The organism is Candidatus Nomurabacteria bacterium (genome assembly GCA_020632075.1).
Taxonomy (GTDB): domain Bacteria; phylum Patescibacteriota; class Minisyncoccia; order Phycocordibacterales; family UBA918; genus OLB19.
Genome location: JACKGH010000001.1, coordinates 1 through 57,671, shown reverse-complemented (window position 1 = coordinate 57,671; position 57,671 = coordinate 1). Strand labels below are relative to the sequence as shown.

The following is a 57,671-nucleotide window of genomic DNA, read 5'->3' as shown; positions in this document are numbered from 1 at the left end:
CGGATTGTCGCGCGTTTACGTAGGTATACATCATCTCACTGATGTCGTTGGTAGTACTGTCATTGTCCTAGTGGCAATTTCTGGTGCGTATTATCTCTGTGACCAGAAACTTAAAAGTATTTCTTTGCCATGGCTACAATAACCGAAGAGAAAAACATGCACCGCATATTTGTAGCTGGCATCGTGTTCAAAGCACTCAATGCTGCGCTAGAGATTGTTGGTGGAACCCTTCTGTTATTTACTGGTGCCACCACACACTTCATAGAGTATCTAGCGAAAGGTGAATTGATTGAAGACCCAACAGACTTCGTCGCCAATACTGTCCAGCAGTACATCCCGTATCTCTCTGAGCACACACAGCTTTTTGCAGCTGTATATCTTCTCAGTCATGGCATTATCAAGATATTTCTGTCTGTCGGACTCTTGCGTGGCAAGCTGTGGGCGTATCCAGTTGCTATTGTAGTTTTTGCACTTTTTATCGTGTATCAGATATATCGCTATACATACACCCATTCATTCTTCCTCATCTTGTTGACACTCTTTGATTTGCTCATCATTTGGTTAACGTGGCATGAGTATAAGCGGGTACAGAAACATCTAGCAGACAAAATCTAACCCAATGAAAAACCACCCATACGGGTGGTTTTTCATTCTGGCTACTGCTCTCAGCAGGTATGCAATTACGGAATAGATGAATCGTGATTTTAGACCTTGGACTCGAACCGTTTTTGGCGGTTCGTGTCCATGACTGGTTCTCTCATGAGCTTGATAAACATAGCTCATTTTGAGACCTCGGTCTGTCTCACATGCTCGCTGCCCGACAGGGATTCGAACCCCAGTTTTTGGTGCCAGAAACCAACGTCCTACCACTAGACGATCGGGCAAAATATTTCTATCGCCCGATCGATCTGTAGGTTTCTATTCGGGCAATGTGTCACCATGCGGTGATTTGTGGGCGCGGAATTGCGGAGCAATTCCGCGCCAGTTGCACTATACTGCCAGAATTTTGAGAAGATTCAAGTCACTTTACAACAGACCAGGCACATTCCCTTTTTTTGGCCTTGGTGTCGTATACAACTTTAGTGATCGATCCATTCTTGATCGACAATATATCTGCGTATACTTTGAGCGCTCGCAGCGGACCCATCCACTTCTTGTTACAGATGTGGATCGTGAAAAAAGTAATAAACACACCGTGACTTACCACCACCACGCGCGAATCCTCCGGCAGTGCTGCCAGGTATTCTTGTGCAGCGGTAAAGCGCTGACGAAACTGCTTGTATGACTCGCCACCATTGTTGGTGCCATGCTTGCTCCCAAAGTACCACCAGAAATAGAACCAGAGTGATGAAAGACTGAAGTGATGTCGGCCGTACATTTCTTTCGGGCGCGCGATCTCAATGAAGTGTGAAGAGATCTCGGGTGTAAGATCACACTCTTCACCAATGATTCGTGCTGTCTCGATCGCGCGCACGAGCGAACTCGCCACCAAGTGAGTCGGTTTAAACTTCTTCAGTTCTTTACCTGCTTCCTCAGCTTGTTCTTTACCAAGCTTGGTGAGCACTGAATGCTCTACCTGGTGCCGCCGCTGCAAATTACCATCGGTCTGTCCGTGTCGTACTAAGTAGATCTCCATACTAGCCTTCAGTTACCTCGATAATGGCGATCTCGAGCGGCGCCTGCGGGATCGGTGAGCGAGCCACGAGCTCGGTAGCCTCAAGCAGTTTCAGCAACAAGTGCGAATTGAGCGGTGAGGCGCCGCTCGCATACTCCTCCAGCTGCTTCTGTGTCTCAGTCCCAAAGGCACCAAGGATCTGCTCTTTCTTGCCAGGAAGATTGCGCAAAAGCATTACGGCCCGTACATGCTCTAGGAGGAGTCGTGCAAACAGCTTCATATCTACCCCACTCTCCACCGCAAGCTGCACAGCACCAAGCGCGTCTTCACGACTCTTCTCATGAAGGCCTTTAAGAAGCTGCTGCATGGTCGCCGTCTTTGGTGCACCAATGATCGCTGCGACTTCGTCCGCACTACCGATCTTATCACCAGACGCCATGATCACCTTCTGAGTTACACCAAGAGCATCACGGAAAGAGCCATTCGCTGCCACGGCGATTAGGTCTGCTGCGTCAGGCTGCAAGTCGAACCCTTCTTGCTTCGCGATATCAGTGACTGTCTCAGCAAGCACTGCGCGACTTGGTGAGTGCATGCGGAATACCTGACAGCGAGACAGAATGGTATCGAGCAGCTTTTCTTCTTCGGTGGTCGCGAGGATAAACACCACGTGTGCTGGTGGCTCTTCGAGGGTCTTGAGGAGCGCATTGAAGGCTTCCTTAGTGAGCATGTGCACCTCGTCGATGATGTATACCTTGTGCTCGCTCTCATATGGCATGGTGTGTACCGCTTCTTTAAGTTCACGCACGTCATCGATACCACGATTACTCGCTGCGTCGATCTCGTACAGATCGAGATCAGCTGTACCGATCGCCTTGGCGAAAATCCGCGCCAGCGTCGTCTTACCGGTACCACGGGTACCAGAGAATAAAATAGCGTGCGGGATCTCTCCTTTCTTGATCGCTCCTTCTAAAACAGTGACAATATGATCTTGATCACGCACGTCGGCAAAGGTCTGCGGACGATACTTGCGGTATAAGGCTCCGGTAACTGACATAGTGGCTAGAGTATACCAAACTATTGCAACTCTACCGAGTCCTCGACCACTTGTCGCAAGGCAATGAGATCACGCTTGATATCAGTGCTTCCAAGGATAATGTAGCCGAGTTCATGTCCGCCGAGTGAATCTTCTTTGAAGATCGCGGTCAGGGTACGACCAGCCGCTTCAGTGTAGCCATGCTTGCCGCCTTGGTAGCCCGGCAAATCTCTCACCGGAGAATTGTTGATCCAACCAGTGTACTCACCCACCTTCTGCGACAGTTTGGTAATATCAAAAATATGAGGCTCAGTGAGATACAGTGAACGCACTTCTGTAACGAGCGAATGTACACTCGCAATATTGCGTGACGAAAGCCCGGCCGCGTCGCCAAACTCTCGACCTGCAACCACTACCGGACCAACCACTCGTTCAAGTGCGGTCGCTGCATCATTTGAAGACTCTAAGAGAAGTGGAAAGAGGAGCTCGTGCACTGAGTACTCGTCCCCTGCATGCAATTTGCCCGCCCGACCTTCGGTGGCCACATCAGCGGCAGTGATCGTGAGTGGAGTGTCGGCGGCGCGAAGCGCCGCCGCAGCTGTGAAGAGCTTGGTGACAGAGGCTACCGGAAGTTCAGCTTCTTCATTGTACGCCAGCAGCAACTCCCCCGACTCAACATCAAACACGCCGTACGCCTTGGCAGTAACCGGCAGTGATGCTGGCGCATGTACGATCAAATGTGATGGCTCCGCGGCCAATACTGGCGCAGAGATAGTTGTCTTTGGTGTACCAGAAAGCTGCACCAAAACCAACAGTAATACCAAGGCTACGACCAATTGCTTCATACTACTATGATACAAAATCGGCGCGGGCCCAAAGGGCCCGCGCCGACTTCCCTGTGCATAATGCACTTACTTCTTCTTAGCTGTCTTCTTTGCAGCTTTCTTAGCAGTCTTCTTTGCTGGAGCCTTTTTAGCAGCCTTCTTTACTGCTTTCTTCGCAGCCTTTTTCTTTGGCTTTGCACTTTGTTCGATTGCCTTCCAGTGCTCGAGCATTTCTTTCTTGAACGCTGAGACATCTACCTTTGAAGCGCTCTTGAGACCAGCGTACGCACCAGCCACACTGGCAATCAATTCTTCATATTCCTCTTGCGACATCTCTTTTGCGTCTTCGAGCTTCTCCAGCACTTCAGCCTTTGCCTTGAGCATCCAGCTCTTCACAGCCTTCCGGTTCTTCTGCGCATCCTTACTGCCGTACAAAAAATATGCACCGGCTGCTGCTACTGCTGCTGCAGTGAGACCAACACCAACGCTGATCTTCTGCGCTGAACTCATTTCTTTCTTTGCACTCTTTTTTGCCATAAAAATATTAGTCTTTACTCTTCATCTGTGCTGGCGCTTCGTCGCCTGCGGCCACTGCCACGCCGTGAACCCATAATAAATTGTATAACACGCGACCAGATGCCACCGCTCGCCACCAGCTCGCGGACATGAGCCACATCGTTTGCTAACATTTCACTCCCAGCCTCAATGCGCTCGATGATCGCTCGCAAACTTTTCATGATCTTGTAGACCTGAAAGAGAATGAAGCACGTGAACACACAGAAGACCACGGTTGCAAAACTAGCAATGAAAAAGAAGATGTTTGCGTGTAATACTTCGTCCATCACTATCTAGTGTATCAGCGCTAGAAGAGATTGCATCCGTAGACTGTTCAAAAGTCTACAAACCTAGCAGCTCAGTCATCAGGTACGCCCAGTACATGACCATGATAACTAGCGCAGCTGCCACCACGAACGACAGCCATTTCGGCCACGCATGAATCATGCCACGAAGAGCTTGACGATCGGTCGCATCACGAAGCAAGTGTGAGGTGTGTGGGATCGGCGCGAATTGCATGCGCTGTAGTGTGTCAGCAAAACGCGACGCAATCTTACTTGCGCTAGCAAGCTCAGTAGTGAATTCATCATACGAACTAATAAACCCTTTTCGAAACACAATAAACTCATGGTCTACAAACTCAATATCGCTTAGCCAATTGGTTTGGAGTAAGTACTCAAGAAGATCTGGCGTGAAGATCTGCAACGCTTCGATCTCATATTCCTTTGGTGCGTAGAGCGTAAACTTCTCACCAAACTCTCCCGGCAGCGGAATCTGATACTCACGGTTTGAAATGAATGACACCTGGTTGTCATTACGATTTAAATACAAATGTGGAAACGATCCTTCAAACCGAAAAGCAAAACATGAAAAGGTATACGTCTGCTTATTTTTGCCACTACCAACTGTATACATACTCTCAAAAGCACGAACCGGGATCGAGTCTTCAGTACCTGAGATCATGTTACTGATTGAGTGTGAGTGGCCAGTATTTAAAAACAGCGCCTCTTCATCTGACACATCGTCGGTCTCGGCATACGACCACCCTTTCTTCTCTGCGACCAATTGCCAAAAGCGTTTGCGTGCTTTTGCTGCAGTGTGTACATACCACAAGAAAAGCGGCAGCCAGGGTAGGAAAAGCGACTCAATCGCATCGCCCCAATCTCGATCGAGCATGACCGAAAAAAGCAAAATGTCCAGTGTGATTGCAGCAGCAATGCCGCCATAAAACAAGATCGGCTTACTGCGCAACTCAGCCCACGCTACCTGCGAAATGTTTTTCGCCTGTAATGTAGATTCTGAAGAACTTTCTTGTGGGCTCATTATCCCTCCAATATAGCACGATGAGATTCAATGAAACGCTCAACCACAGCTTCTACTTCGTCAGGAGAATTCTGTTCCATAAGCTCTGCTCGGAGCTCAGCTGCGTTAGGAAATGAGTTCACATATGCCTTGTAGTGCTTCTTCATAACTGAGAAATTTTTGAACGGTAGCAGTTCGGCAAACAGCTTAGAGTGCTCAACCATGACGCGCAGCCGCTCTTCGATGGAGATATACTCGACACCTTCCTCAGAAGTGTCTGCCACGTGGATCGTGTCGCGGTTCACTCCTTTGGTTGGAAGCGCAGTAAGACGGACCGGCAAGCGCTTGGTCGGATGGAAAAACCACGGATTACCAAAAAGCGCCCGTCCAATCATCGCGCCATCGGCGCCACTCATGGCTACTTTATCTGCAGCATCTTGGAGTGAAAGCACGTCACCATTGCCAAGAATGAGAGTATCTGATTTAAGCTCATTACGGATCTCAACTGCCCGCTTCACCCGCTCCCACTTGGCTGGCACCTTGCTCATTTCTTTGCGCGTGCGGGCGTGAATGGTCACAGCCGCCGGCGATTCTTTCAGAATCGCCGGCAGCCACTCCTCAAGAATGTCTTCACCATATCCAACGCGTGTCTTTACACTGACTGGCATATCGCCAGCGCCGCGCTTAGCTGCTTTGATAATTTCTTTTGCGACTTCGGGTGTCTTGATCATAGCTGAGCCACAACCCTGCTTCTCGATCGAACGATCAGGACAACCCATATTGATATCGATCCCATTGAAACCAAGCTCGCGACACAGTTTCGCCGCGTACTCCATATGTTCTGGATCGCTCGTGAAAAGCTGCGCAACGATCGGTCGCTCTTCTTCGCTGTAGATCAAATCTGCCATCAGCTTTTCTTTACCTTCTGGGGTAGCGCGCACAAGCCCATCGGCAGCGACAAACTCCGTCCACATCACATCGGGACCGCCGACGCTGCCGTCCGCGCGCTCGTGCGCGCTATACTTCGCCATAAGCCTGCGAAAAGCCGCGTCGGTAACATCGGCCATTGGTGCGAGTGCCATGATCGGTTTTGGAAGTCGTTGCCAAAAATTCATTGTCGTGGCATTGTACATTTTGGATTCACAAACGCAAGGCCGGAGAATTTTCAATGTGTACAAGAAACCTACCTTGTCCAAAATGTGGACATGAAAATGTCCAGGTTCGGAAAAAAGTATTTGTGTATGATCAACATGGGAATCGTCACGAATCACCACTCTACATCTGCAAAAATTGCAAAACGCCGCAACCGCTGGATGATGATAAAGAGTGGGCAACAGAATATGTCATCGGCAAAGACGGTACAACCGCCATCGTCACCGACCATGGCAGCACATATGCCTGACGCTACCGCAGAAAACGCCGCAACCTTCTTGGTGCGGCTTTTTTATTGACAAAATGTTTATTTAATGTCATTCTTTTGCCGGACAAAAGCAACCCAAACGGAGAAATGTCATGGGGTTTGACCTCTTGAATAACCTGCTACCGAAGACCGTCTTCCTCATCTTCGCGATACTCTGCATTGTCATGATCAGTGCACTTCACGGCGACGACGAAAAGCATCGTCTCTTCTCAGCCCGCGCCTACCTGACCATGATCGTATGCGGTATCATTTCCGCTATCATCGGTTGGCAGGTCCTGAGCCTAAACCATATCGACACTGCGCTGCTGCATGCAGCACTCATCCTGTCTATGGTGGTCGCCTTCGGTCTGTTCGCCGCTGTGCTCAGACTCACGGCCAAGCGCATCATCAGTGACAGCACCGGCGCCCTACTCATCGTAACGCTCGGACAAGTAGCTTTCCCGCTCTGGCTCCTCGTGCTCATGATGATCAGTGTCCTGCCGGAGGAATTTGGTACGCTGCTTTCAAGTCTGTGACGAAAGGTGTTGGGCCGCCTCGCTTGCGAGGCGGCCCATTTAAAAACATTCCATTGCAAACGTAGAAGTTACATGTAATGCTGTTGATTGGTTCCACCACACCAAAGGAAAGAAAATGCACCAAGTTCCTTGCCTTCGTAAACGCTCCAGTGCGATCATCACCGCTACCGGCCTTGGCGTACTCATAGCTTCCATCATGCTGATGCTGATCTTTGCAGCGATCCAAAAAACGTTGGGATCCTTGGCAGACTGGCTGATCGGGGGTAGTGTCGCATTTGCCATGATCGGCATGATCACCATGGTAGTGCCGGCACTCTTCGAAAAATGTGCCAAACCACCGATCACTGTAGTCGACAACCCAGTCGACGGCGTCTTCGCGGAAGTACTGCAGCGCGAAGCAAACAACTGAAAACCAAGTCTTCCCGCCGTTACTACGGCGGGAATTTTTAATTAGGAGTAGTAGTCGCTGTCACTGATTCTGAGAATGTTTCATCTTCTTCATTCACGAATACCTTGTTCCCAAATCGTAGGTCCACATACTGAAAGGTGCCAGGCGCCAAGTCTAAAAACTCTGGTGATGCAAGAATAACTTGGAAATTTTCTACTGTCTCTTGTGGATCGATATCGGTAGTAGCACGCAGTTCGCCACCATCAACGATCTTTAAAAATACATCCCCAGCCTGATCGAGCTCAACATACGATACATACCAACCAATATCAGCAAGTAACGATACGAGGGAGGTGACCGTGGTCAACGCTTCTGCATCAGCCACGGTACTACCGATCTGAACCTCACGGCCACTGGTCACAAAACGTAATAAAGCACCACCTGATAACTCTGGTGCGCGTCCAAACGCATATCCTGAAGCATCAAGGAAGACGCAGCTACGATCTTCCACCGAGTTACACCACAATGCATGAGGAACATACTCGTCAAAAGTGACCAAAAGCGAAGTGCCATTCATTCGTTGAACCGATACATTGTGAATACGTTCAATTCCTGCAAGTTGGGTCAAGATCTCCTGTTCAGGATAAAACCAGGCAAAGCGTTGTGGCACCAACCCAAGATAGTTACCTTCAAGCGCTCCTTGAACGATCTGTTCAATAGAGCTGCGGTCGATCGTTTCTCCGCCACGGACATCTACTTTTGTGATGGTAAGGGCAGACAAGCGCGAACCATACCAAATTCCTGTCACTATCAACGCAACAGTGCCGATCGCCAACACGCCCATTCCGATATGCTTCAGAAGCACAACAGTATTTGGATCAAGACGTTTTTTGCGGCGTGGTTTCATGTGGGAATATCGTAGCATAAAAATTGGGCGGCCCCTTCGGGGCCGCCCAATTTTACACAAAAACTCTATCCAATACTCTCCTTCCCAAAGAAAGGCACCAGCTTTTCTGGGATCTTGATCGAGCCATCTGCCTGTTGAAAATTCTCCACCAGCGACACAAGAATACGTGGTGTCGGGATCGCAGTACAGTTGAGCGAGTGCGCGTAGCGGATCTTACTATCTTCATCACGGTAGCGAATGTTGAAACGACGCGTCTGGAAATCATGGAAGTACGATGCTGAGCTGATCTCGCGATACTTCTGTTCACCCGGCACCCACAACTCGATGTCGTACTTCTTTACCTGACCTTGCCCAAGATCACCTCCACAGTTCAGTACCGTATGATACGGAATACCCAAGCTCTCGATAAACTCTTCAGTGTTGCGATTGATCCATTCGTGCCACTTTACACTCTCCTCGTGTGACGCCTCGCAAAGCATCACCTGCTCGAGCTTATAGAATTCATGCACGCGAATGAGTCCGCGTGTGTCCTTGCCGTGACTACCCGCTTCGCGACGGTAGCATGGAGAGAAACCAAGAAACTTCACTGGGAAAAGACTCTTATCCAAGATCTCATCGGCATAATAGCCCATGACTGATACCTCAGCGGTGCCAATCAGGTAGTCATCATCTTGGGTGTTGTACACATCCTCTGCGTCGTTCGGCAAATGGCCAGTACCATAGAGATTTGCCTTGCGCACGATCGCTGGAGGCAAAACCGGCGTAAAGCCTTTTTCCATGAAAAATTGATTGGCGTAGTTCCAGATCGCCCACGACAGTTTCGCACCATCACCAAGGAGATAATAGCCGCGGAAGCCGTGCACTTTTGCACCACGCTCAAAATCAACCATGTTGTGTTGCAACATGAGCTCGACATGATCCTTCGCTGCAAAATCAAACTTCGTCTGCTCACCCCAAGTCTTGATCTCTTCATTGTCCTCATCACTATCGCCATCAGGGACCGACATATCGGGAATGTTTGGCACCTGAAGCATAAGCGCCTGCCACTCTTCCATCACTGGCCTCAGCGCTTCTTCATCTTTCTGGATCTCAGCCTTGAGCGCCTGCATTTCGGTAATGAGTTGCTGCTTCACTACTGGATCCTGTGCGGCCGGGATACCTTCAGACACGCGGTTTTGCTCCGCTTTCTTTTCCTCCATGCGCTGCATGATCTCACGCCGCGAATCATCCACTGCCGCCAAGCGGTCGAGGTCTACCGATGATTTCTTTTTTTGCGCAGCCAACTTGACCAGGTCAATGTTCTCGCGGATGAATTTGATGTCTAGCACAGTTTTGTTTAGTTATGCAGTGAATAATAATGACCGATTATACATGAATCTTCCTAGCTGAATAGAGTATGTGGCACTTACGATAGGGTCGACTCTCCTTCAGCCTGGAGGGCTTCTGCTTCTTCAACCACATGATCTGAGAACGCAGGATAGGTTGCCATGAGGTATTCGAGCACATTATCTTCTTCAGACACACTTTCAAGATACTCTTGCAACTCTTCGATTGCAGCATCATCCATACCAGCTACCAAGCGCGCGAGCGCCGACTCAAACACAACTTCACCAGCTTGTTGTAAAAACGCTGCCTGTTGAGCCTCAGTCATGTCAGTAAACCCAGCAGCTTCAGCGAATTTTGAGAATTGTGGATCTGAAGTGGTCATACTTAATTATTTATACGAGTAGCAGCGTTTTTCAAGATCAGCTCTACTACTTTGCCGATCTGGATCTTGTCGCCAGCCTGCGGCGCTAGTTTACCTGCGCTAAATCCAAGTTCTTGCAACTGCTGCGGTGACAACTTATTCAGCATACCCATGTTCTTATCTACAAACGCATTGATCGCAGTTGGATTGCCAGCACCACCGTGATGACTGAGATAATACATACGATATGCTGGCACAGTGATATCACCTTCTGCGTACGCACCGTAGGTCTGACGATAGAGCTCATTCATAAATTGCTTTTCGCTCATGCTGGCCGGGGTTGGCAAGACTTCATTTGCAAAACCAGCCGTCATCCGTGGCTGATAACCAAAGATGGTGTTGAGTCGCAACGCTTCGCTTTTAGCTTCAAATGGCGACATGCCGGTGTGGGTGCGCGCGAGCATGCCGTGGATCATATTCTGCTCATCACGTACTGCAGCTCGATCAACGATCTTGAACGCATTGCGAGCCATCTGCTCGCGCGCAGCCTCAGCCGACACTCTCTCGGCTTCCTCGATCGCGTGAGGAAGCACATTCGGATCAAACTCCCCTGGCTGAATACTGTCAGGATGGAACATTAATCGCAGCAGCTTTTCATTATCGATGACTGCCCCCCGAAGGTCTTCAGGATCACCACTTGGAATTCCAACGTATTGCCAATATTCTGGAGCATACTTTGCACCACCAGCCGGCCCAAATGGCAGGTCAGCCGCCTCAGGCCAGTGTACTGCTAGATAGTTACTGTCAATCTTCGTTAAGCCACTCGCATCAGGCATATACTTCGCTCGTGCCTGGTCAGACATTGAGTCCATGATCTTGAGAATATGATTACGCAACTCTGCCCCTTCTGGCGGAGTCCAGGTCTTACCCACCTCATTGAACGAGCGCATGAAGTCGTTTGGATTGAAGCCGGCACTACGCATCAACTCGGGCGAAGCTGCTGCTTCTGGAGCAGCTGCTGAACGCGCAGACTCAACCGCGGCAGGCGCATCACCAAAGCCACTTGAGCTATACTCGTATTTACTGCCAACTTTTTGGAAGAATCCTTCTCTGTCATCATAGGTTGTGATGCGTGTCTTTCCGTCTGGCGAATATGTCACTTGTTCGGTCGGTTGCGGCGCCGAAGATGCTATTTCTGTTGCCGGCATTCCGTGAGTCACGGTGGTAACCTGCTCACTACCAGCTCCGTAGAACTTATTGAATACACGATCCATCAAGAGCTGAATGTTCACTTTATCCCCCGCTCGTAGATCGTTCGGATCTGTGTGTCCGATCATCTGCTTCCACTCAGCCGGACTAAAGCGAGCATCGGCAGTCTTCTGAAACCAGAGGACAGAATCAGGATTCTGCTCGCGAAGCTCTGGCACTCGATCTAAGATCAGTTTTTCAATCCTAGTGTCAGTGAATTCTGGTGGTAAATTGATATGACCAGCCTTTGCGTGGGCCAATAAGTTCTTTTGCATTGCTTCTGCAATACCAGCAACACCAGAACGTTTCATTTCTATTGCCGTATCATTTATAAACGGACTTTCAAATACCACTTCCTGTGCAGCCTTGGTGCCATCAGGAATAGTGAAGCCAACGCCACCGCCCGCGTCCATCTTTGGCTGAGCATAGACCGTAGGGTCTTTTGCGACGACAGGAACTTCAGCTACAGGAGACATCGGTCTTCCCATATTCGCTTCAATATTCCCGATCTGCTCAGGTGAGAGATTCGTCGCTTTCTCCGAAGCAGAACCAACAATATCCTCAGTAAATAAACGAGACAGATCAAGCTTATCGCCCACACCTATCTTGCTAGCATCACCCCCTTCAATACCAATGAGTGAAGGATCTTTCACGATCTTATCCTTTAATGCATCGATGAGATACAGCCGCTGTCCCTTATCAAGGCTCTGGAACAGGTCGTATTTTTCCAGCTTGTTCTCGATAATATTCCAAACCGTATCACCAGACTTAACTTCGTATGTTGGATCTTTAGCGATCTCAGCCGCTAGCTTTGCAATACGCGGATCGGCCACTTCTTTCAGCACTTCAGCAGATGCTTCAGCTTGAACAGGATTCGACTCTGCGGCCGTCATCACATCACCCTCAACCGCCCTCACCATGTCTGGTGTTACCTCGCTTTCTAAGACAGGTGTAGCACTGGCTTCAGCAGCAGTGCCCTCTGCCATAACAGGCTCAGCAACAGCCTCCCCAGTTGTGTATTCTTTATGATATGAATATTCAGCGTGACCATCTTCAGCCAACTGCTTCTTGAGTGACTCAACTGCTTCATCACCATACATCTGTCTGATGCGTTCTTCTCCTGGGAATGATGGGCCTTGAGGACCACCACCAAGCGCTTCTGCTCCCTTGATCTGAATGTTTCCATCAGGACCAACTGCTACAGCTTCTGACCTCCCTCCCGTTGGAAGACCACTTGGCACAGCTTCAGCTCCAGACTTACTCATCATGCGTTCTAAGAGAATGTGACCAGCATGTTGTTCACCTGGGTGCTCGCTCTGAAACGTTTCAAGTGACCGACCCAGTTCGGCATAAGCCATCTTAACTGCCTCTTCGTGATTCACACCCCTCACTCCTTCGATCGCTCTAGCGAGTGGTGTTATCATATCTTCCTGGATCATCCTTTCACCAAGGTGTGCACCCGGCGATACACCTGCTCGTAAGTGCGTAAGTGACTGTGTATATTTATCCGCAATTCGATCGATCGCTAACTCAGCTTTTTGTTGCGCCACCTCAGCACCCACCGTAGCCGGTTCTGCAGCTGATCCACCAAAGAGCTCCCAAACCGGACCAGCCGCTTCGGTAGTACGAGTGTATCCACCAGCAGCCACTCCTGCAGCTTTCGCAGCCCAGTTCACGGCAGTCTTGGTGCGCTGCGTTCGATTTGCTGCCTTGAAGAAGGCTTGTTCTGACAACTCAAGATCTTCGAGTGACATTTGCGCGTCATCCATCATGGCAAGGATACGGTCGCTTTCGCCAGACTGATCTTGCTCGGCTTTGCGAGAAAATGTGAAATCACCACCTAATTTTGTAGCAATACCGAAACCGGCTCCCATAAGAACAGTTGCAGGGTTGAGTGCCGTTACTCCGAGACCAGCCGCAATTGCAAGATACGGGCGTTTCTTTACCAGTTCCTTGGCTTTCTCTTTCACTTTCTCGATCCGCTCGAAATGCATGGTCTGCCGATCAAGACGCTCCTGCGCTGGCTTGAATACATGCCGATCAGACGCCACCATCGCAACAGTCACTTCTTCTTTACCCGCCTTATCACGACGCGCATTAACTTTATCGACTACCGTGTCGTACAAACCGCTACTGCGTGCAAGGCCATAAAAGTCCTTGTTGGCTTGCATGAATTTGTCATAGGCTTCCTGCACGCTGGTGCTCATTTCTTTTCGACCAAGACCAAGGAAATTGCTCACATGGCCATTAAGGAGATATTGCTCTGACAGCGCGTCGTAATATTCATTCTCAGCTGCCTTAAAATCGCGCTTCAAACGCAAGTATTCTCTCCGCTGTTCTGATCGTTCTTGTCGCTCAATCTCCGCCTGCGCCACTTCAGCTTCTTGACGCGCCTGCTCCGCCTCTGCAGCCGCTACTTCTTGTTGCTCACGTTCAACTTTGGCTTTAGCGATTCCTTCAGGAGTGTTTTGATCAAATTTTTCTTGCCAACCTTTAGCTTCGGCAATATGCGCATTGAGTTCAGCTAAGTCAGCTTCTACCGACTGAGGTCCGACGAAATTTGGGTCCAGATCCTCTTGCAATTCTTCTTTTTGGGCTTCTAGTTCCGGCAAAACGGCTTTGCTTTGCAACATACGAATCTCTCGCTCGAGCGCTTCGACCTGCTCGTCAGCATTTTCAACCCGCATGTTTTCTTGCACTGCAGTATTGATCGCGTCGATCTGCATCTTCAGACCATTGATCTCTTCCTCGACCGCAGCACGAGCGTCTTCACGTTCCATGCGGTGAATTTCTCGCTCCAAGGCTTTTACCTGTGCGTCTGCATCATCTATACGTTCATTGTGTTGCACCGCAGTATTGATAGTGTCTACCTGATCTTTTAGATCGGCGATAGCTGGAGAGACTACTTCCTCAGTCTCAGAAGAATATTCTTCTGTTGTCTCTGATGGAGTAGCGAGAACAACTTCAGCGGCGTCAGATGGTTCATCAAGATAGCGATCGTAGGGATCGTCGTTAGCTGCAACCGCAAAAGCACGTTCATCTTCAGTTTTTCCGGTGTAATCAGGCACCGCTGCTGTAAAAACTTCTTTCATAAATCCCAGAATGAATTACTAGTTATAGTAGCATGCACAAGCGGGGCCAAAACTCTGGATACCCAACATTTTGAACGTGTATACATGATAGGATTCTGAAATGTCCTTTCCTATTGTAGAGTTGCCGGCTGCGGAATTTCCCGTAGGCCTACGGGAAATTCCGCAGCCTCCCGAGAAACTCAACTATCGCGGACAGCTCCCGGCCGCCGACCTCACCTTACTCTCGATCGTCGGACCACGTAAATACACCACGTACGGCAAGCAAGTGGTCGAAGAGCTGGTCGGCGGCCTTAAGGGCCAGCCCGTCGGCATTGTCTCTGGCCTCGCCCTCGGAATAGACTCGCTCGCCCACGAAGCAGCGCTCAAAAATGGATTGTATACGCTCGCGATACCCGGCGGTGGCATTTCAGACGAACGCATCTATCCCGCCTCACACAAAAAGCTAGCCTACCGGATCTTAGAAGCTGGCGGTGGTTTACTGTCAGAATTTGACCCAGACTTTCAAGCGACCAAGTGGTCATTCATTCAGCGCAATCGTCTCGTGGCAGGAATCAGCCAAGCCACTCTCTTGCCCGAAGCTGCACCGAAGTCTGGCACACTCACTACTGCTCGCATGACCGCCGACTACAGTCGAGACCTCCTCGTGGTGCCAGGTAGTATATTTGCAGAGACCAGCAAAGGCGTGCATCAATTCTTAAAACTCGGTGCGATCCCGATCACGAGCAAAGAAGATTTGCTCGATGCACTTAATCTCGCGCCGCAGGAGGCGGCGCCCGCGCAAGCTTCGCTTGCGCTCTCACCAATCGAACTCCTCATCATCAACACCCTCACCGAACCAACCCACCGCGACGAACTAATACGAAAATGCGGCCTCGGCGTAGCCGAGGCCGCCCAGACCCTCATGATGCTTGAACTCCAAGGTCACATCGCTAGTGAGCAAAATGTGTATCGACGGTGCTTGTAAAACTAAAGGTCAGTTTTTTGTTGCAGTGATCGGTATTCAAGATACGTCAACACAACGATCACTATATCGATTACAGACAACACCAATAGCGAGACATGCTGCGTCTGAACGTATTCATATATTTGGTATATCACAAACAGCGTAAAAACGATCATCGCACTCGGATACACTTTGAGCTTCCGCTGCAATAGACCAGTCACCAAAAGCAACTTTGCTACTCCGTGGATAAGTAGATACGCTGCCACGAACCACGCGACACTCACTGAATAGCCAGCAGCAGCATTCACAAGAAAATTTGCAAATGCGTCACCGGGATCTTGCAACAACTCGTTACGCGTCAAAAGACCCACATAGTACACAAGCGTATCATGTGTGATAAATACCGCCGCCAGACCAAGCACGACTTCCGCCAGTCCATTCAACCCTTTCAGAATCAGAGAAATAGTAAATAATTTGTGCACGTGAGCATCTTATCAGATTTGTACGGCCTACATCAGTCGACTTGCTCATAATTTATTTAAAAAGCCGCCCAACCAAAGCCAGGCGGCTATTTGGTTGAACGGCTGTGTGCGGAACTAGCCCGTGCTGCGTGCCCAGTCATGCACACAGTTGACCAGCGAACGGATGGCCTCCGGTCGATTATGCACGAATGCACTAGTAACCATCAGCAACACCAGCACGACTTTGAACAGAAACATCTCTGCCCAATTCTCGTACAGGAATCGACCAACAGCTGCAGGAGACGACCACCAGAATACCTCCATCATCAGCCAGACGAAGTAGATCACCGCAGCAGCGACGACACCTTCGATCACCAACTTCTTGTTTGTCACGTCACTCACCAGACTTCTCCTATTGTTACCGTTGGAACAAAATGTATCTTAAATATTATACATATTTTTTGATATAAGTCAATTTACGTTTGACAAAAACAAACTGTGCTAGTATTTGTACTACCGATTTATGTCATCAAAACAAACCCTCGTGATCGTTGAGTCTCCAGCCAAGGCAAAGACCATCGAGAAATACTTAGGCAAAGGCTACAAAGTACTGTCCTCGATCGGGCATGTGCGTGACTTGCCGAAGACCAATAAAGACGCCGTCGATGTCGATGGTGGTTTTGTGCCGCGTTATATTGTCTCTCCTGGCAAGCATAAAGTAATCGAAGGACTTCAACACGCTGCCGAAAAAGCCGACGAGGTACTGCTCGCATCCGACCCCGACCGCGAAGGTGAAGCAATCGCCTGGCACGTCGCAGAGCTTCTGAAGAAGCACAACAAAAATCTCAAGCGGGTGGCCTTTAATGAGATCACCGAAGATGCGATCAAAGAAGCGATCGCGCATCCACGCAAGATCGACATGCACCTGAAGGAAGCTCAGGAAGCACGTCGTGTGCTTGATCGTCTCGTGGGGTACGATCTGTCCGGACTCATCTGGAAGAAAGTCCGTTACGGCCTTTCAGCTGGGCGCGTACAATCTCCAGCGCTACGTATCGTGATGGAACGCGAACGCGAGATCCGTGCCTTCATTCCGGAAGACTATTTTGTACTCACTGCGCACCTGAAAGACAAGAAAGCAATCATTCCTTTTACCTGCACCGTTGAACCCAGCGAGCAAAAAGAAGCTGATCGCATCAAGAAAGTAGGCGAAAAGCATGACTGGGAGATCAAGGAAGTAAAAGAAAGTGAGGCGAAGCGGGCGCCGCGCCCTCCGTTTACGACGTCGACGCTGCAGCAGACCGCGAGCACTCGACTTGGCTTCAGCCCGTCGCGTACCATGGGCGCGGCGCAAAAACTCTATGAGGCCGGACATATCACCTACATGCGTACCGATAGTACTAATCTCTCGGCTCAAGCACAGAAGCAGATCATCGCCATGCTGCACAAGGAACACGGCAAGGAGTACGTCCAGCCACGTTCATATAAGAGCAAGAGCAAAAACGCCCAGGAAGCGCACGAAGCCGTTCGTCCGACTAACTTTGCTAAAAAATCTGCTGGCTCTACCGGCGATCAAAAAGCCCTCTACGAACTGATCTTCGAACGAGCCGTTGCTTCTCAGATGGCCGATGCAACCCTGAAGCGCACTAAACTTATCACCAACGTCACTGATAGCGCAGAAACTATTCCAGACTTCGCAGTCAACGGTTCACGCGTCATCTTCGACGGCTGGCTCAAAGTCGACACACGAGCTCGTGGCGAAGACACCGAAGTACCAAAGCTTCAGAAGGGCGACACGCTTTCATGCAAGGAGGTTGCTATTGAAGCTAAGCAAACCCAGCCACCTGGCCGCTACTCAGAAGCTGGCCTGATCAAAGAACTTGAGAAACGCGGCATTGGTCGACCATCTACCTACGCGAGTATTATGAACACCATCGTACAGCGCGGGTATGTTGAGAAAGACGGCCGCACGCTCATCCCAACCGACACCGGTGATGTGGTTTCAACCTTCCTCGAAGAACACTTCACTGACTACATCAGCGACGACTTCACCAGTGAAATGGAAGACGAACTCGACGAGATCGCCTCAGGTGAGCGAGAGTACGTAAAAACTCTTAGTGATTTTTATAAACCATTTACCAAGGCTGTCGCAGCAAAAGAAGACATCGAAAAGCTCACAACGCTTGGTCCGGGACCAAAGGAGTTCCCGTGCCCAAAGTGTGGCGCAACAATGGATCGCAAGCTTGGTCGCAACGGTACTTTCCTCTCGTGTAGCAAATTCCCTGACTGTGATGGTGCACGACTGATCGACGGCTCTGAAGTAAAGCCGGATGCACCAATTGGTAAGCATCCGGAAACGGGCGAGCCGATCTTTGTACTCAATGGCCGCTTCGGCCCATATGTACAGCTCGGTGAAGCACCAGCGACAAAAGACGAGGACGGTAAAACTATTCCAGTGAAGAAACGAGGTCCAGCGCCTCGCCGTGCTTCCCTACCTGCTGGCACCAAGCCAGAAGATGTCTCACTCAATGATGCGGTAAAATACCTCCTTCTTCCACGCGAGCTTGGTAATCACCCCAAGACCGGCGAGCCGATCATCGCTAATACTGGCCAATACGGACCATACATCGGCCACGCCGGTGACTTCCGCAGCCTCAAAGATCCAAAGAAAGATGACCCATACACCATCACCTACGAGCGTGCACTTGAGATTCTCGCCGAACCAAAGACACTCCGTAAGGGTGAAACACTCCTTAAGGAACTCGGCGTCCACCCAACTACTCGCAAGCTCGTCAATGTGTTTGAAAGTAAGTCTGGCCGTTACCTCAAGAAAGGCTTTAAGCGAATTGGTATTCCAGACAACGTAAAGACCGAAGATATCACCCTTGAGCTGGCAGTAGAACTGTTAAAGCAGCGGTAGATAAAAAGGCGGCGGGCCCCGAAGGGGCCCGCCGTCTTTTTCCTATTTGTATCCAAAATCTTGCCAAGACTCACATCACGTCCTACAATCAAACGATGCACTCTGCAGAAGATATCATTGCGCAACTCAATGAACCAAGCGACGCTGATCGAGCGTTAGTAACAAAAGCGTATGACTACGCCGCCAAAGCCCACGAAGGACACAAGCGCTACTCTGGTGACCCGTATATGATTCATGTTGCTGCGGTTGGCCACAAGCTAGCCGAGATGGGTATGGGTCCACGCACCATTTGCGCTGGACTCCTCCATGACACGATCGAAGATACTCCGGTTACTTCAGAAGATATCAAGAAAGAATTCGGTGAAGAAGTTCTCTTCTTAGTGGAAGGAGTCACCAAGCTCTCTTCGGTTCGTTACTATGGCACTGATCGTCACAACGAAAGTCTGCGCAAGCTGTTTGTAGCAACGAGCCAAGACATCCGTGTCCTCATCATCAAACTCGTTGACCGTCTTCATAATATGGAGACACTCCACCACGTACCTGAAGAAAAGCAGCAGCGTATCGCACGGGAGACGCTCGAGATCTACGTGCCAGTAGCGCATCGACTTGGAATGGGTAAGCTTCGCAAAGAACTCGAAGACCTGGCGTTTCCATTTGTCTACCCCGAAGAAGCCAAGCGTGTCGCTGAATCACTCAAGAGCCGCTTTGGAAACGCGAACGAGATATTGGAACGCGAACGAAAGGTGCTCCAAAAGAAACTCGCCGACGTTGGTTTCACTGATTTTCACACCTCATACCGTGTCAAAGGAAAATACAGCCTCTACAATAAGCTGAAACGAAAAGAGTGGAGCATCGACTCGATCTACGACCTTATGGCCATGCGTGTGGTCGTAAATTCTGTCGAAGATTGTTACCGCACCCTCGGTATCGTGCACGAACTCTGGCGTCCACTTCCCCAGCGTGTCAAAGACTACATCGCATTCCCGAAGCCAAATGGCTACCAATCACTCCACACCACAGTCACCACTCAAAACGGTGTGATCTTAGAGATCCAGATCCGCACCAGACAAATGCACCAAGAGGCTGAGTTTGGTGTAGCATCACACATTTTCTACAAACAACCATCGGTAAGCGACAACCGTAAACCCTCTATGTTCTCAGCACTCGTTCCAGGACTCTTCAAACCCTTCGCTCGACGTGATGCAGATTTTGAAGAGAATCTCGCAGAGCAAGCAACCACTCCTCACTTTCAGAAAATTCCTCGCTGGATATCGCAAATTGGTCAAACCTATAATCCTGATTCAAAAAATTCCACACGAGAGTTCGTTGAAGACGCACAGTCAGACTTTTTCTCAAACCGCATCTTTGTCTTCACTCCGACCGGTGACGTGGTTGACCTCCCCGTTGGCGCAACTCCGATCGATTTTGCCTATGCAATTCACTCAGAAGTTGGTGAACACACCTTTGGCGCGAAAGTAAACCGCAAGCTAGTCTCACTCAGCACTGAACTCCGTAATGGAGATATCGTTGAGATCGAAACACGAAAATCAGCGCAACCAAGCCAAAAGTGGCTCGACTTTGCAAAAACATCACTTGCGAGACGCAAGATCAAGACCGCACTTGATCATGGTGAACACCCTAAACAGTAAAGTTTCGAATTGAGTAGAGACCACTGTCGTCTGACTGAGGTGACTCAGGCTGTTTTTCTGGAGCTGGCTCAGACACAGGCTCATCAAAACTCTGCGCCACAAATGAAGGCTCACGCCGAGGCGTAAACGATGGCTCAGGTGGGCGTTGGATGTAACTTGCAAGCGATCCTGAATCATCTACGGCCTCTTCTTGCACTGGTTCAGGTACTGGCGTAGTTAGATAGGTCACCGCTCGAGTCACAATAAACTGCGGCTCTCGTACGGACATCTCTTGCACTGACCGCGACTGCTCGTAGCTTGCAGACTCAACGCTTTCTTCATCTACAGAAAGTGGGGTGTGCTCTGTAAGTCGATTGACCATTTCATATGTTGTTGACTCAACTGGCTGAGACGCGGCAACTTCAGCTGCCATGCGCTGCAAAATGGCTTCCAAGTCTTCCTCTGAAAAGTAGTCAATAGTGAGCTTGCCACCGAAGTCAGTCTTTTGGATCTGTACCCGAGTACCGAGCGTCTCGGTAAATTTCTTTTCAAATTCGATGAGACTCTCATCAAATTCAAGCGGGTTCTTTTTACGTACTTTATCAGTCGCGATCTTGCGCACAATACGCTCTACTTCGCGTACTGAGAGCTTTTTTAGCAAGATCTCTTTATAGACCACTTCTTGCTCTTCAGGGCGATCAGTGAGCATGAGAAGCGTGCGGGCATGCCCTTCCATCATGTCAGCGATCTTGAGCGAATCCAGCATATGATCAGGCAAACCAAGAAGACGAATGGAATTCGAAACATACTCACGACTGCGACCGACTTTCTGCGCTACCTGTGCATGTGACAGCCCAAACGCATCTGCGAGCTGGCGAAATGCGAGAGCACGATCAACCGCATTGAGATCCTCACGCTGCAAGTTCTCAATGATCGCAAGTTCGAGCTTTTCTTGTTCGCTCTGCTCCCCTTCACGAATAATCACTGGCACCTGTGCGACACCGGCCAATTTACTTGCGCGCATACGACGCTCTCCTGCAATCAGTTCGTATTCTGAGTAAAACGTTCCATCTTCACGTTGGATCTCCTTGCGCGTCACTGTGAGTGGCTGTAGCACGCCGTACATGCGAATAGAATCTGCCAGTTCTTGCAGCTTGTTCTGATCAAATTCTCGTCTTGGCTGAAACGGATTAGGAACAACCTTCTCTACTTCCACCCAGTATATTGAATCACCTTGAAATGCCATAACAAATATTACCTCCGAGCTCTACATACTCGATATGCCTGTATTCTAACATACTTGTTTGATCAATCAGTTTCTTACTATTCTTGCGTTAAATACCTGATATCTGTACTATGCAAACCAGATGTACGGGAACCACTGGAGGTGATAAATGTCAACAAATGACAACGAACTTAGCGTTACTTGCCACCTACTCATCAAAGGTGACGAGTGCATTGGATTCAAACTGACTGCACTGGAGAACGACAAACAGGCAGAACTCTTCTGCGACTCCTTTGCCGACAACCTGTTTTGTTCTGGTGGAGAATTTGGCTTTGACGATGAAGCTAAAAACGTAGTGAGTTTCAAGAATCCCCCGGTAGGACATGTCCACATGACCGTTCCTGATGAGCTTTTTACAACAACGAAGGAGTGGTTCATTGAATTGGGGCAGATACGCCTCGAGCTCACAAGGCCGGTCATGTTGTTCATTGAAAAGCGGGATGGGGCTTGGGATACAGAGATTCCTCTCGAGAGAGCTTGAAACGACCGAACACTTAGCCCCTGTTGATACGGTGGGCTATTTTGATGTTAAGAAAGAGTTGTTCTCATTCCATGTTTTTTCTGGTACACTCACTGTCACCTATCACCCGCCTCGGTGGTGGAATTGGTATACACGTACGACTCAAAATCGTATGCCGTAAGGCTTGAGGGTTCGACTCCCTCCCGAGGCACAAAGTATAAAGGCCGGGGCGCGAAGCGCCCCGGCCTTTATACTTTCTAGTTCCTAGATCTTCCCAACCAGATCAAGACCTGGCTTCAAAGTCTCATCTCCTTCTTCCCAGCTGGCTGGACAGACATTTCCCGGATGTTCGTTTACATGCTTTGCTGCCTTCATCTTGCGGAGCGTTTCCTTCGCACTGCGACCAATTGCATCGTGATTGATCTCAATACAGCGAATCACTCCTTCCGGATCAATGATAAACGTCGCACGGTGTGTTACTCCTGCTTCAGGGATCAGTACACCAAATACTTCAGACAGTACATGTGCTGGATCGGCTGCCATCGGGTACGTGAGTGTCTTGATTGCTGGTGAGTTGTCGTGCCATGCTTTATGCACTTCGATCGTGTCAGTTGAAACTGAGATCACTTCTGCACCTTCTGCGGTAAACGCTTCATAATGCTTCTGCATATCTTCGAGCTCAGTAGGACAAATAAAGGTAAAGTCTTTTGGATAGAAAACCAGCACAGCCCACTTCCCGCGAAGCTCCTTAAAACTCATCTGCTTTTCTTCGTCATTGTGCAGTACCGGGAAATCGAGTTCCTCAGGTACAGCGTCACCGACCGTCAACGGTGCGTATACAACAGCTTCCCCACATTTACATGCATGTTCCATGTTCATAGATAGAATTACGAATTAATCGCAGACATCATACCACACCATTGTATTACAAGCTGTTTTTGCTACACTCAGCTCTATGCAGAAGCCAAAAGTCATTGCTATTGTGGGACCAACTGCCTCAGGCAAAACCTCACTCTCTATAGATATCGCCAAGAAATTCAATGGCGAAGTGATTTCGGCTGACTCACGCCAGGTATACACTGGACTCAATATTGGATCTGGAAAGGTCACGACGGAAGAAATGGACGGTGTGCCGCATCATCTGCTTGATGTGACAGCACCGACTAATGTGTACACTGCTGCAGATTGGCAGCGAGATGCACAAGCCGCGCTTCTGGATATCCAGAAGCGCGGCTTGTGCCCGGTCATTGCCGGCGGTAGCTTCTTTTACCTCGATCAGCTCCGAGGCAAGTCGAGCACCGCTCCAGTCGAGCCAAACGAACAGTTGCGCGGCGAACTCGAACTTCTTCCGGCCGAAGCACTCTTTGAGAAATTACAAATTGCAGACCCAGCCCGTGCCGAGACGATCGACGCGCACAACAAGCGCCGTATCATACGCGCCCTAGAGATCGTCGACGCGCTTGGATCAGTCCCGACTGAAACCAGCCCTGAGTCTCCATATGACTGGCTCGTGCTCGGTGTCGACCTTTCCAAAGAAACACTCCACAGCAATATTCATATTCGTCTCATTGAGCGCATGAAGGACGGTATGGTTGATGAAGCGAAACGGCTCCATGCTGAGGGTGTGTCATTCGAGCGTATGAATGATCTTGGTCTCGAGTATCGCTATCTCGCTAAACTTCTCAAAGGTGAACTACCAGAAGATGAAATGGTGACCGAACTCGAAACGAAGATCCGCCAGTTTGCCAAGCGACAGATGACCTGGCTAAAACGCGATGATGAAATTGAATGGTACGCGCCGAAAGATCGCGAAGCGATCTTTCGGCGCGTAGCGGAATTTCTCGCCGAATAGCACAGTTGCGTTTTAAGCTCAGTTTGGCTAGTATTACTCGCACAACAAATTTGGGTCTATAGTTTAGTGGTAGAACAACGGTCTCCAAAACCGTCGGCCGAGGTTCGAGTCCTCGTGGACCCGCATTATTTGAAAGAATCAACCCTTGTGGTTGGTTTTTTCAAATGACTGCCCGAGGGCTCGAAAAGCGGTTTGAGATATTTTGGAGCTTGCGAACAAAATATCCAAACGCTGCACAGAATCTGTAAGATTCGAGTCCTCGTGGACCCGCAAACACAAAAGGCCGGGCGCGAAGCGCCCGGCCTTTTGTGTTTCAGCTTTTGTCTCTAATATCCGTAGATCGAGAAGTGCGGTGCAGAAATGTGACTGCCAAGCGAAACAATGTACTCAGCTGGCACACCTGCTTCTACGAGCACTTTTTTATCAGCCTCAGTATGCACTTCATACACTGGTCGAAGATCATTCGCTACTGCTGCCGCAATCACTGCATTGATTTCACCAGCATCGAAACCACCAACCTTACTGTAATCAATACAAGTACCATTGTTGTGACACTTTGAAATATGATTGTACGTCGGTGGCATAGCCTCAGAAACACGACCACCAAGTGCAGCAACTGCGGTATGCATACTATCGAGCTTCGGTTGCAGGTCAGGTGAGATCGAGCAACTATTCAGATCCTTACACATTGCTGGATCAAGTGGTGTACACTCACTACCAGAACACGAAACTGGCGTTGCTCCTGGCAGAGGGGCTGGAGAACCAACACGCAATTCAATACAGTTCACAACGTAATTTGCCGGATTGCTCTTATCAACTGTCGGTGTATAGCCACTACGCTGACAATTATTGATCAAAGCTTCACAGTCAGTGTTCCCACCCGCACCGGCAGCACAAAGTGTAGTATCGATCACTGAAGAGTTTCCATACAGGTTACTTGGATCACCGCCCCAAGCGTACATTGCATCATTCACGAGCGGCTGTACTGTACACTGGATCTCGTTCCATGGACCCAAGCTTCCTGGACCGGTCTTAAGCAATATTTTCATGACCGTATCAATTAGTATCCAAGCCGCCAGCACAATAATGAGGCCCACCGCAGCATTGGCAATACGACGCCTCGTTGCAACCTTCATTTCAGGATTACCGGTTGACGAAGTAAGCAAGATACCAGAGACAACCACCATGATCGCAAAGACAATCATCATGATCCCGACCAACCACTTAGAAACATTGTTCACAAGCTGTACCACATGACAGCTTTTACACGGCTCCTCACCTGGACCACCACAAGGGACTAATCCTCCATCAGCGGGCGCACTCCCTACCGGTGGAGCAGGAGGCAAAGAAGAGACACTTGAAAAAGAGCTATTGTTAAGCGCAATCGAAGGATCTGGCGCGAGCGGCACTGGCGCTGGATCTCCAGGATTGACTGGGTTTGCAGGGTCTCCAGGGTTGGCAGGATTCGCAGAGTCTCCTGGGTTGGCTGGATTAGCGGGGTTGGCGGGGTTGGCTGGATTAGCGGGGTTGGCGGGGTTGGCTGGATTAGCGGGGTTGATCGGATCGCTCGGGCTCATTGCCACTAAATAATTTACAACCAAATCTTGTACGTCACTATTGAAGTATAAATCGTGACCAAGACTTGGAAATATATCTGTTGTTCGTGCTGCTGCACTTATACGCACATTCCAATATGCATTTGAAGCCAAAAACCATGGCACGTCTTTCCCTCCCAAAATTGTATGGACTTCCACTCCCGGATACACAACATCAACGCCAGGAAACGGTACTCCCGTAGCATCAAACATTGAGACAGCGTCGTTCTCTGGACACGGTGTCACTCCCGGATTACAAGCAGGTATCACATTCCAGGCATTAGCTGCTTTAACAATATCAACCACCGGAGTTGGACCCAGCTTAACAGAAGGATCAAGATATATTGGGGAACTTACATCATGCAATTCCTGAGAAAAACTGAATCCCATCGGACCTGAAGACAGCACGACCTCGTCGACATTACTCTCAAGACCATGGTACGCAAGAGCATAACTTGTAAGCAATGTACCAAAGCTACCGGCTGCAATTTTAGCTTTTTTTCCAGCCGTGAAACCATTATCAACTAAGTAATCTGTAATGGAAGCAACCAAGGCAGACTTGTCAGGCAGCCCAGCCAACGTCGGATTGAGAGTACCACTACTCCAGATATCTGGATCTGTATTTGTGAATTGAATATCGATAGAGCGTACATTTTCAGCTGCCAATCTATCCTGCACAGCGGCTCCGCCAGAAACGGTCCTATTAATTGTTGTACCCCCGCCGCCCGAGAACCAGATCACCGTATCAGTCTGCCCTCCAGCAGTCAGATTGTAGCGAGCAGTTACTGTGTATGGGGTTGCACCATATCGCAACTTAAGACACATCCAACCATTAAAGCCTGGGTCAACACACGGTTTTGGAGCACCGATCGGTACCATCTGTTGCATCGGAGTTACATTGGGAGCTGGAGCCGGCTGCACTGGGTTTACTGGATCAGCTGGGTCTGCCAGGTCGATCGGGGTTGCGGGGGCACCCGGTCCAGCAGGAATGCCGTCAGCGTCATTGACTGCACACGCAGGATCAGGACACACGGAACCGTCTGGCTGTATCACACCACCATTTGAAAGCACCATTGTGAATACTGTGCTCTGTGGTGGTAAGCCAGCACCTTCAGGGATCTCACCAGTACCTGTGATCTCATTGATCACATTAAAAACCTGCGGCAGATCGACCTGGGTTTTATCAAACGCCATTCCAGTAAATTCATACGCTTCACCTGTCTTGAGTATCTTATATTCTGAAGTAACCGTTCCATCATCATTTTGCACTACGGGGGTTCCGGCTGGATACGTATTCACATCATCAGAAAAAACGTATTTCTGTGTCGCTTTTTCCATGTCACCGTATACCAGATCAACCAATGTCCCTTGACTATCTCTCAATACGAAGATCGGGTATATACTACCTTCACCAGCACCGACCACTTTATTCTGCACGGTTACATTTACCAAGCGGCCATTATCATCTGATTTAAGATCAGCCTCTGTATACGGACTATCCCAAGGCTTAAACCATTGATTTTCAGAGTCAGGCGTAAAAAGCTGATCGAGCAGCTCAATACTACCAAAGTCAGGAGCTTCCTCTCCCACGTACACCGTAGCTGAACAACTCTCGACTACACCGTCGTTAAAACTAGCTGTCATGGTGTAAGTGGTCGTCACTGCCGGATTCACCGTTGGGGCACCAGCCGGGCCGACACTACCAAACCCTGTGACGTTTACACCAGTTACCATGCCGATGTACGCATCATTAATGAGCCAGGTGAGCCGTGAATCAATGCCTTCACTAATGCTCTGTGGATTTGCGCTTATGACACCGCGCGAACAAGCAGCTTGCACATCAGCAAACGGCACCAGCAGTAACACGAGCGTCATCAAACCAATAATACGAGAGAGGTTTTTAATACTGAACATAACTATTATCTTTAAAGAGCACTACGGTGAGTAGAACTGACAAGTACATACTGTAAATAATAGCACTTACTTTTGTGTAAATTGTGAGTAAGTGAGCATAACAAACGCAAAAGGCCGGGCGCGAAGCGCCCGGCCCTTTGTATTTCTTTTCCCTCTTTCCTAATATCCGTAGATCGAGAAGTGTGGTGCTGAAATATGACTTCCGAGTGTCTTGATATACTCAGCCGGTACACCACCGTCAACCAAAGCTTGCTTCTCAGCAGGTGTGCCAACCTCATACACCGGACGAAGGTCGTTTGCGACAGCTGACGCAATCACACTGTTCACCTCTGCTGGGGTCATACCACCAACCTTACTGTAGTCAATACAGGTCCCTTCGGTGTGGCATGATGATCGGTGTGTGCGAGTTGGGGGCATAGCCTCTGTAATACGCGCCCCTGCCACTGCAGCGTCAGCGTGAAAATCGGCCAGTTTCAGTGCCATATCTGGAGAAATCGAACAGCCTGAACCAGCCTTACAAGGTACCAAACCAGTCAAGTCAGTACACTCACCACCACTACACGCAATCGGCGGAGTACCGGTAAGCGGAGCGGGTGCCCCCACCTTGATGTCCCAGCAATTAACCTTGTTGGTCGGAATGTCTCGTTCAGCAATCAAACCTTTATCTTCACAGGCTGCGATCTCGTCGACACAGTTCGCCGTCAAACACACTGCTGTCGATACTACTTCTGAATTACCATACAAACTACCAGGATCACCACCCCACGCCACCGTCGCAGCCTTGACCTCTGGTTGCTTGGTACACTCAACCTGATTCCACGGACCAAGCGTTGTAAGACTCTTTGCGCCAGGAGTAAGAAGCATTTTCATGAGCGTATCGATCAACAGCCATGCAGCCAGTACGATCACGAGACCAATGATCGCATTGGTGAACTTATCCTTTGCGGCGGTCTTTGCTTGAGGATTCCCGCCAGAAGTCACTAGACCCCAGCCAGCAGTTGCCATGATAAAAGCAAACACCACCATCAAAATTCCGATAAGCCAAACGATAAGCTTGTTGCCCAACTCAACAAAATGGCAGGCCTGACACTCTGGCTGTCCATCACCACCACAAGGAATGAATCCAGCAGCTGACGCGGCGGTTGGCACCACCAACAACGCAAACACAAAAAATGGGATGTAATATTTTTTCATTACCAAAATAATACCATGCAGAGGCTTTGAAAAAGCAATCAGTTGTGGTATTTTAGTGCAACTTGTTTAAGCAAGTCACAATTACATAGACCTGCGTCGATGGCGGAGTGGTCAATCGCGACGGACTGTAAATCCGTTGACTTATGTCTACGTTGGTTCGAATCCAACTCGGCGCACATCCAAAATTACCCCTAGAAATAGGGGTAATTTTGTTAGGGAGGATTGAAGGTTAGAACTTAATCAGTTAAATCTTGATGAATTAAGTTGAATGACTCAGTGAACTTTTTGAAGTCCCTTTCTGGGATAGCGCCCTCCTCTGAAACAACCCCAAGTGAATAAGTTTTGTCACCGTAACCAAACATGAAATATCGAAGGTGGTAACCCAACTGATCGTCTACTGTTTTCAAGTCAACGGCTTCAATGCCATTAAAATCAACATATTCCTTACCTGTTACCCGAGCATACGGAATATTGTTCAACGTCCCTTGAACCATATTGTCTAAATCAGTACGACCCCACTCTATTGGTTCGTTATCATCTACAGGAATAGTATTAGCCCCCACCACGTAGAAGAGTTTATCCGCCTCAGAAGAATAAATGTGAACTCTCACAGTGACATCAGTACCCGCTACGAGTTGAGAACCCATCTGATATTCTGGTTTAGTTGGAAACAGCACTTCAAAACCTCTATCTTCAGTTCTGTACAAAACCCAACCATCAGGATCGTCAGAAGAAACAATTTTCCCGTCGTCACTAACTGGCTCATCGTACGTTATCTCCCTATAGGGCTTTTGTTCTGGACCAAAAATCGCCTCTTTTAAAACTGCGTCGTAAACAAATCCTCCCACAACAGAACCAATAACGACGGCTACGACAGTAAAAATAAGACTCTTCGGAGGCTGTTTTGTTTCCTTACTATTCTCTTCAGCGAATATATCGTTCATTTTCTAAAGAGTAGCACAAAAACATTTGGATTACCCTTTTACAAAACTAGGCAAAAAACACATAGTCGGACTCAATGACACTGGTTCTAACCTTCATCATTTCAGTGCACAGATCTTGACAATACACTATTTTTAGTGTATTGTTTTGTTACCTAATCATGTTTTAGGCGCTCTTATAAATCCATCTGACTGAGGAGACAGTAATGTCCAACCTGCAAGCACTGATCGAAGAGAAGACCGACGGAATCTTCGGGCTCGTGGCAGCATTCACGGCCGCCAGAAGTTCCCTCGGGGACGAACATCTGCAAGATTTTCTCGAAGCTGTTCCCGAGAAGGGTGAAGCCCTCTGGGTACGCTTCCGTGATTTCCAGAAGGCAAACACGAAACCCAACTTCGAGCCGACGTTCATGCATTTCATCGCCTCAGTACTCTTCCCTGATGGACTCGCCAGTCTCGGTTGAGATCATCAACACACCGCTCAAACGGAGACCGTTCTGTTTGAGCGGTTTCTGTTTACATAAGCACCCTTTCTCTTTTTAGAAAGCTTGGCAAAGAATTGACTTTGATCAACCGAGGGCATATCCTGACACAAAAGTACATTTCCGCCATTGGAGAACAACATGGACTCTGTTAGTCCCGAAGCGATCTCAGTCGCGACCGTACAATTCGCATTTATCTTTGCGATCTGGGTAGCCTTCAAGATCATTTTGATCGGCCAAGGATCAACGAAAGAGCAAGTACTGTTCGGTCTCTTGACCGCCACACCGATTGGCCTTGGAGCCGGATATGCTTGGGTTCGCATAACTCATCACCTTTGGCCTGTTGCACCCTCGGAAACCAGCGGTGCAATTGAGTGGGTGCTATCAGAAACAATTCCATTCCTCTCGCTTGGCCTGACTGTGGTGATACTTCTGGCTGCACTGCGACGTCTACTTGATCTTCTCTTGAATTTCTTGATGAAGCGACCGCAAAAATGAAACCTGCCACCAAAAGAAAGCCACCTTTTGGTGGTTTTCTTTTGGTTCTTTTGTCTATCTTTATGCTGTGACTGCCTCGCGTTTCTTGGCGGTGGTCTTAGCAGCCTTCTTTGGGGCCGCCGCGTTGCGGCGGCCCTTTTTCTTTATATCGAAGTCTAACTCGCCCTTCTTTAGCGATACTTTGACCGTACCACCTTGAAGCATTCCCTCCCCTACCATCATATTAGCGACTGGAGTAAGAATCTTATTCTGGATCACACGACGTAGTGGTCGAGCGCCGTACTTTGGATCATATCCTTCCTTGGCCAAGTAATCTTTTACTTCCTGCGTCACTGTAAGTACGATCTCCTTCTTCGCCAGTCGTGCTACCACATCATTGACCTGGATCTCAACGATCTTAGCCAGATCATCTTGTGAAAGCAGCTCAAAGGTAATGATCTCATCAAGACGATTAAGGAATTCTGGTCGGAAATATTCCTTGAGACTATCCATCACCTTGTCCTTCGCCTGCACGAATTGAGCTTCCTCACCGTGATCGTCAGCAAAGCCAAAGTTCGACATGCGATTGATATGCTCCGCGCCGATGTTTGAGGTCATAATAATGACCGTGTTCTTGAAGTTCACCTTGCGACCTTTTGCGTCAGTCAAATGACCCGAGTCAAGTACCTGCAAGAGGATGTTAAACACTTCAGGATGTGCCTTTTCGATCTCGTCAAGCAAGATCACCGCGTACGGACGATGGCGTACTTTCTCGGTGATCGAACCTCCTTCATCGTGTCCCACATAGCCAGGCGGCGAACCAATGATCTTAGAAACTGAGTGCTTCTCCATAAATTCAGACATATCGATCCGCACGAGCGAATCTGGATCATTGAACATAAACTCAGCAAGGGCGCGTGAAAGTTCAGTCTTACCCACTCCAGTCGGTCCAAGAAAGAGGAATGAGCCAATCGGACGATTCGGATCAGCAATACCCGCTCGTGAACGCTTGATCGCGTCTGACACGAGCTTTACTGCTTCATCCTGACCAATCACCTTCTCATGCAGCACTTCTTCCATACGGGCAAGTTTCTGTACCTCTGCTTCGAGCATGCGAGAAACCGGGATACCCGTCCAACGTGAGACCACGCCAGCAATCTCTTCCTCGGTTACTTCTTCCTTGAGAAGCCTGCGAGTGCGCTGCAACTTCTTCAAGCGACGGAGCTTCACGTCGAGTTCCTTTTGTACGGTCGGGATAGTATCGTAGCGAATCTCAGCAGCACGAATCAAGTCTGCGGTCGCCTCAGCTGTATCAGCTTCCATACGCAACTCTTCAAGCTCTTTCTTGAGCTTACTGATCTCACCAAGCGCCTCTTTTTCATTATTCCACTTAGTTTCAAGGTTTGAGGTAGTTTCTTTGTATTCCCCGATTTCCTTCTCGATCTCCTTGATACGATCTTTCACTTTCTTCTTGTGTTCAGTCGTCTCGACTTCTTTTCGGAGCGCCTCACGCTCGATCTCCAGGCGACGGATCAGTCGGTCGGTCTCGATCAATTCTTCAGGTTTGTTCTCAAGTGATATACGGAGTGCAGATGCTGCTTCGTCGATCAGGTCGACTGCCTTGTCTGGAAGAAAACGATCGGTGATGTAGCGAGAAGAAAGATTCACCGCTGCCACGATCGCATCATCAGTGATGCGAACACCGTGGTAAAGCTCATACTTTTCCGCAAGTCCTCGCAAGATCGCGATCGCATCTTCTTGGGTTGGTTCATTTACATAGACTGGCTGAAAACGACGAGTGAGAGCCGGGTCGCGTTCAATATACTTCTGGTATTCCTTTAGCGTAGTAGCGCCGATCACGCGGATCTCACCACGAGCCAGCGCTGGCTTGAGCATATTTGAAGCATCCATTGAGCCATCGGCCTGACCTGCCCCCACGATCGTATGTAGTTCATCAATAAACAAAATAAATCGGCCAGCACCTTGCTCCACTTCTTTCATAACGGCCTTGAGACGTTCTTCAAATTCACCACGAAACTTCGTACCCGCCACCAAAAGGCCGAGATCGAGTGAAAGGATCTCTTTTTCTTTGACTGATTCTGGCACCTGCCCCATCACGATCTGCTGTGCGAGTCCTTCTGCAATAGCAGTCTTCCCTACTCCCGCTTCACCAATGAGGACCGGGTTGTTCTTAGTGCGTCGTGAAAGGATCTGGATCACACGCTGCACTTCGACATCGCGACCAATGACTGGATCGAGTTTGTTCTCTTGGGCAAGTTTAGTGAGATTACGGGTGTACTTGGTGAGCGTGCGGTACTTTTTCGGCGACTGGGCGTCTGACACGTTGCTATCACGAAGTTCCTTGATCGCTTCGATCACACGATTCTTGTCAACACCGGTGCGCTGCATGATCTCGATCGCTGGACCAGGGTGCTCAAGCGCTGCTACAAAAAGGTGTTCTACGCCGACATATGAATCGCCAAGTTGCTCGGCGAAGGCACCAGAGAATTCCAACGCCTTTGCAAGTTCTGGTGTGAGGTACAACTGATACGACTGAGAGATCGTCGATTGCGATTCTGGCATTTCAAGCGCCTCAAGAAGCAGATCAGTGAACGCAATCACATCAACGTCTAGACGATCTAAAATCGCGATCACCGCACTCTCGTCTTGCATTGAAAGTGCAGTCAAAAGATGCACTGGACTCACATGATTCTGTCCGCGCTCGATCGCTAATTCGTGTGCTTTTCTAATTGCCTCCTTCGCCTTAGTTGTGAAATTGTGAAAATTCGGCATATATCAATTACGTTCATTATACGGCACCAGCTGTCAATCGGTCGATGTAGCTATGCAACAAGAGCTGATATTCAATAGTACGTACCGTTACTTCGTATATTGCAATAGAATAACTATTGAGTCAATGTTCTCATCATACTGCGATGCGAAGCGATCTCAGCAGCAAGTCTCTTTAATTCTTCGATGGTTGTTTCAGGACCGAGAGTGATCCGGAGTGTGGAGGCGGCGCGGGCAGTGTCGTTTGAAATAGCTTTCACCACCACGCTCTCTCCCCCGCCCGCGCCACTACACGCAGACTTGGTACTGACCGCGAAACCTTTGCTATCGAGCCACACGGCAGCGTACTCAGTGTCCAGGCCAGGAATTGAAATATTGATGTTGTTCGCCAGACGATCTTCTCCTTCTGGCCCATTGAGAATTGCACCAGGAACAGTTTCTAAAAGCCGCTTGATTCCCTCATCGCGAACCTGACGGGCTCGCTCCGCTCGCCCGTGCCAATCTCTTTGAGTAGTCTCAAGCGCTACCGCAGCTCCCACGATTCCAGCAACATTTTCAGTACCAGGACGAAGGCCTGCTTCTTGGCCGCCGCCGTAGGCGGCGGCCGTTAACTCTACTCGCCGGCTGCGCACAAGTATTCCAACCCCCTTCGGTCCACAAAACTTCCCCGCATCCAGAGACAGAAGATCTGCTTGCGTCGCATCGAGCTGGCAATTCAACCACAGCGGTGTCTGCGCAGCATCGAGATGAAACATGATCTTTGTACCAAACTTCTCCTCAGCTTCTCGCAGCGCCTTCTTGATGCCATGCAACTTCTGCACCACACCAATCTCACTGTTGGCGTACGCCACTGAGAAGAACACCGTTTTTTCAGAAAGGAGTTCTCGCAAGTGGTCAAGCTTCACAAATCCTTCTTCATCCACATCGACATACTTCACCACCACTCCACGTCGTTCAAGCGCAGCCATTGCGTTCGTAACCGAGGGATGCTCGATGCGCGTCGTGACCACTTCCATGTCGGTGAACTCACGACAATTCTGTCGTAGCTGCATGATTACCCCCATGATCGAGAGATTATTCGCTTCGGTGCCTCCAGAGGTGAAGGTGACGAATTCTGGACGCACCTGGAGGGCGCGCGCGACTCCGTCGCGCGCCCTCCACGCTCCGCGCTACCTGCCCCTCCTGATGAATCGCACTGGCATTACCAAAATCATTTTCAAGAAATGGCAGCATCGCCGCTTTTGCCGCAGGCAGTAGCGGCGTCGCAGCCGCCCAGTCTAAATACACCCGCTCACCAGCGACATCCTTTTCCTTTCCTCGGGCGCTCGCTCCGCTCGCACCCCCACTTTTCCTCCCCCAAAATTTCATACCAAAATCATGCCACACCTCACCCAAATAGACAAAAGAAAACCGCCCTCCACTCGGTTTCCGTGAAAGGCAGCGCATCTATTACTTTTGGGTTGTGGCCATAACCACGCAAAACGCCGCTGCTGCAAGCCAGACTCCCTGACGGAGAGAAACCGGCTCTTTGAGCACGAACCATGCGATCAAAGCAGAGAAAATCACCATGCCGACAGCCATTGATGGCTGAAAGATCACCTTTACGACCTCAGGATCGCTCATTGCTTTTGAGTGGTACACAATTCCGATCCCGTTGATCAGACCTGCGACCACCATGAAAACGACTGACCTACTGTCTGGAGTAATTGCGACATTGCCGCTCACGACCCCCCAAACCATAACAGCCACCGTTGTGGTGAACATCGCAATGAAGCCACCCCAGGCTGAGTTTATGCCGGTGTAGGCAATTGCTGTTGGCCAGATCGCATAACAAGTTGCAATAACAGGCACCGTCAAGAGAGACTTAAACAAGGTACTATCCTCCCAAGAAATTGGTGACCTATTTATAAATAAAAACTAAATTATGTCAAGAAAACCGTAACGTTTACACGACCTAGAGACTCCAGCCGCACTTTCGAGAGACATCGCGGAGCAGGCTTTTTGTCAAGAGGCAGAGCCTCTTTACTAAAGGCCGTCGCGAGCGTAGGGCTTGACCCGTGTCGACAGAAAGTGCGGCGGGTGTTTCCGTCAGGCTAGTCACCTAGCCACAACCCCCTTTCTCTGCTATACTCCGGCGTAATTATTGGCTAATTTACACACCCATTGGGTGTTTTTAACGTACGGGATACTTATGGCTAAAAAATCAAAACAAGCAGCTCCAAATGTAGTAAAGCGACCACCAGTCGTGGTGGTTATGGGTCATATTGACCACGGCAAGTCGACCTTGCTCGATACTATCCGCAAGAGCAACATCGTCGATGGCGAAGCTGGCGGTATCACCCAGCATCTTTCAGCGTATGTAGTACCGCACAAGACCAAGGACGGTGCTGAGGAGACCATTACCTTCCTTGACACACCTGGCCACGAAGCATTCCAGAAAATGCGCCTACGTGGGGCTGACGTGGCAGACGTAGCAATTCTCATGGTCTCTGCCGAAGATGGTGTAAAGCCACAGACCCTCGAAGCACTTGAATCGATCAAAGCTGCCGACATCCCATACGTTGTCGCGATCAACAAGATCGATAAGCCGGGCGCCGATATCCAGCGCACCAAAAACACTCTTATCGAACACGAGATCTATATCGAAGGCATGGGTGGCGATGTTCCTTGGGCACCGATCTCAGCCAAGCAAGGGACAGGCATTGAAGACCTCCTTGATCTCGTAGTCTTGTCAGCCGACCTCGCCGAACTAACCGGCGACACCAACGCAGCAGCCACCGGAAAGATCATTGAAGGCAAGATGGATCCAAAACGCGGTAACACCGCCACTCTCATTGTGACCAACGGCACACTCAAGAGCGGTCAGTTTGTTGTCTCTGGTGAGACCTATTCTCCAGTGCGTATCATGGAAGATTTTCAAGGCAAGAGCGTGAAGGAGGCTGGGCTCTCTGCACCAATTCGTATTGTTGGCTTTACCGATATTCCTGAAGTAGGATCAGAATTTACCGTGGTAAATAGTAAGAAAGAAGCAGAAGTAGCAATTGCTGCCCACCACGAAAACAAAACAAATAAAGAGCAATCGACCACCAAGAAGCGCAACAATCTACCTGTCGTTCCTCTTCTCATTAAAGCTGACGTGCTTGGCACACTCGACGCAATTGAGCACGAGCTCGATAAATTCGAGTCAGATCGTATTACTGTAAAAGTGATCGACAAGGGGGTTGGTGACGTGAGCGTAAATGACGTACAGAACGTTAGTGCAACTGAAGACGCGATCATTGTTGGCTTCAGTGTGAAAGTTGAGCGACCAGCACAAGACCTGGCAGAACGACTCGGTGTAGAGATCGATACCTTCGACATCATCTACGAACTCTCTGAATGGCTTGAAACAGCCCTTAAGAACCGCACCCCGAAGAAAGAGGAGAAGATCGAGACTGGAACCGTAAAGATCCTTAAGCACTTCAGCATGCAGAAACATATTCATGTCATGGGCGGCCGTGTTGATGAGGGAACGATCAAACTCGGCCAATCAGTGAAGATCCTCCGTCGCGATATAGAGATCGGTACTGGCGTGATCAAAAACCTTCAACAAGCAAAGTCTGACGTCCAGCAGGTGGAAGAAGGCGAGTTCGGTATGCAACTTGAGACCAAAGCCGAGATCGCTCCAGGCGATTACCTTAAGCCATACGACACCGTCATTACTTAATCATGTCTGACCGCAACATCAGGATCACCGAACTTATCAAAGAACTTGCTGCGACTTTTATTCAGCAAGAGGCTAATACTGACCCTCTCATTACCGTCACCAACGTAGACCTCTCACCTGATGCTCGTCGTGCGATCATTTTCATTACCACCATTCCTGACGGGCGTGAGCAGGATGCGTTGATTTTCTTGAAGCGAAATGCAACTGAACTACGTAACTATCTCAAGCGTAAAGCTCGTATCAAGCATATTCCACATCTTGAATTCATGGTAGATGCTGGAGAAAAACATCGTCAACACATGGACGAACTCGTACGAGAGATCGAGACCGGAAAGAAGGCTGACTAAACACAAAGAAACAGCCGGCGCCCTTCGGGCGCCGGCTGTTTCTTTTTACAAAATTAGTGACTCACCATTGGTTCCATATCAGCCGCTTCATCAATCCACTTCTGGACTGTTTCAGCAGATGGCACACGATTGGTAAGATTCTTCTTTTCATTCACCTCGGCCATCGCTGCTGCGAGGTTTTCAGCGTTGCGATTCTTGAGCTCCTTAACAGTATCTACTCCTGCTTCTTCAAGCAGATCTGCGAACTCTTCACCCACACCATTGATGCGCATGAGATCTGAGAGATTCACCCACTCAAGTAGATGCTTTTCAGAAATACCAGTTTCGGTTGAGACACCCTCACGACCTTTCTTGTCGCCACAGCGACGCAAAAGATCTTCGGTAGTCTGAATATCAACATCACGGAGCTTCTGTCCGTATTCTGGTCCAATTCCCTCTACTTCTTCGATTTTGTAAGACATAGTCAAAATGATTACCTCGAGTAAGTCAGGATAGTATAGCAAACTGCATAAAAAATGCGCGGCGGCCTTCGGCCGCCGCGCATTTTTACTCACTTCCTAACTAGCCGGCAACGCCTGACACGGCACACCATCCTTGTTTCCATCAAGACGATTCACATCACCTTCGATTCCGCCTGCGTTATCGAAGAATACCTGTGCTTCAGATTGGGTCTCGAAATCATCACAGTTGTACTCATCAGTACGCTTTGCGCCTGGTGTTCCTTCCGCCACTTCATTGCCCTGCTTGTCTCGCAAGATACTCGTAAGAAAACCTCCTTCTGCAGATGCTTCGAGATTTCCTTCAGCGTCGCGCTCAATAACCGCGTCAGAGACCGAACGTTCCTGAATCGCAGTTCCAAGATCAATGTCAGTGTTAGCCATTTCAAACCCAAGTGCTACCAAGAGCACGGTTCCCACACCAACCATCCACCAACGGATACTTTCGACAAAGATTCCTAGTAAAACAACTACCAGTAATAAACCTCCAATGATATATAGGCGCGCTTTTTTGCTTCGACGCCAATTTGCTACTTCGTTCATAGTACTAAAAGTATACCGCATATTTGTAATTACAGTAGCAAAAAGCCGGAAATTGCTTCGCAATTTCCGGCTTTTTGCACATTGTGCCGGGAGCGGGACTTGAACCCGCACGCTTTTTGAGGGCAAGGGAGTTTAAGTCCCTCGTGTCTACCATTCCACCATCCCGGCAAATATATCATTCCTACACTCAGACAGTAGGATTGGTAGAGGAGGGACTTACATAAGTCCCTGTTCGACAATCACCCAGACTGTCTCACCTACCAATCCCACCATCCCAGCAAAAGTGAGTCCTGGGCGGGAATCGAACCCGCGCATGTCGGTTTTGCAGACCGAAGCGTTACCACTTCGCCACCAGGACTTTTTTGTAAAAGCTCACTGCCTTTAGACTGAGACTTTTACAGTTGCTCAGTATAAACATATTTCTTCAATCAGGCCAGCGTTTCTCCGGCATAAATACCCTTGTTTTATATCACAGTTTATTGTAAACTCAGGCGCACCAACTTTACACCCGCCCTTAGCTCAGTTGGTAGAGCAGCTCGCTCTTAACGAGACGGTCCAAGGTTCGAGTCCTTGAGGGCGGACAAGATCAAAAGCGGCGCGCTTCCTTTAGGAAGCGCGCCGCTTTTGTGTCATCAACATCAACCTTACCGCACACAGAAATCATACATTGGTAAACCAAGTTGCTCAGCCAGCTGTGCCGCCACCCCTCTCACCTCGTGCACACGCTCGACCGGTGCTTCCGTCACTATCAATCCAGCGTTCATGGTCAGCTTCGATGGCTGGGTCGAGCCGTTATGGATCGTGTCCATGATCTTATGAGCCACATCACCAACTGTTGGTGGAGCAGTCAGATCCGGACCATGGAGAGCAGCCTGTTGTGCTTCATATGCTTCTCGAATTGTAGGCAACTTATCTTTAGTCACTAAATAACAATACGCCGTTGCTTGCCGACTAATGTTGTTGCTATAGACCTCTGCCCATGGTCGCAACATAACTGCGCCATATGTTTCAACCGGCACCTGTGTTGCTGCAAAGGTTACTGGACCAAACCGCTTCTGTTTTTTGACCAATTTTGTCTGTACATCAACTTCGATCACCGTGTTGTACATCGAGACCAGTAACCAAAACGTACCGAAGATCAAGAGAAACACCCATGACTCATTGGAGTTGCCATACAAAAAGAAATACCCCGCAAACACATAGCTCACAGCCGCAACGACATATGTCTTATACCGCATCTTTCCGATCGTATTTGAAAATTTCATACCAAAAACTACACTAGCAATGCTTCACCCTATAGAGTACAGCATCATATACTATTTACGAACCGCCCTTTCCACCAGCTGACACAGACCAGCAGACACTCTTACTCTTAGTCGCTCTAGAAACAGAATCGTGGAAAACCAAAACTGTATATCCACTCGACCACTCTGTTCTGCACGAGCATATAGTCTGTCTACAAGCTTGACCGTACCCCATGCTACGAGAGCTCCAGTCACCAGATCGATCAGGTAGTGCTGCATAAAATACACAGTGCCGATCACTCCACCAGCAAGAAGAAACGTAGCGTACACACTCAACAATCGATGTAACCGCGAAAGGTACACAAACAGCAACACACACCAAATAACATGCATACTTGGATTATTGCTGATCGTGTACCCAAAGCCATCTTGGACTAACCCATCCCAAGAACTAACGAAAAAATTGGTGTGTTCATTCCATGCCGTATCAGTAAAAGAATTAAATACTTCAGTGTATGGAGCAGTTGCAATGAGTAGCTCTTCATGTCGAGAAAACTCAGAGAAACTATCAGTGATAGTCGCTTGAAGCGGAGCGATTGTCGGGAAAAGCAACCAAAGTGGTATTGAGACGAGTGCCGAAAGATACAACGACAACACATATTGCCGCGCCAACCGTGTCGAAACAAAAGAAAAGAACAATATGAACAAGAGCACGATAATCACCAAGTTGGTATACACATGAGATATGTAGTCAAATAACTGAGGCCACGAGCAGTAGGTCAGTATAGCCTGTAATAACTCTGGCACTCGAAAGAACACATCAAGCTCAAGATGCCACAGCGTCATCAGTCCGGTGTACTCAATATTGGAAGAAAGATACACGACACCAACAAGCAATAGATATGAAGCTACCAGTACTGCAAACGAACTCCACGAAGCAAAATACCGCACTGTATTGTACAAGAATCCATGCCGCTTAGTGTTGGTTTGCAATGTCGGCACGAGTAAACCACACACGAACAGCATCACATACACAAGAGACAGAAGAGCAGCTAATGACGCATACCAACTCAGGTGCGAGTCAACTGAAGCTGTTGCATATTCTGAGCTACCCAAAAACAACAACAGCCACAGCACACACAAGTTGACCGGAAGCACTATCGACAATTCTATAGGCAAAGTAGCTGCTCGATCTTTCAGCCACTCAATTTTAGACACAGCTCGTTGCAATGCAATGATTATAACAAAGCCAAAACCTCGCAGTTACACCCCTTCAACTCGCACTCTCGAACAATATTTGCTATACTCCGACCCGACGCGCAGGTGGCGAAATTGGTATACGCGCTAGTTTTAGGCACTAGTGGAGCAATCCGTGGAGGTTCAAGTCCTCTCCTGCGCACTGAACGAAGTGAAGAAGCTGGAAGAAAATGCTGGGAGCATTTTCGTGAGGAGTTGAAAAGGTTAGTCAGATATTTTGGAGCTTGTGAACAAAATATCGACAACCTGTACTGAAACTGTAAGTTTCAAGTCCTCTCCTGCGCACAAAGAAACAAGATCCTGCCAGAAGAATCTGGCAGGATCTTGTTTTTACCTATTCTGATGAAGTATCAACGCTTATTCTACTTCCGCTGAGTGACAAAGCACCAATCACACTATTTTTCTGATCTGTCCAAAGGAGTTCCTTGCCAGTGTATTCTGCAACATTCTCATAACCCAAAAACTCTCCAACTTCATCAGGTTTAACCACTAAAACCCAGCTACTATTCATTGCCAACGGATCTGAACCGTCAACTCGATTATTGACCGTCAAGATCTCATATCTACCTGCTCGCGCCATTGCAGCGATCGGTAAATGTAGATTCAAGTATTTATTTGAAATATGCACGACCAACACCCCACCATCAGCCAGCAATGGCTGATACGCACCAGTAAATGCTTCAGCTGTCAAAAGATGTGAAGGGATCGCATCGTCGGTAAATGCATCGATCATGATCACATCAAATTTCTGTTCTTCTCTTGCAGCCAATTCTTCCAAAACAAGTCGACCGTCACCAATAAGGACTTCGGTCTTGTCTGGACACATGTCCAAGAACGTAAAGTGATCCCTAGCCATGGCTACCACCAAAGGATTGATCTCAACGAACGTAAGATCTGCCATCTGATCGCAGTACGCACCCATCATTCCAGCTCCCAACCCCACCACGGCGACACGCGGAGCTCCTTGTTTTGATTCTGCGTGTTGTATGGCAACATCAATTCCTGAACCTGGTCCGTAGTAGCTACCAGGAATTCGCTCGTACCGTGCATCTTGAGGCTGGTGTCCGTGATTAGTTGCACCATTTGAGATCGTTCGGAGCGTGACTGCTTCCTCATCCAACATGATCGTTTGATCATGTACCTTTAACGTGCCATAGAAATTCCGTTCGCTGGCATACAGACTCTCATCCATTGTAACTGAGGTCAGGAACAAAAACGTCGCAAAAAACAAGAATGCTTGGGTTGCCCGGACAAAGAAAGCTTGAACCGTACCGGTCAACCATTCCATATACCGAGAGACGAAGTACAACATCAGAGCAGCCAACACATAATGCAGTTCTACCTGATCATTGAGAAGTGTGGGCATGACAAAACCCACCAAACCAGAACCAAGTGCTCCACCAATGGTCAAAAACACATAAAAACTACCTAATTCAGACACTCGTGGTCGAAGATCGTAGATTCTTTTATGGAAGTAGAGACAAATGAAGTAAAAAGTGACACTAAAACACACGAAGCCGACCCAATACACCGCTACTCCCGAGTCGATGACTGGCAGTATAGAAAATACCAATAAGAGTAACAGTATCAACCCAAACCCAAGCTTTGTGCGCGACACCTTACCTTCGGTGTTTCTAAAGGCAAAAATAAACGAGAGAAGATACAAGACGAGCGGAATGACCCACAAGAGCGGAAACGACGCGATTCCCTTACTTAGAAATTCTGTACCGGAGGCAAGCAAAAAGGTCGGGATAGCAGCCATGAAAATGATCTGTGGCCGGTGCCGCAACTTTGTCATCAAGAACTTTGCCGGCTTACCCTCTGGAGCCTGGGTTTCGGTTTTGTGCCAAGCAAAAAGTAGAATGAGTAAAAATAGCAGATATCCGCACATCCACCAGATCGCTTGCACCGAAAGATCAGTGAACGGCTCAAGCACAAACGGGTACAGGAGGAGACCAAGCAATGAACCAGCATTAGATAGACCATACAACGCATATGGCTCGTCTTTAGTGAGTCGCGCAAACAGATGCTGCACCAAGACTGAGGTGCTGGCCAGCAACAGCACCGGCAACCCGAGCGCATAAAGCAATGTGAGTAACACTGAAAGGGCTGGCCAACCACCCGAAACAGTATCGATCAAAAGCGGTGAATCGGCGCCGATCCAGCGCGACAGCAACATGAGACCAGTACACGAAAGCAAACTCGCATGGAGGAGTAGTGCTTGCCGTGAAGGCATACTAGTAAGTAGAGACGCGTAAATGTATCCTAGGAGCAATGTCGTGGAATAGAAAAAGACTGAGATCGTCCACACTGATGAGGTGCCACCAAATGACGGCAGCAGATATTTTGCGTACAAAGGCTGGATAGTGAACAGTAGTGCAGCCGAGAGAAACGTAACAGTGAGTAACAGCGATCGAACCATAACAGCGGATTAAGAGGCTTGTAGTCTTGTCTTCTGAAACGGTCGTCGTTTGCGAATGAGTTGGTTGTACCAACGCGCGATCGGCTTCTTGTATTTCTGCGGGATCTTGTCTACTTGCGCACATTTCCATGAACAGTACCCTTTGCGCTTTTCGATACAGTCATCACACCCGATGAATAACTGGTGACAGATCTGGTTCTTGCAGTGATGGTGCGTGTCACATTTGTTTGTTTTGCAAAGATGACAGGTTGAGATGACCTCATCACTGATCCGTTCACCAAGTCGCTCGTCAAACACGAAATTCTTACCCCGGAATTTATTCTCAAGACCTTGCTCTTCTACTTGGCGCTTGTAGTCAATGATTCCACCTTTGAGGTGCTTCACATCTTTAAAGCCGTTATGCTTTAGCCAAGCAGATGCTTTTTCGCAGCGAATGCCGCCCGTGCAGTAGATCGCCACCTTCTTATCTTTGTGTTCCTTCAGAAGCTCTGGCGTGTTCTTAAGTTCGTCACGAAAAGTAGAGAAGTCGTCTGGCGTGATCGCACCTGCAAAATGTCCAACTTCTGCTTCGTAGTTGTTGCGCATATCAAACACCACTGCGCCTGGATCATCGACGTACTCATTCATTTGCGCTGCTGTGAGATACGCTCCAGTGTTGGTCACGTCAAACGTGCTGTCGTCGAGACCATCAGCCACGATCTTCGGTCGCACTTTGATCGTTAGTTTGAAAAATGACGGCGCTTCACCTTCCTCAACCGCAATTTTGTATGGAATTCCCTTGAGTTCAGGCTGATTCTGCACCCACGCATCAAACTGATCCCAGTACATGTCTGGGACGTTCATCTGGGCATTAATACCTTCAGAAGCGACGTAAATACGTCCCATACAGTCAAGTTCAGACCACTTAGCAAACAACTTATCCCGGAATGCCTGAGGATCAGCCAAGCGCACATAGCGATAGAACGACACGGTAGTGCGTGGCCGAGTATCGAGCGCCGCATCGTGACGCTTTTGCTCGCGACTACGGAGATCTCTTTTTTGCGCTGTATTCATGGCCGCCATCATACCAAAACCTCATAAGAAAAACTACTTCTCAGTGACGCCTTCAAATCATTTTACAAAACGCTTGCTCCACCACAAAGAGTACTTCCATTTTTATGGTCGCTAAACCGCTCCCTAAAAATCTGGTCGCGCAAGCGGCCCATACCAAAAACCACCAAAATATCAAAAGTATGGCTAGAAATAAGGCCATTTTACCCTTCCCTATCCTTGACTTTTACTATATTTTATGCTATTATAGAAAACAGGTAGAGAGGACTTACCTCTCAATGAATTTTTGACAATTTGGAGACAAAAAATGGCAGCAAAAGTCATTGACACAACTGCGACCCGAAAGGTCGTAAGCTTCCTTAAAGACCATTGGGGCGAGATCTATGCGGTCTTCGATGTCCTCAAGGGCGTCGTGGGAAAGCGGACCGATGTGGACCCTTCCCTGCCGCCGGAAGAAAAACTTCGCGTTGGACTTACCGGTTATGGGGACGAGATCAAGTTCATTCGAGCTGTTCTCGAACTGGATGAGGAGGACCAGGAGATTCTGGTAGGCCTCATTCACTACCATTTCGGCAGCAGTGAAAACCCCCGGAGCTGGGTGAAGGCCGCAATTGCCTTTGCACAGATGAATAAGTTCCGAGTGGCAGTCACCGGACTGGATTCGGCTTCAAAGAAAGTCGGCACCAAGAAAGTGGTCACCGCCGTCAAACTCCCGGGCTTTTCCGAAGAAGACAGGCCGCTTGAAACCAATGTTGCAGATGAGGAACCAGGTAAACAACCTGAGTCCACCGAGAACAAAGGTCAGAAGGCGGCCAACGGCAAAGATCCGAAGGCACAGAACCCAAAAGATCCGAAGGCGAATAAAAAGCCTGTTCCGCTCGATACGGAAACGACTACGGTAAGCGAGGACCTGTACAAAGGGGAATCGAAAAACACCGTAAGGTTTCTCAAGCATATCGTTTCGGTCGTCAAGAAGGCTGAAAGCGAAAGCACCAAGAGAAGCGTCAAAGGTAAACGCGAGGACGGCTTCAAAGCCGCTGTCGCATACATGCACGCACTCGGTGTGCCGCTGATGCCCAACAAAAAGACTCTGGATCTGATCGACGAGTTCGTTCCTGACAGCTTCGATAAACTGAAGCTCGTCGGAGCTTCTATCAACAACCACATCCGCACACAAGCAGCGAAAAATCGTGCGGAAGTGGCAAGATGGTCACCTATCCGCAGATTTTTCTACAGACTTCTCAGCTAACAGGAGAAATATAGATGAATCTGCTCAAAAAACTGACCTGGGCTTTCAGAGCCCCCGACGAAGACGACGTGGTCGTCCCAGACTCCAACAGCTCGACTGAGGATTGGGGCAACTTCATCACTCACAACTTCACCAAGATCTTCATGGCTGGACTGTTCAGCATTATGGCAGTCCTCGGGTTGGTGGTGGTGATGTTGCTCGTAAACGTCTACATCCACCCCTTTGTAAACTCCGCCGTCATGCTCATCGGGTTCTTCATGATTCTGATGGCTGGCGTCAAGGTTACCAACCTTTTAGCATTTGGCGTCTTCGGGCTTATCGCCCACTTCCTACAGGACAAGGATAAGTCCAAGGGTGTATTCCAAGGACTTCTGCTCTGGATGCGGATTGTCATCGCCTTCATGCTACTCGCCGTAGTCGCTGGATTCACGCTGATGACCTTCCCGTTTGAGCACTCAATCGGTTCGTTCGGGATCATGTTCTGGGCAGTCTTGCTTGGCCTGCTGGCATTGCAACACTACAATGTCGACGGCAGCGTCGCCTGGAAATTCATCCTCGGCTACGCAATCCTGGCTTCGATCTTCGCGGCCTGGATCGCCATCTTCCCCCAGTACCCTGGCAAAAACTTCGCTAACGGAGAAGCCATTCGCATGGTTCATCCGGTGACGAGGGAGGTGGTTGGTGACTACACTCCGGAGATGTGCCGTTCAGAGTACATCGAAGGCGTGCTCATCGAATACCCCGCAAAAGGGTTCGACTACGCCACCAAGGGTACCTGCTTCCATCCCAAGGATGGGGTACGGCTCGTACCCATCACGACCGAAGATGTTCAGGGGCAGAACGCCAAAACCTGGGGCAGCACCGTAAATGGTGCAATATCCAAACACCCGGCAATCAGCTGGGTCGAGGAAAGGATTCACATGCCCTGGTGGGTCGCCGGCCTGATCGTGGTCGGCACCATCGTTGTGTGGCGCATCATCCCTCGGAAGAAAAAGTCTGGGAGTGACTCGAAAGAGGAATCCAAAGACTACGGTATCAATCTGGCTGCAGTCATCGTTGCTTTGGGCTTCTCTAGCCTCCTGGCTGCTGTTGCCGTCATCGCACTGAACGTGGCCGGAGTTATGAACGGCCTTTCGTTTAGCACAGCCGTCGCAATGGCGGACAGCTGCGCAACCCCCGCAAGCGTCGAGCATTACAAGTTTGACGAACGGGGACGCACGCTCACCATCTGCCAAGGAGGTGAGGAATTGCAGTTGTATCCGAAGGTTGCCGGCAAGCCTCTGATCATCAGTCTGGTAACAAATACCGATGATGAGAAGTATTACCTTGCCGGCAAGTATCCCGAGGAATTTGTGAACTTTCTGTATCCGTGGCAGGTTCCGGGCTCAACCCAGAACATCCATCGACTAACACCAAAGCCAAGACAGAAAGCTGACGAAGAAGGTCCAATCGAAGCGGTCGCGCTTGCTATGGGACAACCCGGCGTACGCTTTCTGATACGACAGCAACGCTGAGTCTCCAACGTTCTTTAACTCCTCTTGTTTGAGGGGTCCTACCAAATAGGGCCGAAGCAGCTTGCTGCTTCGGCCCTTTTCTTTTGTCGATCCCTTCCCTACGGACCAGGAATAGTAAACGCAGCTCCACAACCAGGTTGACTTGGATCAGTCGCACACTTCAGCTGCGTACCAATACCAATGGTGTTAGCCGCAACCGTGAGAATCGCGTACGCCGAGATCATCACCACCAAACCAATGATCCCCCACGTGATATGTTTCACTCCCTGCTGTCTAGCCTGCTCATTATTTGCATTCATGAAGTATTCAGCCAGACCCCAAAGGAACACTAAGAATGCCACCGCGCTCAGGAGTGCGATGGTTGGAAATAAAATGATCTTATTGAATTTCGCGACAAAGCTAGCAGCTTCTGCTGCAGCCTTTTCTTGTGGTGTCATAGCAAAATTTTAACACAACAGACAATACTGCAATCTAGTTATCAAGACAAAAGGCCGCTTCGCGGCCTTTTGTTTGGAATTCCAAAAGCTTTAGAAAGATTAGATCTTTGGCACGACTGGCGGTACAACAACATCACCACCTAAACCTGTGAAGTTTACCAGGAAGTTCACCAGACCCCACAAGATAAGGATCATAACGAATCCAAGTACACCGTAGATCATCAAACTCTTACCCTTTTCTTTTGCTTCTTCGTTAGCACCGCCAGCGATGAAGTACTGGAACATACCCCAGGCAAATGCGATGAATGCCAACGCAAGAACAAACGGCAATAGGTAGGTAGTAATAGCATTGGTGATGTTGGTGATGATGATCTCAAAACCACCAAGATTACCACCAGCTTTTGTAATACCCTGCGCACCCGCTACCATTGGCAGAGCCAATGTCGCAAGCGAACCGGTTAGATATGCAATCTTTTTCATACGTATTTTTATGAATAAATTATAACGTTATAACGTTTACGATACAGTATAAATTGATAATTACAAGCACACAATGTAGTTATACACGGCACAAGTGCTTTTCACTACACACCAAACAATGAATTTCTGATCAGTCTGATAAGCCCGTAGGTGATGATCGCAAGCACAAAGACCACCACCGCAGCCATAGCATACTTCTTCCCATCATCGATTTGATTTGGATCACCAGCATGTAGGATCCACGTGTCGATCATTTTCCACATGAAGTAGAGAAACAAAAAACCAAACAGTGCCGGTATAGCAAGGTTGATGATATTTATTACTTCATTTACTAGACCCGCGTACGTTGTTGGAGGCATAAAGTATTAGTTAATGATCGACTGACTAGAATGCAGCCACCAGGTTCTTAATAATGGTCATAATCGCAACTGAGCCAAGTATTACCACTCCGCCAATTGCGCCGTAGAGCAACGACTTACTCGCCAGCTCGATCTTTGCTGGATTGCCACGGGCAGTGACATATGAAAATCCAGCATAGATCAAGAAAAAGATAACGATCGGGGTCGCCATAATGATGAACACCTGCAAGACTGCGGCAAGAAAATCAGTAATACTTGCAAACGCGAGTGGATTTGTAAGTTCTTTAGATCCCATACGATTATTGCTTACGGAGCCGCGAAGGCATTGATGAGATTCTGCAGAATTGCCGCGAAGGCAACAGCACCAAGAATGAGTATCCCGCCAATGATCGAATAGGTAAGTGAACGTGTCGCTTGTTCGAGCTGTTGCGGGTTACCACGCGCTGTCACATACAAAAAGCCAGAGTAAATGATAAATAGCACCACGATCGGAGTTGCGATCACCACGAAGACGTTGAGAATGCCGAGAAGTAGTGTTTTAAGGTCTGGGAACTTAGTAAGGTTCTCGACCGTCCAAGAAAAATCAGCTGCTGCGGCAACAACTGGAAGTCCGAACACTAGAGCAAAGGTGTACAGACTGGTGAAAAGTGAGTTGGCTTTTTTCATACGTTTGTTTTAAGTATATCAGAACGCTTGTTGTAATCTGGCTGATGCGTCAGATGCAGCCGACGAGAAACTGTACCGATTCTCATTCACATCTTCCACCATGGTCTCAAGAATCTTATCTGCTTGATCGAGGTCAGGGTTCAACCAGCCATATGCGATCGAAGCAGACTGATACGTAACTCTACCGTACGTGTCATTACTGCCCGCTGCAACAAGACTGCGATACGCCGGGACCATATTACTCGCCAACGCTATCCGCGCTGAGAGATCAGGCTGTCCAAGATGTTGCCAAACCTGGTACGCACCACTCAAATTGTCAGTTGATTTCAGTAGCGATAAAGCATAGAACTTACCGTAGGTTCGACGCACGGTCGCAGCTTCCCCTTGTGGCACTTCAGCAATATCAAAGTTGAGATTTGGATTAATACGCCCGATAACTGGAGCCTCGCTACCATACCCAAAGTACAACACCAGATCTTCAGCGACAAACTGCTGACGATCCTCACCAAAAGAACGATTCCATGAATACCAACTGTTGTTTGGTTTACTGAAACGCGTGTAGAAGTCGACCGTTTGTTCCAGAGGGTTCACCAAACTGCCTGGTGAATTTTGTAACTGGATGCTGTACCGACCTCCATCTTCAACCACACCAGAGGTTCCACCCTGAATCAACAACATAGATATGATACCGAATGCGTTTCTAATATTCTGGTATTCGCCCATTGCCACCACACTCCGTTCAATCGTACGATCAAAGTCTCGTTTGACTAAGCGAGGTAAGACTGTATTGACTAGGTTTTCCCACGTTTGCGGCTGTGTCAGGAATCCTTCTGTCGCCAGAATGTCTCGATTCCAATACATCATTAGTGGGTCAACTGCGATCGGATAGCCGTACAGCCCGTCTGACAAAGCAAAGATCTGTGCCCCCTCCAAGTATTGGTCACGAATATCCCGCAGCGGGAAGATCAACCCCTCTCCCTCATATGGTATAGGCTGGATTCGACCTCGCATTTCTGCCAACTTCTCATGAGAAACCAAAATAAGATCTGGACCTACCCCATCAGCCAATGCGGTAAGTAGTTTTTGATCAAATGCTTCTGGAGTGAAGTGTGTATACGACACATACCGATACTCCTCAATATCACTAGTCAGCTCACCCAATAATGCATTGATGCCCTCTGCTGGCAAAGTGCCCCAGATCTCAACAGTACCTACATCAACCGGCCCATCTGGGTCATCACCATCACCCTTGTACGAGGTCAGCAAGATCAGAGCACCGATCGCCAGACCAGCGAAAACGATGACCAAGCCTAGTTCAAATGGTCGGAGTTTCATACCTTACGGAACGCTAAACCATAATGATGGTCACCGGTCGGGAAATCATGCTCAAACACAAACCCATGACTTTCAAGTAACGCAGTTGCATCAGCTGCAGTGACTACTTGTCCTGGCTGTGGTCCCATACCGGCAAATGATTCAGTCCAGTCGATGATAAAGAATTTACCCCCACTCCGGATCGTACGTGCCATTTCAGTCAGTGCGGCGGCTTTATCTTCGAGAATGAAGAGGGTATTCACCAGTATTGCAGCATCAAGTTCTCCGGTACTGATCTTAATACCATTTGGTTCCTCCAGATCACACCAAAGTGGGTGAATATTTGACAATCCTTGTGCCTGTGCGGTTTCACCCAACTTCTCTACCAACTGTTTTTGGATCTCGCACGCAAAGACTCGACCGGTATCACCGACTGCTTTTGAAAGCGGACTAAGAAAGAAGCCGCTTCCCGCTCCAAAATCTGCCACCAGATCACCTTCTTTTAAATGAAAATGCGATGATACCACTTCAGGTATCACAAATTGTCCACCGATTAGATTCATTGGTTTTATTATACATTAGTTACAAAGGTAAATACCGGAGAATGTGAAAAGCGGCGCGAAGGGCCCCGCGCCGCTTTTCATAACTATTATTCGAACTCAGTGGAAGAAAGACAAACTTTCTGAAGACCTCGCGGAGGCCGGTTGCGTGTCAACGACCCGCCAGGGCTCTTGACACGCGACCGTCGTCTGCCGAGTGGAGAACTTGATTCGTGCCTAAAGACAGTTTCGTCTTTCTGAAAATATCACCTTAAACAAACACCACACTCGCGATACTATCTCCTGCTCGCATCTTCATCACACGCACTCCCTGTGTATCGCGCCCGAGTGTCGGTACCTGCTTCAAAGGAAGCTTGATCACCTGCCCCTTCTTACTCATGATCACAAGCTCACCTTCTTCTCGTTCTTCTCCCGTCAACACCAGACCGCGCACGATCACACCAGTCTTGTCAGTCACCTTTGCAGTTTTGATACCAGAACCACCACGATTTTGCACCTTGTATTCCTTGGCCGGAGTCGTCTTTCCAAATCCATGTTCGGTCACCACGAGCACTTCGCGGTCTTTTGCACCAGCTGTGAGCACATCGGCCGAAACGATCTTGTCGCCCTTACTTAGCTTCATGGCAGCCACACCAGCCGCGGTACGACCCATCTGACGCACATCAGACTCCTTGAAGCGGATCGCCTGACCCTTCTCAGTGATAAGCGACACTTCATCCTTCGCTCCCACAAACATTGCATCGATAAGAGAGTCGTCATCTTTAAGAGTAATAGCAATGAGACCAGAGCGACGCACGTCCTTGAAGGCTGCAGCATCACTCTTCTTAGCCACACCATTCTTAGTAATCATCATAAGCGACCAATCACCTTCCCAGTCTTCCTTACGAACTGCAAGCACAGAAGTTACTCGTTCATCAGCAGTGAGCGAAAGGAAGTTCATGATCGACTTACCCTTCGTAGCACGACGCCCCTCTGGAATCTCAAACATCTTGCACTGATACACCTTACCAAAGTCAGTAAAGAATAAGAGATCGCTATGTGCAGACGTTGTAAGCAGTGTGGTTACCACATCCTCCTCCTTGGTATTGAGATCAACCACACCAACACCACCACGCTTTTGTGTTTTGTATTCAGTTGGATTAGTACGCTTTACGTACCCTCCCTTAGTGAGCACAAGCACCGACTCCTCGTCAGGCACAAGATCTTCCTGTGAGAGCTGCTTTACGCCACCTTTCACGATCTTGGTGCGACGATCATCACCAAACTTCTCAGCAATATCAAGCAGTTCGGTTTTTACGATCTTCATCATTTTGGCCTTGCTTGCCAAAATCGCTTCAAGCTCCTTGATGAGCTTCTGGATCATCTTTAGTTCATCTTCGATCTTCTTGCGCTCAAGTCCAGCAAGCTTCTGGAGACGCATATCGAGAATAGCCTGCGCCTGGATCGCTGAAAACTTAAACTTCTTCATGAGTCCTGCATGAGCGGTCGGTACATCTGCAGACGCGCGGATCAGTTTGATGATCGCATCAATGTGGTCGAGGGCTTTCTTCAGACCAAGCAAGATATGCTCTCGGTCTTTAGCTTTATTTAAATCATACTGCGTGCGACGGCGAACCACTTCAGCGCGGTGCTTGATGTACTCTTCAAGAATCGCCTTGAGTGACAACGTCTGTGGCACACCGTCAACGAGCGCCACCATGTTGTAGTGGAACGTTTCTTCGAGCTGTGTGTGCTTGTAGAGCTTATTGAGGACTGTCTGTGGCTGCGCACCAGTCTTGAGGTCGATCACCACCCGGATATCGTCGGTTGATTCGTCGCGCATTTCCTTGATACCTTCGATCTTCTTTTCACGCACGAGATTAGCGATCTTTTCCTGCATGTCTGCCTTGTTGACGCGAAATGGGATTGAAGTGATCACGATCGAAAATGCACCACGCTTGTCTTCTACGATCTCTGCTTCACCACGTACCACCACACCACCACGGCCGTTAGCGTACGCTTGTGCAATAGCCTTTTTATCAAACGCGATCGCGCCCATCGGGAAATCTGGCCCCTGAATGAACTTCAACAGGTCATCGGTAGAGGCCTTAGGGTTATCAATAAGATGTGCGGTCGCATCAGCCACTTCACGGAGGTTATGTGGCGGGATGTTGGTCGCCATACCCACCGCGATACCCAACTCACCTTTAAGGAGTAGGTTCGGTACTGCTGCTGGAAGCACGGTTGGCTCTTTCTTGGTACCGTCAAAGTTTGGTCGCCAATCTACTGTGTCTTTTTCAAGATCACGAAGCATTTCTTCTGACATCTTGGACATCTTAGCCTCAGTGTATCGGTACGCAGCTGGCGAGTCACCATCGATCGAACCAAAGTTTCCTTGACCGATCACGAGTGGGTAGCGTGTCGTGAATGGCTGTGCCAACTTCACCATTGAGTCATACACTGCCGTGTCACCGTGCGGATGAAAACTACCAAGCACGTCTCCAACTACCGTCGCAGACTTACGGAATTTTGCGGTTGAAGTCAGACCATTGAGACGCATTGAGTACAAGATACGTCGATGCACTGGCTTCAGACCATCACGCACATCTGGGAGCGCACGCTGCGTGATCACCGACATCGCATAGTCGAGATACGCTGTTTCCATCTCACCAGTAATACTCTGGCTGATGATCTTTCCATGATTCACCTCTGCAGGCTCAGGAGCTTGGGTCTTTTTCGGCATAGTAAACTAGTTCAGAAATCAATAAAATGTGCTGTAGTATAGCACAAAACTACTGTGTTTGTTGGCTATATGTACTGGTCGAAGTGGTGGGGGTGGTGGTAACAAGTCGCACCACTCGCTCTTCAGTTTGTGCACCAGGAATGGTTGAGGTCGAAGTAGTGGCAGTGCTGGTAGAAGTGCTGCTAGGAACAGTCGGGGCTGCAGCAGCTCCATTTCGCTGGTAGTACACAAAATCAGACTCAGGCTCAGATTCATCTGACGACTCAACTGTCTCTTTGACCGCCTCCTTCGCTCCCGACACTTGATCTCCGATCTGACTGAATAGATTTCCAAAACCAGGACCATCATCCCCTCCATTCATTCGTTCGGCGATCGCTGCTGATCGTGCTGGGGCATTTGCCAGCCAGATCATGAAGATCGCTGCCGTGAACAAACCAGCAAAACCAAGTGCGATGTTATCTCTCGCTGATTTTGGTTGACGTCGTAAGTATCTAAGGAACGATTTGATCATGTGCTTTACACCTTTAGCACTGCCACATCCCCTGACATGGCATGTACATCTTTCTTTTTGAGTGTGAGCTTATCAACTGGCTTGAGCGACTCGCAACTCTCTTCTTTAAGGAAAGCCTTGAGGGCGGCGGCGTCATAGTGCATTGGTATAATGAGCTTCGCCTCAAGCTTCACTGCCAGTTTCGACGCCTGCGGAGCCTCAAGTACATCGCCGCCGCCGATCGGCAAGAATAAAATATCGATGTCACCGATCTCACCAAGGATCTTTGGGTCGATCTCTGGATCACTCAATGCGCCGAGGAAAAGCATATTGATATCTTCGAGCTTCACCTGGTAGATCGTATTGTACGCTTCCTGTTTGGCGTAGGTGGTTTTCACTCCAAAACCATGTGCTACCACCTGACCGATCTCGTACTCACCAGGACCATCAACCACAAATGGCTGCTTAGCGCCATGAGCGACTTGCTCAACACCATTGAAATCTGGGTGCCACAGCGTCACAAACGCTGCGTCAGAGCCGAATTTGACCTGATCAAGCTTAGATTTTTTAGAAATTGGATTGAATGCCAAGGTCGTGTCACCAAAGGATACTTTGAAGCACTGACCGCCGTGATACGTAATAACCATAGTGGCGTAAGTATACGGTAAAGCACAAGATGTGTCACACCTAAAAGCCAAGCGAACCGCCTTCGGAAGACATTGCGGAAGGCGTATCCTAAACGCCTGAGCATAGGACTTGATCCGTGTCTGAGGAAGGCGGTTAGCTTGGCTTCCTAAAATACTTGACAAATATTTTAAATATGCTAGGATATTACAGTTCGTTCCACTCCATGCAGATTTTTAACACCGCCAAGTGGGTGGTGCTTGCTGGAGTCGAAGAACGAACTAGGGAGCAGTCGTCAACGCCAGAGCGCGTTAACTCTCCCCAACCGCTGCTCGCCGGCGCCGGAAGTCTGGTGCCGTACGCAGCAACAAAGGAGTCCATGTATAGCTTCGCACGTACCGATACGTCCGAAGCGACATGCGACATGTTCTTCACCGACAACACGCCGCGGGGGCTACCCGATGAGACCATTCGATTCCGAATGAGCGCCCAACGCCAGCGCAGCGACATCAAATGGCGCCCGGAGCATAGTGCACCGGGAAAACCAAAGGAGATTACGCAGAATGCGAAATGCAGCAATGCGTAAACAACACAACTGGCCGTAGGTACGGTCACTATAAATCTCTCCGGACAGGGGCTGACCATCGTTATGGCAGCCCCTCTTTTCATACGTAAATATATTGACTTTTTAATATTTTTGTGCTATTATAATAAACGTAATTGTTACTCAGTTCCAACCACAAGCAAAAGGGAGACACAACAATGTGTGACACGGCAATCAACACCTTCGGCACCCAGATCGGCTCGGCAGTTGGATTCGGCCCCGGCCGGATCACTGACTTCTCCACCCTGCTGGAGGAGCTCGACGACGGCACCCTGACCGGAATGGACCTGCTCGACAGCGACTTCATCCCGATCGATGAGATCAGCGATGACATGCTGCTTCCAGGCTTCCAGGTCAGGGGCCTGCCGGAAGACAGCCTTGGCGACTGGCCCGACTACGAGCCGGTATACCACGGTCACCGTGATTACCGTCACGACTGCTATCGCATGTTCGTGAACGACCAACAGTTCGAAGCGCCGCTCGGCAACCGCCGGGCTGAAGAGATCTTCGAACAGACCGGCGTCTGGACCGGCTAGGATAGCCAGTCCGTAAAAAATAACCCTCTCCCCTACTGCGGCATGTTTGCTTGGATGCAAACATGCCGCTTTTCATTTTCATGCCAAAACTATCGACATTTTTTACTTTCTATATTATATTGCTCCGACCGTAAGGTAATTAATAGCTTCTAGCGGCACACGTTTAACCCTCTGCATATGGGTATGGCCGGCGGGAAATTGCGAAGCAATTTCCCGCCTCGAGACAAGGTTGCAGAGACGCGTGTCGTCGGAAATAACAACAAAATAAAATGTTTGGATTTGGTAAATCTAGCGACAGCGATTCTAATACTGCTGTTGCAACCGGTGTGATGGACAAGTACTTGGCCGAAACACCAGCCGCACCACAGGACGGTGAGATCGTTTCTGGTGTGGTATCAGCGATCGGACGGGCTCGTGTCTACATCGACATTGCACCGTTTGGTACTGGTCTTATTTTTGGACGTGAGTACATGAATGCTCGCGATATTCTTCGTAAAGTCAATGTTGGCGACAGCATCGACGCAAAGGTAGTAACTACCGACAACGAAGATGGCTACATCGAACTTTCACTCAAGGAAGCTCGTCAGGCACTCATCTGGGCTGATGCGGAAGCTGCAGTGAAGAACGGCACTATCCTCAGCCTCGAAGTAAAGGAAGCCAACAAGGGTGGACTTATCATCGACTGGCAGGGTATCCAGGGATTCCTTCCAGCGTCACAGCTCTCAGCTGAAAATTACCCACGCGTCTCAGACGGCGACAAGGACAAGATCCTTACCGCCCTCAACGAGCTCGTTGGTAAGCACCTCAATGTAGTAATGATCACTGCTGATCCGAAGGAGCACAAGCTCATCTTCTCTGAGAAGGGACTTGAAGAAAAGCAGGAGAAGGAAGAAAAGGTAAACAAGTACGAAGTCGGAAACGTTGTCGAAGGTGAAGTAACCGGCGCAGTAGACTTCGGTGTATTCGTGAAGCTTGAACCAGGACTCGAAGGTCTTGTACACATTTCTGAACTCGACTGGGGTCTCGTTGAAGACACTAAAGCACTCTACAAGGTAGGTGACAAGGTAAGCGTGAAGGTTATCGAAGTGAAGGACGACAAGATCTCACTCTCGATCAAGCAGCTCAAGGAAAACCCATGGGTAACTGCAGGTAAGAGCTACAAGAAAGATCAGGTAGTAGATGCAGTTGTGATCAAGTACAACAAGCACGGAGCACTGGCTTCTATCGAAGAAGGCGTGGCAGGTCTCGTACACGTTTCTGAGTTTGAAAATGAAGAAGCACTCAAGGCTGCTCTCTCACTTGGTTCTGTCTACAAGTTCAAGATCACACTCTTTGAACCATCAGAACAGAAGATGACGCTTTCATACAAGGAAGCTAATAGCTAATCATTCTCGCGAATGAAGGGCACGAAAAAGCCGGGCATCCGCCCGGCTTTTTCGTGCCTGAGTTATCCCCAGATTACTTGCTTTTTTATGTAAAATATGGTATAAAGTAATTAGTTCTGTCAGCAAATAAGGAGTCTGTC

General features: G+C 48.9%; 56 protein-coding genes and 8 tRNA genes (1 of these 64 running past the window's edge). 24 read left to right on the top strand and 40 right to left on the bottom strand.

The window, feature by feature from the left end:
* Positions 1–142, top strand: the final stretch of a protein-coding gene (locus H6786_00320; GenBank protein ID MCB9815813.1) for a phosphatase PAP2 family protein. It extends 236 nt beyond the left edge of the window; only the last 142 of its 378 coding nucleotides appear in the window; its start codon lies off the left edge, out of view; its stop codon occupies positions 140–142.
* Entirely contained in the window at positions 130–615 is a 486-nt protein-coding gene (locus tag H6786_00315; protein MCB9815812.1) for a DUF2127 domain-containing protein, read from the top strand. Before H6786_00320 ends, H6786_00315 begins: the two co-directional genes overlap by 13 nt.
* A 198-nt stretch (positions 616–813) precedes the next feature.
* Here the strand turns inward: H6786_00315 and H6786_00310 are convergent.
* The 8 genes from H6786_00310 to H6786_00275 all read right to left on the bottom strand — a co-directional run bounded on the left by H6786_00310 (position 814) and on the right by H6786_00275 (position 6,444).
* Positions 814–884: transfer RNA gene (locus H6786_00310), tRNA-Gln, on the bottom strand.
* A 137-nt stretch (positions 885–1,021) separates the two neighbouring features.
* A complete protein-coding gene (locus tag H6786_00305; protein ID MCB9815811.1) occupies positions 1,022–1,636 on the bottom strand; it encodes a histidine phosphatase family protein in 615 nt (204 codons plus the stop codon).
* A 1-nt stretch (position 1,637) separates the two neighbouring features.
* A complete protein-coding gene (dnaX, locus tag H6786_00300) occupies positions 1,638–2,669 on the bottom strand; it encodes a DNA polymerase III subunit gamma/tau (GenBank protein MCB9815810.1) in 1,032 nt (343 codons plus the stop codon).
* Between the two features lie 20 nt (positions 2,670–2,689).
* Positions 2,690–3,493 carry a serine hydrolase gene (locus tag H6786_00295; protein MCB9815809.1) on the bottom strand — a complete coding sequence of 268 codons (804 nt, stop codon included), beginning with the start codon at positions 3,491–3,493 and terminating at the stop codon, positions 2,690–2,692.
* Positions 3,494–3,559: 66 nt separating this feature from the next.
* Positions 3,560–4,009: a hypothetical protein gene (locus H6786_00290; protein ID MCB9815808.1), complete on the bottom strand. Its 450-nt coding sequence runs from the start codon at positions 4,007–4,009 to the stop codon at positions 3,560–3,562.
* 14 nt (positions 4,010–4,023) lie between these two features.
* Entirely contained in the window at positions 4,024–4,314 is a 291-nt protein-coding gene (locus H6786_00285) for a hypothetical protein (protein MCB9815807.1), read from the bottom strand.
* A gap of 55 nt (positions 4,315–4,369) precedes the next feature.
* A complete protein-coding gene (locus H6786_00280; GenBank protein ID MCB9815806.1) occupies positions 4,370–5,350 on the bottom strand; it encodes a hypothetical protein in 981 nt (326 codons plus the stop codon).
* Positions 5,350–6,444: a tRNA-dihydrouridine synthase gene (locus tag H6786_00275; protein ID MCB9815805.1), complete on the bottom strand. Its 1,095-nt coding sequence runs from the start codon at positions 6,442–6,444 to the stop codon at positions 5,350–5,352. The genes H6786_00280 and H6786_00275 overlap by 1 nt, the downstream gene beginning before the upstream one ends.
* A gap of 126 nt (positions 6,445–6,570) precedes the next feature.
* Here H6786_00275 and H6786_00270 point away from each other — a divergent pair, with 126 nt between their 5' ends.
* The 3 genes from H6786_00270 to H6786_00260 all read left to right on the top strand — a co-directional run bounded on the left by H6786_00270 (position 6,571) and on the right by H6786_00260 (position 7,673).
* Complete coding sequence (locus H6786_00270) at positions 6,571–6,780, top strand: hypothetical protein (protein ID MCB9815804.1); 210 nt, start codon at positions 6,571–6,573, stop codon at positions 6,778–6,780.
* 61 nt (positions 6,781–6,841) lie between these two features.
* Entirely contained in the window at positions 6,842–7,264 is a 423-nt protein-coding gene (locus H6786_00265) for a hypothetical protein (protein MCB9815803.1), read from the top strand.
* A 115-nt stretch (positions 7,265–7,379) separates the two neighbouring features.
* Positions 7,380–7,673, top strand: a complete 294-nt coding sequence (locus H6786_00260; protein ID MCB9815802.1) for a hypothetical protein — start codon at positions 7,380–7,382, stop codon at positions 7,671–7,673.
* Between the two features lie 37 nt (positions 7,674–7,710).
* Here the strand turns inward: H6786_00260 and H6786_00255 are convergent, their stop codons facing one another.
* The 4 genes from H6786_00255 to H6786_00240 all read right to left on the bottom strand — a co-directional run bounded on the left by H6786_00255 (position 7,711) and on the right by H6786_00240 (position 14,586).
* Complete coding sequence (locus H6786_00255; protein MCB9815801.1) at positions 7,711–8,559, bottom strand: hypothetical protein; 849 nt, start codon at positions 8,557–8,559, stop codon at positions 7,711–7,713.
* Between the two features lie 65 nt (positions 8,560–8,624).
* Complete coding sequence (serS, locus tag H6786_00250; protein MCB9815800.1) at positions 8,625–9,887, bottom strand: serine--tRNA ligase; 1,263 nt, start codon at positions 9,885–9,887, stop codon at positions 8,625–8,627.
* Positions 9,888–9,964: 77 nt separating this feature from the next.
* Positions 9,965–10,267 (bottom strand): hypothetical protein, encoded by a 303-nt coding sequence (locus H6786_00245; protein MCB9815799.1) that lies wholly within the window; start codon positions 10,265–10,267, stop codon positions 9,965–9,967.
* Positions 10,268–10,269: 2 nt separating this feature from the next.
* A complete protein-coding gene (locus H6786_00240) occupies positions 10,270–14,586 on the bottom strand; it encodes a hypothetical protein (protein ID MCB9815798.1) in 4,317 nt (1,438 codons plus the stop codon).
* A 100-nt stretch (positions 14,587–14,686) separates the two neighbouring features.
* Here H6786_00240 and dprA point away from each other — a divergent pair, with 100 nt between their 5' ends.
* On the top strand, positions 14,687–15,550 hold the full coding sequence (dprA, locus tag H6786_00235; GenBank protein MCB9815797.1) for a DNA-protecting protein DprA: 864 nt from the start codon (positions 14,687–14,689) through the stop codon (positions 15,548–15,550).
* A 2-nt stretch (positions 15,551–15,552) separates the two neighbouring features.
* Here the strand turns inward: dprA and H6786_00230 are convergent, their stop codons facing one another.
* Positions 15,553–16,011 (bottom strand): DUF2127 domain-containing protein, encoded by a 459-nt coding sequence (locus H6786_00230; GenBank protein ID MCB9815796.1) that lies wholly within the window; start codon positions 16,009–16,011, stop codon positions 15,553–15,555.
* Positions 16,012–16,125: 114 nt separating this feature from the next.
* Complete coding sequence (locus H6786_00225; GenBank protein ID MCB9815795.1) at positions 16,126–16,392, bottom strand: hypothetical protein; 267 nt, start codon at positions 16,390–16,392, stop codon at positions 16,126–16,128.
* A 121-nt stretch (positions 16,393–16,513) separates the two neighbouring features.
* On the opposite strand from H6786_00225, the gene topA reads away from it, so the two are divergent.
* Together topA and H6786_00215 are read left to right on the top strand one after the other, a co-directional pair.
* Positions 16,514–18,907, top strand: coding sequence for a type I DNA topoisomerase (gene topA / locus H6786_00220; GenBank protein ID MCB9815794.1), 2,394 nt, complete (start codon positions 16,514–16,516; stop codon positions 18,905–18,907).
* A gap of 95 nt (positions 18,908–19,002) precedes the next feature.
* Positions 19,003–20,556 carry a bifunctional (p)ppGpp synthetase/guanosine-3',5'-bis(diphosphate) 3'-pyrophosphohydrolase gene (locus H6786_00215; protein MCB9815793.1) on the top strand — a complete coding sequence of 518 codons (1,554 nt, stop codon included), beginning with the start codon at positions 19,003–19,005 and terminating at the stop codon, positions 20,554–20,556.
* Here H6786_00215 and H6786_00210 read toward each other — a convergent pair.
* Positions 20,546–21,781 carry a ParB/RepB/Spo0J family partition protein gene (locus H6786_00210; GenBank protein MCB9815792.1) on the bottom strand — a complete coding sequence of 412 codons (1,236 nt, stop codon included), beginning with the start codon at positions 21,779–21,781 and terminating at the stop codon, positions 20,546–20,548. The two genes, H6786_00215 and H6786_00210, sit on opposite strands and share 11 nt — an antisense overlap.
* Positions 21,782–21,929: 148 nt before the next feature.
* On the opposite strand from H6786_00210, the gene H6786_00205 reads away from it, so the two are divergent.
* Positions 21,930–22,301 carry a hypothetical protein gene (locus tag H6786_00205; GenBank protein ID MCB9815791.1) on the top strand — a complete coding sequence of 124 codons (372 nt, stop codon included), beginning with the start codon at positions 21,930–21,932 and terminating at the stop codon, positions 22,299–22,301.
* A gap of 108 nt (positions 22,302–22,409) precedes the next feature.
* Positions 22,410–22,491: transfer RNA gene (locus H6786_00200), tRNA-Leu, on the top strand.
* A gap of 53 nt (positions 22,492–22,544) precedes the next feature.
* On the opposite strand, the gene H6786_00195 is transcribed toward H6786_00200, so the two are convergent.
* Positions 22,545–23,153 (bottom strand): redoxin domain-containing protein, encoded by a 609-nt coding sequence (locus tag H6786_00195; GenBank protein MCB9815790.1) that lies wholly within the window; start codon positions 23,151–23,153, stop codon positions 22,545–22,547.
* 82 nt (positions 23,154–23,235) lie between these two features.
* Here H6786_00195 and miaA point away from each other — a divergent pair, with 82 nt between their 5' ends.
* On the top strand, positions 23,236–24,132 hold the full coding sequence (gene miaA / locus H6786_00190) for a tRNA (adenosine(37)-N6)-dimethylallyltransferase MiaA (GenBank protein MCB9815789.1): 897 nt from the start codon (positions 23,236–23,238) through the stop codon (positions 24,130–24,132).
* 52 nt (positions 24,133–24,184) lie between these two features.
* Positions 24,185–24,255 (top strand) — tRNA-Trp (locus tag H6786_00185).
* 203 nt (positions 24,256–24,458) lie between these two features.
* Here the strand turns inward: H6786_00185 and H6786_00180 are convergent.
* Together H6786_00180 and H6786_00175 are read right to left on the bottom strand one after the other, a co-directional pair.
* Positions 24,459–27,641 carry a hypothetical protein gene (locus H6786_00180; protein MCB9815788.1) on the bottom strand — a complete coding sequence of 1,061 codons (3,183 nt, stop codon included), beginning with the start codon at positions 27,639–27,641 and terminating at the stop codon, positions 24,459–24,461.
* Positions 27,642–27,800: 159 nt separating this feature from the next.
* A complete protein-coding gene (locus H6786_00175; GenBank protein MCB9815787.1) occupies positions 27,801–28,835 on the bottom strand; it encodes a hypothetical protein in 1,035 nt (344 codons plus the stop codon).
* Positions 28,836–28,928: 93 nt separating this feature from the next.
* Here H6786_00175 and H6786_00170 point away from each other — a divergent pair.
* Positions 28,929–29,011 (top strand) — tRNA-Tyr (locus tag H6786_00170).
* A 60-nt stretch (positions 29,012–29,071) separates the two neighbouring features.
* Here the strand turns inward: H6786_00170 and H6786_00165 are convergent.
* Positions 29,072–29,779 carry a hypothetical protein gene (locus H6786_00165; GenBank protein ID MCB9815786.1) on the bottom strand — a complete coding sequence of 236 codons (708 nt, stop codon included), beginning with the start codon at positions 29,777–29,779 and terminating at the stop codon, positions 29,072–29,074.
* Between the two features lie 203 nt (positions 29,780–29,982).
* Here H6786_00165 and H6786_00160 point away from each other — a divergent pair, with 203 nt between their 5' ends.
* Positions 29,983–30,240 carry a hypothetical protein gene (locus H6786_00160; GenBank protein ID MCB9815785.1) on the top strand — a complete coding sequence of 86 codons (258 nt, stop codon included), beginning with the start codon at positions 29,983–29,985 and terminating at the stop codon, positions 30,238–30,240.
* A 159-nt stretch (positions 30,241–30,399) separates the two neighbouring features.
* A complete protein-coding gene (locus H6786_00155; protein ID MCB9815784.1) occupies positions 30,400–30,756 on the top strand; it encodes a hypothetical protein in 357 nt (118 codons plus the stop codon).
* Between the two features lie 60 nt (positions 30,757–30,816).
* Here the strand turns inward: H6786_00155 and H6786_00150 are convergent, their stop codons facing one another.
* The 3 genes from H6786_00150 to H6786_00140 all read right to left on the bottom strand — a co-directional run bounded on the left by H6786_00150 (position 30,817) and on the right by H6786_00140 (position 35,397).
* Positions 30,817–33,528 carry an AAA family ATPase gene (locus H6786_00150; GenBank protein MCB9815783.1) on the bottom strand — a complete coding sequence of 904 codons (2,712 nt, stop codon included), beginning with the start codon at positions 33,526–33,528 and terminating at the stop codon, positions 30,817–30,819.
* A gap of 113 nt (positions 33,529–33,641) precedes the next feature.
* The gene (locus H6786_00145) at positions 33,642–34,649 is read right to left on the bottom strand and encodes an aminotransferase class V-fold PLP-dependent enzyme (GenBank protein MCB9815782.1); all 1,008 of its coding nucleotides are present in this window, start codon (positions 34,647–34,649) and stop codon (positions 33,642–33,644) included.
* A 325-nt stretch (positions 34,650–34,974) separates the two neighbouring features.
* Entirely contained in the window at positions 34,975–35,397 is a 423-nt protein-coding gene (locus H6786_00140; protein MCB9815781.1) for a hypothetical protein, read from the bottom strand.
* Positions 35,398–35,716: 319 nt separating this feature from the next.
* On the opposite strand from H6786_00140, the gene infB reads away from it, so the two are divergent.
* Entirely contained in the window at positions 35,717–37,231 is a 1,515-nt protein-coding gene (infB, locus tag H6786_00135) for a translation initiation factor IF-2 (GenBank protein MCB9815780.1), read from the top strand.
* 2 nt (positions 37,232–37,233) lie between these two features.
* Complete coding sequence (locus H6786_00130) at positions 37,234–37,578, top strand: ribosome-binding factor A (GenBank protein MCB9815779.1); 345 nt, start codon at positions 37,234–37,236, stop codon at positions 37,576–37,578.
* A gap of 53 nt (positions 37,579–37,631) precedes the next feature.
* Here the strand turns inward: H6786_00130 and H6786_00125 are convergent, their stop codons facing one another.
* From H6786_00125 to H6786_00110, 4 genes are all read right to left on the bottom strand, one after another.
* Positions 37,632–38,039: a DUF4332 domain-containing protein gene (locus H6786_00125; protein ID MCB9815778.1), complete on the bottom strand. Its 408-nt coding sequence runs from the start codon at positions 38,037–38,039 to the stop codon at positions 37,632–37,634.
* Positions 38,040–38,135: 96 nt separating this feature from the next.
* Complete coding sequence (locus H6786_00120; protein MCB9815777.1) at positions 38,136–38,618, bottom strand: excalibur calcium-binding domain-containing protein; 483 nt, start codon at positions 38,616–38,618, stop codon at positions 38,136–38,138.
* A gap of 84 nt (positions 38,619–38,702) precedes the next feature.
* Positions 38,703–38,786, bottom strand: a tRNA-Leu gene (locus H6786_00115).
* Between the two features lie 118 nt (positions 38,787–38,904).
* A tRNA-Cys gene (locus H6786_00110) sits at positions 38,905–38,976 on the bottom strand.
* 150 nt (positions 38,977–39,126) lie between these two features.
* On the opposite strand from H6786_00110, the gene H6786_00105 reads away from it, so the two are divergent.
* Positions 39,127–39,199: transfer RNA gene (locus H6786_00105), tRNA-Lys, on the top strand.
* Between the two features lie 63 nt (positions 39,200–39,262).
* Here the strand turns inward: H6786_00105 and H6786_00100 are convergent.
* Both H6786_00100 and H6786_00095 read right to left on the bottom strand, forming a co-directional pair.
* The gene (locus tag H6786_00100) at positions 39,263–39,883 is read right to left on the bottom strand and encodes a hypothetical protein (GenBank protein ID MCB9815776.1); all 621 of its coding nucleotides are present in this window, start codon (positions 39,881–39,883) and stop codon (positions 39,263–39,265) included.
* A 51-nt stretch (positions 39,884–39,934) separates the two neighbouring features.
* Positions 39,935–41,092 (bottom strand): phosphatase PAP2 family protein, encoded by a 1,158-nt coding sequence (locus H6786_00095; GenBank protein ID MCB9815775.1) that lies wholly within the window; start codon positions 41,090–41,092, stop codon positions 39,935–39,937.
* 87 nt (positions 41,093–41,179) lie between these two features.
* On the opposite strand from H6786_00095, the gene H6786_00090 reads away from it, so the two are divergent.
* Positions 41,180–41,261: transfer RNA gene (locus H6786_00090), tRNA-Leu, on the top strand.
* 192 nt (positions 41,262–41,453) lie between these two features.
* Here H6786_00090 and H6786_00085 read toward each other — a convergent pair.
* A complete protein-coding gene (locus H6786_00085; protein MCB9815774.1) occupies positions 41,454–43,541 on the bottom strand; it encodes a fused MFS/spermidine synthase in 2,088 nt (695 codons plus the stop codon).
* Positions 43,542–43,550: 9 nt separating this feature from the next.
* Entirely contained in the window at positions 43,551–44,594 is a 1,044-nt protein-coding gene (locus H6786_00080; protein MCB9815773.1) for a rhodanese-related sulfurtransferase, read from the bottom strand.
* Between the two features lie 304 nt (positions 44,595–44,898).
* On the opposite strand from H6786_00080, the gene H6786_00075 reads away from it, so the two are divergent.
* Both H6786_00075 and H6786_00070 read left to right on the top strand, forming a co-directional pair.
* Entirely contained in the window at positions 44,899–45,840 is a 942-nt protein-coding gene (locus H6786_00075; protein MCB9815772.1) for a hypothetical protein, read from the top strand.
* Between the two features lie 14 nt (positions 45,841–45,854).
* The gene (locus H6786_00070) at positions 45,855–47,354 is read left to right on the top strand and encodes a hypothetical protein (protein ID MCB9815771.1); all 1,500 of its coding nucleotides are present in this window, start codon (positions 45,855–45,857) and stop codon (positions 47,352–47,354) included.
* Between the two features lie 98 nt (positions 47,355–47,452).
* Here the strand turns inward: H6786_00070 and H6786_00065 are convergent, their stop codons facing one another.
* The 10 genes from H6786_00065 to H6786_00020 form a co-directional block, all read right to left on the bottom strand.
* A complete protein-coding gene (locus tag H6786_00065) occupies positions 47,453–47,791 on the bottom strand; it encodes a hypothetical protein (GenBank protein MCB9815770.1) in 339 nt (112 codons plus the stop codon).
* A 99-nt stretch (positions 47,792–47,890) separates the two neighbouring features.
* The gene (locus H6786_00060) at positions 47,891–48,271 is read right to left on the bottom strand and encodes a hypothetical protein (protein MCB9815769.1); all 381 of its coding nucleotides are present in this window, start codon (positions 48,269–48,271) and stop codon (positions 47,891–47,893) included.
* 104 nt (positions 48,272–48,375) lie between these two features.
* Positions 48,376–48,630: a hypothetical protein gene (locus H6786_00055; GenBank protein ID MCB9815768.1), complete on the bottom strand. Its 255-nt coding sequence runs from the start codon at positions 48,628–48,630 to the stop codon at positions 48,376–48,378.
* 25 nt (positions 48,631–48,655) lie between these two features.
* The gene (locus H6786_00050; protein MCB9815767.1) at positions 48,656–48,925 is read right to left on the bottom strand and encodes a hypothetical protein; all 270 of its coding nucleotides are present in this window, start codon (positions 48,923–48,925) and stop codon (positions 48,656–48,658) included.
* A gap of 11 nt (positions 48,926–48,936) precedes the next feature.
* Positions 48,937–49,296 carry a hypothetical protein gene (locus H6786_00045; protein MCB9815766.1) on the bottom strand — a complete coding sequence of 120 codons (360 nt, stop codon included), beginning with the start codon at positions 49,294–49,296 and terminating at the stop codon, positions 48,937–48,939.
* Positions 49,297–49,314: 18 nt separating this feature from the next.
* The gene (locus H6786_00040) at positions 49,315–50,631 is read right to left on the bottom strand and encodes an extracellular solute-binding protein (protein ID MCB9815765.1); all 1,317 of its coding nucleotides are present in this window, start codon (positions 50,629–50,631) and stop codon (positions 49,315–49,317) included.
* Positions 50,628–51,173, bottom strand: coding sequence for a methyltransferase domain-containing protein (locus H6786_00035; GenBank protein MCB9815764.1), 546 nt, complete (start codon positions 51,171–51,173; stop codon positions 50,628–50,630). Before H6786_00035 ends, H6786_00040 begins: the two co-directional genes overlap by 4 nt.
* Before the next feature lie 247 nt (positions 51,174–51,420).
* Positions 51,421–53,892, bottom strand: a complete 2,472-nt coding sequence (gyrA, locus tag H6786_00030; GenBank protein ID MCB9815763.1) for a DNA gyrase subunit A — start codon at positions 53,890–53,892, stop codon at positions 51,421–51,423.
* Positions 53,893–53,941: 49 nt separating this feature from the next.
* Positions 53,942–54,403 carry a hypothetical protein gene (locus H6786_00025; GenBank protein ID MCB9815762.1) on the bottom strand — a complete coding sequence of 154 codons (462 nt, stop codon included), beginning with the start codon at positions 54,401–54,403 and terminating at the stop codon, positions 53,942–53,944.
* Between the two features lie 5 nt (positions 54,404–54,408).
* Positions 54,409–55,029, bottom strand: coding sequence for an MBL fold metallo-hydrolase (locus H6786_00020; GenBank protein MCB9815761.1), 621 nt, complete (start codon positions 55,027–55,029; stop codon positions 54,409–54,411).
* Positions 55,030–55,232: 203 nt separating this feature from the next.
* Between H6786_00020 and H6786_00015 the strand changes: the two genes are divergently transcribed.
* The 3 genes from H6786_00015 to H6786_00005 all read left to right on the top strand — a co-directional run bounded on the left by H6786_00015 (position 55,233) and on the right by H6786_00005 (position 57,531).
* On the top strand, positions 55,233–55,592 hold the full coding sequence (locus H6786_00015) for a hypothetical protein (protein ID MCB9815760.1): 360 nt from the start codon (positions 55,233–55,235) through the stop codon (positions 55,590–55,592).
* Between the two features lie 176 nt (positions 55,593–55,768).
* Positions 55,769–56,146, top strand: coding sequence for a hypothetical protein (locus H6786_00010; GenBank protein ID MCB9815759.1), 378 nt, complete (start codon positions 55,769–55,771; stop codon positions 56,144–56,146).
* A gap of 269 nt (positions 56,147–56,415) precedes the next feature.
* Complete coding sequence (locus H6786_00005) at positions 56,416–57,531, top strand: S1 RNA-binding domain-containing protein (protein ID MCB9815758.1); 1,116 nt, start codon at positions 56,416–56,418, stop codon at positions 57,529–57,531.
* Positions 57,532–57,671: the final 140 nt, after the last annotated feature.

Bases quoted from the DNA above. Each gene is read 5' to 3' on its own strand.
- H6786_00315 (MCB9815812.1), top strand. From the start codon at position 130: ATGGCTACAATAACCGAAGAGAAAAACATGCACCGCATATTTGTAGCT.
- H6786_00305 (MCB9815811.1), bottom strand. From the start codon at position 1,636: ATGGAGATCTACTTAGTACGACACGGACAGACCGATGGTAATTTGCAG.
- dnaX (MCB9815810.1), bottom strand. From the start codon at position 2,669: ATGTCAGTTACCGGAGCCTTATACCGCAAGTATCGTCCGCAGACCTTT.
- H6786_00295 (MCB9815809.1), bottom strand. From the start codon at position 3,493: ATGAAGCAATTGGTCGTAGCCTTGGTATTACTGTTGGTTTTGGTGCAG.
- H6786_00290 (MCB9815808.1), bottom strand. From the start codon at position 4,009: ATGGCAAAAAAGAGTGCAAAGAAAGAAATGAGTTCAGCGCAGAAGATC.
- H6786_00285 (MCB9815807.1), bottom strand. From the start codon at position 4,314: ATGGACGAAGTATTACACGCAAACATCTTCTTTTTCATTGCTAGTTTT.
- H6786_00280 (MCB9815806.1), bottom strand. From the start codon at position 5,350: ATGAGCCCACAAGAAAGTTCTTCAGAATCTACATTACAGGCGAAAAAC.
- H6786_00275 (MCB9815805.1), bottom strand. From the start codon at position 6,444: ATGAATTTTTGGCAACGACTTCCAAAACCGATCATGGCACTCGCACCA.
- H6786_00270 (MCB9815804.1), top strand. From the start codon at position 6,571: ATGATCAACATGGGAATCGTCACGAATCACCACTCTACATCTGCAAAA.
- H6786_00265 (MCB9815803.1), top strand. From the start codon at position 6,842: ATGGGGTTTGACCTCTTGAATAACCTGCTACCGAAGACCGTCTTCCTC.
- H6786_00260 (MCB9815802.1), top strand. From the start codon at position 7,380: ATGCACCAAGTTCCTTGCCTTCGTAAACGCTCCAGTGCGATCATCACC.
- H6786_00255 (MCB9815801.1), bottom strand. From the start codon at position 8,559: ATGAAACCACGCCGCAAAAAACGTCTTGATCCAAATACTGTTGTGCTT.
- H6786_00245 (MCB9815799.1), bottom strand. From the start codon at position 10,267: ATGACCACTTCAGATCCACAATTCTCAAAATTCGCTGAAGCTGCTGGG.
- H6786_00240 (MCB9815798.1), bottom strand. From the start codon at position 14,586: ATGAAAGAAGTTTTTACAGCAGCGGTGCCTGATTACACCGGAAAAACT.
- dprA (MCB9815797.1), top strand. From the start codon at position 14,687: ATGTCCTTTCCTATTGTAGAGTTGCCGGCTGCGGAATTTCCCGTAGGC.
- topA (MCB9815794.1), top strand. From the start codon at position 16,514: ATGTCATCAAAACAAACCCTCGTGATCGTTGAGTCTCCAGCCAAGGCA.
- H6786_00215 (MCB9815793.1), top strand. From the start codon at position 19,003: ATGCACTCTGCAGAAGATATCATTGCGCAACTCAATGAACCAAGCGAC.
- H6786_00210 (MCB9815792.1), bottom strand. From the start codon at position 21,781: ATGGCATTTCAAGGTGATTCAATATACTGGGTGGAAGTAGAGAAGGTT.
- H6786_00205 (MCB9815791.1), top strand. From the start codon at position 21,930: ATGTCAACAAATGACAACGAACTTAGCGTTACTTGCCACCTACTCATC.
- H6786_00195 (MCB9815790.1), bottom strand. From the start codon at position 23,153: ATGGAACATGCATGTAAATGTGGGGAAGCTGTTGTATACGCACCGTTG.
- miaA (MCB9815789.1), top strand. From the start codon at position 23,236: ATGCAGAAGCCAAAAGTCATTGCTATTGTGGGACCAACTGCCTCAGGC.
- H6786_00180 (MCB9815788.1), bottom strand. From the start codon at position 27,641: ATGTTCAGTATTAAAAACCTCTCTCGTATTATTGGTTTGATGACGCTC.
- H6786_00175 (MCB9815787.1), bottom strand. From the start codon at position 28,835: ATGAAAAAATATTACATCCCATTTTTTGTGTTTGCGTTGTTGGTGGTG.
- H6786_00165 (MCB9815786.1), bottom strand. From the start codon at position 29,779: ATGAACGATATATTCGCTGAAGAGAATAGTAAGGAAACAAAACAGCCT.
- H6786_00160 (MCB9815785.1), top strand. From the start codon at position 29,983: ATGTCCAACCTGCAAGCACTGATCGAAGAGAAGACCGACGGAATCTTC.
- H6786_00155 (MCB9815784.1), top strand. From the start codon at position 30,400: ATGGACTCTGTTAGTCCCGAAGCGATCTCAGTCGCGACCGTACAATTC.
- H6786_00150 (MCB9815783.1), bottom strand. From the start codon at position 33,528: ATGCCGAATTTTCACAATTTCACAACTAAGGCGAAGGAGGCAATTAGA.
- infB (MCB9815780.1), top strand. From the start codon at position 35,717: ATGGCTAAAAAATCAAAACAAGCAGCTCCAAATGTAGTAAAGCGACCA.
- H6786_00130 (MCB9815779.1), top strand. From the start codon at position 37,234: ATGTCTGACCGCAACATCAGGATCACCGAACTTATCAAAGAACTTGCT.
- H6786_00125 (MCB9815778.1), bottom strand. From the start codon at position 38,039: ATGTCTTACAAAATCGAAGAAGTAGAGGGAATTGGACCAGAATACGGA.
- H6786_00120 (MCB9815777.1), bottom strand. From the start codon at position 38,618: ATGAACGAAGTAGCAAATTGGCGTCGAAGCAAAAAAGCGCGCCTATAT.
- H6786_00100 (MCB9815776.1), bottom strand. From the start codon at position 39,883: ATGAAATTTTCAAATACGATCGGAAAGATGCGGTATAAGACATATGTC.
- H6786_00085 (MCB9815774.1), bottom strand. From the start codon at position 43,541: ATGGTTCGATCGCTGTTACTCACTGTTACGTTTCTCTCGGCTGCACTA.
- H6786_00080 (MCB9815773.1), bottom strand. From the start codon at position 44,594: ATGAATACAGCGCAAAAAAGAGATCTCCGTAGTCGCGAGCAAAAGCGT.
- H6786_00075 (MCB9815772.1), top strand. From the start codon at position 44,899: ATGGCAGCAAAAGTCATTGACACAACTGCGACCCGAAAGGTCGTAAGC.
- H6786_00070 (MCB9815771.1), top strand. From the start codon at position 45,855: ATGAATCTGCTCAAAAAACTGACCTGGGCTTTCAGAGCCCCCGACGAA.
- H6786_00065 (MCB9815770.1), bottom strand. From the start codon at position 47,791: ATGACACCACAAGAAAAGGCTGCAGCAGAAGCTGCTAGCTTTGTCGCG.
- H6786_00060 (MCB9815769.1), bottom strand. From the start codon at position 48,271: ATGAAAAAGATTGCATATCTAACCGGTTCGCTTGCGACATTGGCTCTG.
- H6786_00055 (MCB9815768.1), bottom strand. From the start codon at position 48,630: ATGCCTCCAACAACGTACGCGGGTCTAGTAAATGAAGTAATAAATATC.
- H6786_00050 (MCB9815767.1), bottom strand. From the start codon at position 48,925: ATGGGATCTAAAGAACTTACAAATCCACTCGCGTTTGCAAGTATTACT.
- H6786_00045 (MCB9815766.1), bottom strand. From the start codon at position 49,296: ATGAAAAAAGCCAACTCACTTTTCACCAGTCTGTACACCTTTGCTCTA.
- H6786_00040 (MCB9815765.1), bottom strand. From the start codon at position 50,631: ATGAAACTCCGACCATTTGAACTAGGCTTGGTCATCGTTTTCGCTGGT.
- H6786_00035 (MCB9815764.1), bottom strand. From the start codon at position 51,173: ATGAATCTAATCGGTGGACAATTTGTGATACCTGAAGTGGTATCATCG.
- gyrA (MCB9815763.1), bottom strand. From the start codon at position 53,892: ATGCCGAAAAAGACCCAAGCTCCTGAGCCTGCAGAGGTGAATCATGGA.
- H6786_00025 (MCB9815762.1), bottom strand. From the start codon at position 54,403: ATGATCAAATCGTTCCTTAGATACTTACGACGTCAACCAAAATCAGCG.
- H6786_00020 (MCB9815761.1), bottom strand. From the start codon at position 55,029: ATGGTTATTACGTATCACGGCGGTCAGTGCTTCAAAGTATCCTTTGGT.
- H6786_00015 (MCB9815760.1), top strand. From the start codon at position 55,233: ATGCAGATTTTTAACACCGCCAAGTGGGTGGTGCTTGCTGGAGTCGAA.
- H6786_00010 (MCB9815759.1), top strand. From the start codon at position 55,769: ATGTGTGACACGGCAATCAACACCTTCGGCACCCAGATCGGCTCGGCA.
- H6786_00005 (MCB9815758.1), top strand. From the start codon at position 56,416: ATGTTTGGATTTGGTAAATCTAGCGACAGCGATTCTAATACTGCTGTT.